Annotated in this window: 54 protein-coding genes and 1 tRNA gene (2 of these 55 running past the window's edge); 27 read left to right on the plus strand and 28 right to left on the minus strand. The window is 68.5% G+C overall.

What is annotated here, in order from left to right:
* Together ACX80I_RS12115 and ACX80I_RS12120 are read right to left on the minus strand one after the other, a co-directional pair.
* On the minus strand, positions 1 to 32 hold the start of the coding sequence (locus tag ACX80I_RS12115) for a glycosyltransferase family 2 protein (protein WP_459345372.1). The gene continues 1477 nt to the left of window position 1, outside the view; only the first 32 of its 1509 coding nucleotides appear in the window; the start codon lies at positions 30 to 32; its stop codon lies off the left edge, out of view.
* 192 nt (positions 33 to 224) lie between these two features.
* The gene (locus ACX80I_RS12120) at positions 225 to 1418 is read right to left on the minus strand and encodes an MFS transporter (RefSeq protein WP_459345373.1); all 1194 of its coding nucleotides are present in this window, start codon (positions 1416 to 1418) and stop codon (positions 225 to 227) included.
* Positions 1419 to 1533: 115 nt separating this feature from the next.
* Here ACX80I_RS12120 and ACX80I_RS12125 point away from each other — a divergent pair, with 115 nt between their 5' ends.
* Entirely contained in the window at positions 1534 to 2196 is a 663-nt protein-coding gene (locus ACX80I_RS12125; protein ID WP_459345374.1) for an alpha-ketoglutarate-dependent dioxygenase AlkB family protein, read from the plus strand.
* On the opposite strand, the gene ACX80I_RS12130 is transcribed toward ACX80I_RS12125, so the two are convergent.
* The 3 genes from ACX80I_RS12130 to ACX80I_RS12140 form a co-directional block, all read right to left on the minus strand.
* The gene (locus ACX80I_RS12130; RefSeq protein ID WP_459345375.1) at positions 2193 to 2705 is read right to left on the minus strand and encodes a mycothiol transferase; all 513 of its coding nucleotides are present in this window, start codon (positions 2703 to 2705) and stop codon (positions 2193 to 2195) included. The genes ACX80I_RS12125 and ACX80I_RS12130 overlap by 4 nt on opposite strands.
* Positions 2702 to 3337, minus strand: coding sequence for a GNAT family N-acetyltransferase (locus tag ACX80I_RS12135; RefSeq protein WP_459345376.1), 636 nt, complete (start codon positions 3335 to 3337; stop codon positions 2702 to 2704). The genes ACX80I_RS12130 and ACX80I_RS12135 overlap by 4 nt, the downstream gene beginning before the upstream one ends.
* Before the next feature lie 107 nt (positions 3338 to 3444).
* Positions 3445 to 4131 (minus strand): FadR/GntR family transcriptional regulator, encoded by a 687-nt coding sequence (locus tag ACX80I_RS12140; RefSeq protein WP_459345377.1) that lies wholly within the window; start codon positions 4129 to 4131, stop codon positions 3445 to 3447.
* 116 nt (positions 4132 to 4247) lie between these two features.
* Here ACX80I_RS12140 and ACX80I_RS12145 point away from each other — a divergent pair, with 116 nt between their 5' ends.
* The 7 genes from ACX80I_RS12145 to ACX80I_RS12175 all read left to right on the plus strand — a co-directional run bounded on the left by ACX80I_RS12145 (position 4248) and on the right by ACX80I_RS12175 (position 9736).
* Positions 4248 to 5531 carry an alpha-hydroxy acid oxidase gene (locus ACX80I_RS12145; RefSeq protein WP_459345378.1) on the plus strand — a complete coding sequence of 428 codons (1284 nt, stop codon included), beginning with the start codon at positions 4248 to 4250 and terminating at the stop codon, positions 5529 to 5531.
* Between the two features lie 202 nt (positions 5532 to 5733).
* Positions 5734 to 6048 (plus strand): hypothetical protein, encoded by a 315-nt coding sequence (locus tag ACX80I_RS12150; RefSeq protein WP_459345379.1) that lies wholly within the window; start codon positions 5734 to 5736, stop codon positions 6046 to 6048.
* A 153-nt stretch (positions 6049 to 6201) separates the two neighbouring features.
* Positions 6202 to 6624, plus strand: a complete 423-nt coding sequence (locus ACX80I_RS12155) for a DUF2243 domain-containing protein (RefSeq protein ID WP_459345435.1) — start codon at positions 6202 to 6204, stop codon at positions 6622 to 6624.
* Positions 6617 to 7450, plus strand: coding sequence for a cytochrome c oxidase assembly protein (locus ACX80I_RS12160; RefSeq protein WP_459345380.1), 834 nt, complete (start codon positions 6617 to 6619; stop codon positions 7448 to 7450). The genes ACX80I_RS12155 and ACX80I_RS12160 overlap by 8 nt, the downstream gene beginning before the upstream one ends.
* Before the next feature lie 60 nt (positions 7451 to 7510).
* Entirely contained in the window at positions 7511 to 7957 is a 447-nt protein-coding gene (locus tag ACX80I_RS12165; RefSeq protein WP_459345381.1) for a hypothetical protein, read from the plus strand.
* Positions 7958 to 8035: 78 nt separating this feature from the next.
* Positions 8036 to 9361, plus strand: a complete 1326-nt coding sequence (locus ACX80I_RS12170) for an alpha-amylase family glycosyl hydrolase (protein WP_459345382.1) — start codon at positions 8036 to 8038, stop codon at positions 9359 to 9361.
* 108 nt (positions 9362 to 9469) lie between these two features.
* Positions 9470 to 9736, plus strand: a complete 267-nt coding sequence (locus ACX80I_RS12175) for a hypothetical protein (protein WP_459345383.1) — start codon at positions 9470 to 9472, stop codon at positions 9734 to 9736.
* A 70-nt stretch (positions 9737 to 9806) separates the two neighbouring features.
* Here the strand turns inward: ACX80I_RS12175 and ACX80I_RS12180 are convergent.
* Positions 9807 to 9879: transfer RNA gene (locus tag ACX80I_RS12180), tRNA-Ala, on the minus strand.
* 113 nt (positions 9880 to 9992) lie between these two features.
* Between ACX80I_RS12180 and ACX80I_RS12185 the strand changes: the two genes are divergently transcribed.
* The 4 genes from ACX80I_RS12185 to ACX80I_RS12200 all read left to right on the plus strand — a co-directional run bounded on the left by ACX80I_RS12185 (position 9993) and on the right by ACX80I_RS12200 (position 15055).
* Positions 9993 to 11558, plus strand: coding sequence for a DHA2 family efflux MFS transporter permease subunit (locus ACX80I_RS12185; protein WP_459345384.1), 1566 nt, complete (start codon positions 9993 to 9995; stop codon positions 11556 to 11558).
* A 36-nt stretch (positions 11559 to 11594) separates the two neighbouring features.
* Positions 11595 to 13067, plus strand: coding sequence for a S10 family peptidase (locus tag ACX80I_RS12190; RefSeq protein WP_459345385.1), 1473 nt, complete (start codon positions 11595 to 11597; stop codon positions 13065 to 13067).
* 63 nt (positions 13068 to 13130) lie between these two features.
* A complete protein-coding gene (locus tag ACX80I_RS12195) occupies positions 13131 to 13253 on the plus strand; it encodes a hypothetical protein (protein ID WP_459345386.1) in 123 nt (40 codons plus the stop codon).
* A gap of 26 nt (positions 13254 to 13279) precedes the next feature.
* Complete coding sequence (locus ACX80I_RS12200; protein ID WP_459345387.1) at positions 13280 to 15055, plus strand: glycoside hydrolase family 15 protein; 1776 nt, start codon at positions 13280 to 13282, stop codon at positions 15053 to 15055.
* 3 nt (positions 15056 to 15058) lie between these two features.
* Here the strand turns inward: ACX80I_RS12200 and ACX80I_RS12205 are convergent, their stop codons facing one another.
* Positions 15059 to 15559: a DUF456 domain-containing protein gene (locus ACX80I_RS12205; protein ID WP_459345388.1), complete on the minus strand. Its 501-nt coding sequence runs from the start codon at positions 15557 to 15559 to the stop codon at positions 15059 to 15061.
* Positions 15560 to 15686: 127 nt separating this feature from the next.
* Between ACX80I_RS12205 and ACX80I_RS12210 the strand changes: the two genes are divergently transcribed.
* A complete protein-coding gene (locus tag ACX80I_RS12210; protein WP_459345389.1) occupies positions 15687 to 16730 on the plus strand; it encodes a YrzE family protein in 1044 nt (347 codons plus the stop codon).
* Positions 16731 to 16808: 78 nt separating this feature from the next.
* On the opposite strand, the gene ACX80I_RS12215 is transcribed toward ACX80I_RS12210, so the two are convergent.
* On the minus strand, positions 16809 to 17726 hold the full coding sequence (locus tag ACX80I_RS12215) for an SDR family oxidoreductase (protein WP_459345390.1): 918 nt from the start codon (positions 17724 to 17726) through the stop codon (positions 16809 to 16811).
* A gap of 375 nt (positions 17727 to 18101) precedes the next feature.
* Entirely contained in the window at positions 18102 to 20405 is a 2304-nt protein-coding gene (locus ACX80I_RS12220) for a beta-galactosidase (RefSeq protein WP_459345391.1), read from the minus strand.
* Between the two features lie 342 nt (positions 20406 to 20747).
* On the opposite strand from ACX80I_RS12220, the gene ACX80I_RS12225 reads away from it, so the two are divergent.
* From ACX80I_RS12225 to ACX80I_RS12235, 3 genes are read left to right on the plus strand one after another with little or no spacing between them, the layout of a single operon-like run.
* Positions 20748 to 22079, plus strand: a complete 1332-nt coding sequence (locus tag ACX80I_RS12225; RefSeq protein WP_459345392.1) for an ABC transporter substrate-binding protein — start codon at positions 20748 to 20750, stop codon at positions 22077 to 22079.
* Positions 22076 to 23068 carry a carbohydrate ABC transporter permease gene (locus tag ACX80I_RS12230; protein ID WP_459345393.1) on the plus strand — a complete coding sequence of 331 codons (993 nt, stop codon included), beginning with the start codon at positions 22076 to 22078 and terminating at the stop codon, positions 23066 to 23068. The genes ACX80I_RS12225 and ACX80I_RS12230 overlap by 4 nt, the downstream gene beginning before the upstream one ends.
* A complete protein-coding gene (locus ACX80I_RS12235) occupies positions 23062 to 23928 on the plus strand; it encodes a carbohydrate ABC transporter permease (RefSeq protein WP_459345394.1) in 867 nt (288 codons plus the stop codon). Before ACX80I_RS12230 ends, ACX80I_RS12235 begins: the two co-directional genes overlap by 7 nt.
* Positions 23929 to 23995: 67 nt before the next feature.
* Here the strand turns inward: ACX80I_RS12235 and ACX80I_RS12240 are convergent, their stop codons facing one another.
* Positions 23996 to 24898 carry a helix-turn-helix domain-containing protein gene (locus ACX80I_RS12240; protein WP_459345395.1) on the minus strand — a complete coding sequence of 301 codons (903 nt, stop codon included), beginning with the start codon at positions 24896 to 24898 and terminating at the stop codon, positions 23996 to 23998.
* 52 nt (positions 24899 to 24950) lie between these two features.
* Here ACX80I_RS12240 and ACX80I_RS12245 point away from each other — a divergent pair, with 52 nt between their 5' ends.
* Together ACX80I_RS12245 and ACX80I_RS12250 are read left to right on the plus strand one after the other, a co-directional pair.
* Complete coding sequence (locus ACX80I_RS12245; protein WP_459345396.1) at positions 24951 to 28244, plus strand: DUF5107 domain-containing protein; 3294 nt, start codon at positions 24951 to 24953, stop codon at positions 28242 to 28244.
* Positions 28241 to 29551, plus strand: coding sequence for a cellulase-like family protein (locus tag ACX80I_RS12250; protein WP_459345397.1), 1311 nt, complete (start codon positions 28241 to 28243; stop codon positions 29549 to 29551). Before ACX80I_RS12245 ends, ACX80I_RS12250 begins: the two co-directional genes overlap by 4 nt.
* A gap of 174 nt (positions 29552 to 29725) precedes the next feature.
* On the opposite strand, the gene ACX80I_RS12255 is transcribed toward ACX80I_RS12250, so the two are convergent.
* Complete coding sequence (locus ACX80I_RS12255; RefSeq protein WP_459345398.1) at positions 29726 to 30739, minus strand: excalibur calcium-binding domain-containing protein; 1014 nt, start codon at positions 30737 to 30739, stop codon at positions 29726 to 29728.
* A 465-nt stretch (positions 30740 to 31204) separates the two neighbouring features.
* On the opposite strand from ACX80I_RS12255, the gene ACX80I_RS12260 reads away from it, so the two are divergent.
* The 4 genes from ACX80I_RS12260 (at position 31205) to ACX80I_RS12275 (ending at position 34182) form a co-directional block, all read left to right on the plus strand.
* The gene (locus tag ACX80I_RS12260; RefSeq protein WP_459345399.1) at positions 31205 to 32044 is read left to right on the plus strand and encodes an SDR family oxidoreductase; all 840 of its coding nucleotides are present in this window, start codon (positions 31205 to 31207) and stop codon (positions 32042 to 32044) included.
* Positions 32045 to 32046: 2 nt separating this feature from the next.
* Positions 32047 to 32682, plus strand: coding sequence for a flavin reductase family protein (locus ACX80I_RS12265; protein ID WP_459345400.1), 636 nt, complete (start codon positions 32047 to 32049; stop codon positions 32680 to 32682).
* 111 nt (positions 32683 to 32793) lie between these two features.
* Positions 32794 to 33876, plus strand: coding sequence for a fatty acid desaturase family protein (locus tag ACX80I_RS12270; protein ID WP_459345401.1), 1083 nt, complete (start codon positions 32794 to 32796; stop codon positions 33874 to 33876).
* 75 nt (positions 33877 to 33951) lie between these two features.
* Complete coding sequence (locus ACX80I_RS12275) at positions 33952 to 34182, plus strand: zinc-ribbon domain-containing protein (RefSeq protein WP_301225078.1); 231 nt, start codon at positions 33952 to 33954, stop codon at positions 34180 to 34182.
* 9 nt (positions 34183 to 34191) lie between these two features.
* Here ACX80I_RS12275 and ACX80I_RS12280 read toward each other — a convergent pair whose 3' ends face one another.
* The 7 genes from ACX80I_RS12280 to ACX80I_RS12310 form a co-directional block, all read right to left on the minus strand.
* Positions 34192 to 34947 (minus strand): anti-sigma factor, encoded by a 756-nt coding sequence (locus tag ACX80I_RS12280; RefSeq protein ID WP_459345402.1) that lies wholly within the window; start codon positions 34945 to 34947, stop codon positions 34192 to 34194.
* Positions 34934 to 35497, minus strand: a complete 564-nt coding sequence (locus ACX80I_RS12285; protein ID WP_459345403.1) for an RNA polymerase sigma factor — start codon at positions 35495 to 35497, stop codon at positions 34934 to 34936. The genes ACX80I_RS12280 and ACX80I_RS12285 overlap by 14 nt, the downstream gene beginning before the upstream one ends.
* A gap of 68 nt (positions 35498 to 35565) precedes the next feature.
* On the minus strand, positions 35566 to 36237 hold the full coding sequence (locus tag ACX80I_RS12290) for a class F sortase (RefSeq protein ID WP_459345404.1): 672 nt from the start codon (positions 36235 to 36237) through the stop codon (positions 35566 to 35568).
* 100 nt (positions 36238 to 36337) lie between these two features.
* Complete coding sequence (locus ACX80I_RS12295; RefSeq protein WP_459345405.1) at positions 36338 to 37156, minus strand: DUF4397 domain-containing protein; 819 nt, start codon at positions 37154 to 37156, stop codon at positions 36338 to 36340.
* A 103-nt stretch (positions 37157 to 37259) separates the two neighbouring features.
* Positions 37260 to 38105, minus strand: coding sequence for an HpcH/HpaI aldolase/citrate lyase family protein (locus ACX80I_RS12300; protein WP_301225073.1), 846 nt, complete (start codon positions 38103 to 38105; stop codon positions 37260 to 37262).
* Positions 38106 to 38316: 211 nt separating this feature from the next.
* Positions 38317 to 38883, minus strand: a complete 567-nt coding sequence (locus ACX80I_RS12305; RefSeq protein ID WP_459345406.1) for a dihydrofolate reductase family protein — start codon at positions 38881 to 38883, stop codon at positions 38317 to 38319.
* A 97-nt stretch (positions 38884 to 38980) separates the two neighbouring features.
* On the minus strand, positions 38981 to 39244 hold the full coding sequence (locus ACX80I_RS12310; RefSeq protein ID WP_459345407.1) for a hypothetical protein: 264 nt from the start codon (positions 39242 to 39244) through the stop codon (positions 38981 to 38983).
* 261 nt (positions 39245 to 39505) lie between these two features.
* Here ACX80I_RS12310 and ACX80I_RS12315 point away from each other — a divergent pair, with 261 nt between their 5' ends.
* Positions 39506 to 40540 (plus strand): AAA family ATPase, encoded by a 1035-nt coding sequence (locus ACX80I_RS12315; protein ID WP_459345408.1) that lies wholly within the window; start codon positions 39506 to 39508, stop codon positions 40538 to 40540.
* Between the two features lie 155 nt (positions 40541 to 40695).
* Here ACX80I_RS12315 and ACX80I_RS12320 read toward each other — a convergent pair whose 3' ends face one another.
* The 7 genes from ACX80I_RS12320 to ACX80I_RS12350 all read right to left on the minus strand — a co-directional run bounded on the left by ACX80I_RS12320 (position 40696) and on the right by ACX80I_RS12350 (position 48701).
* Positions 40696 to 41022, minus strand: coding sequence for an L-rhamnose mutarotase (locus tag ACX80I_RS12320; protein WP_087071745.1), 327 nt, complete (start codon positions 41020 to 41022; stop codon positions 40696 to 40698).
* 58 nt (positions 41023 to 41080) lie between these two features.
* Positions 41081 to 42547: an arabinose isomerase gene (locus ACX80I_RS12325; RefSeq protein ID WP_459345409.1), complete on the minus strand. Its 1467-nt coding sequence runs from the start codon at positions 42545 to 42547 to the stop codon at positions 41081 to 41083.
* Between the two features lie 95 nt (positions 42548 to 42642).
* Positions 42643 to 43707 (minus strand): rhamnose ABC transporter substrate-binding protein, encoded by a 1065-nt coding sequence (gene rhaS / locus ACX80I_RS12330; protein ID WP_459345410.1) that lies wholly within the window; start codon positions 43705 to 43707, stop codon positions 42643 to 42645.
* A gap of 61 nt (positions 43708 to 43768) precedes the next feature.
* Positions 43769 to 44869, minus strand: a complete 1101-nt coding sequence (locus ACX80I_RS12335; protein ID WP_459345411.1) for an ABC transporter permease — start codon at positions 44867 to 44869, stop codon at positions 43769 to 43771.
* 76 nt (positions 44870 to 44945) lie between these two features.
* The gene (locus ACX80I_RS12340; protein ID WP_459345412.1) at positions 44946 to 45992 is read right to left on the minus strand and encodes an ABC transporter permease; all 1047 of its coding nucleotides are present in this window, start codon (positions 45990 to 45992) and stop codon (positions 44946 to 44948) included.
* Positions 45989 to 47542, minus strand: a complete 1554-nt coding sequence (locus ACX80I_RS12345) for a sugar ABC transporter ATP-binding protein (RefSeq protein ID WP_459345413.1) — start codon at positions 47540 to 47542, stop codon at positions 45989 to 45991. Before ACX80I_RS12345 ends, ACX80I_RS12340 begins: the two co-directional genes overlap by 4 nt.
* Positions 47543 to 47639: 97 nt before the next feature.
* Positions 47640 to 48701, minus strand: coding sequence for a LacI family DNA-binding transcriptional regulator (locus tag ACX80I_RS12350; RefSeq protein ID WP_459345414.1), 1062 nt, complete (start codon positions 48699 to 48701; stop codon positions 47640 to 47642).
* A 216-nt stretch (positions 48702 to 48917) separates the two neighbouring features.
* On the opposite strand from ACX80I_RS12350, the gene rhaI reads away from it, so the two are divergent.
* Genes rhaI through ACX80I_RS12365 form a run of 3 tightly spaced genes read left to right on the plus strand, consistent with a single transcriptional unit; the run spans position 48918 to position 53657 of the window.
* A complete protein-coding gene (gene rhaI / locus ACX80I_RS12355) occupies positions 48918 to 50084 on the plus strand; it encodes an L-rhamnose isomerase (RefSeq protein ID WP_459345415.1) in 1167 nt (388 codons plus the stop codon).
* Between the two features lie 2 nt (positions 50085 to 50086).
* Complete coding sequence (locus ACX80I_RS12360) at positions 50087 to 52195, plus strand: bifunctional aldolase/short-chain dehydrogenase (RefSeq protein ID WP_459345416.1); 2109 nt, start codon at positions 50087 to 50089, stop codon at positions 52193 to 52195.
* A gap of 1 nt (position 52196) precedes the next feature.
* On the plus strand, positions 52197 to 53657 hold the full coding sequence (locus tag ACX80I_RS12365) for a rhamnulokinase (RefSeq protein ID WP_459345417.1): 1461 nt from the start codon (positions 52197 to 52199) through the stop codon (positions 53655 to 53657).
* Between the two features lie 64 nt (positions 53658 to 53721).
* Here the strand turns inward: ACX80I_RS12365 and ACX80I_RS12370 are convergent, their stop codons facing one another.
* The gene (locus ACX80I_RS12370) at positions 53722 to 54564 is read right to left on the minus strand and encodes a DUF1206 domain-containing protein (RefSeq protein WP_459345418.1); all 843 of its coding nucleotides are present in this window, start codon (positions 54562 to 54564) and stop codon (positions 53722 to 53724) included.
* A 283-nt stretch (positions 54565 to 54847) separates the two neighbouring features.
* Positions 54848 to 55114 (minus strand): hypothetical protein, encoded by a 267-nt coding sequence (locus ACX80I_RS12375; RefSeq protein ID WP_459345419.1) that lies wholly within the window; start codon positions 55112 to 55114, stop codon positions 54848 to 54850.
* A 242-nt stretch (positions 55115 to 55356) separates the two neighbouring features.
* On the opposite strand from ACX80I_RS12375, the gene ACX80I_RS12380 reads away from it, so the two are divergent.
* Positions 55357 to 55695: a helix-turn-helix domain-containing protein gene (locus tag ACX80I_RS12380; protein ID WP_459345420.1), complete on the plus strand. Its 339-nt coding sequence runs from the start codon at positions 55357 to 55359 to the stop codon at positions 55693 to 55695.
* Here ACX80I_RS12380 and ACX80I_RS12385 read toward each other — a convergent pair.
* On the minus strand, positions 55692 to 56498 hold the 3' portion of the coding sequence (locus tag ACX80I_RS12385; RefSeq protein WP_459345421.1) for a PucR family transcriptional regulator. Its footprint extends 507 nt past the window's final position; 807 of the gene's 1314 nt are visible here — the last part of the coding sequence; its start codon lies beyond the right edge, outside the window; it ends in the stop codon at positions 55692 to 55694. The genes ACX80I_RS12380 and ACX80I_RS12385 overlap by 4 nt on opposite strands.

Here is a 56498-nt window from a genome sequence, read left to right on the forward strand (position 1 = left end):
TCCCGTCCTGGTTCGGTTGGTGTCCTCGTCATCGCTACTGCGTCCCCCTGAGACCGGAGCCCGCTGCAGGTCGTCCCGACGCGCAGCGGCCTTTCTGGTGCGGAGCAGCCGTCCCCGGGCCGCCGCGCTTCTGGGACGAGTCTGCCCCGGCAGCCCGAACCCAGTCCCGCGCGAAACCCGAAGAATTGGTCAAGGAACGCCGTGGTTCCTCCCGCTGCGCTGTCTCAGCGGTCCTTCGGCAACCGCCGTACCGAGAGCGTGCTGCTGGCGAAGAAGGTCACCACGGAGACCAGGAGAACCAGCAATGCCGGCGTCCAGGACCCCGAGGCGTCATGGACGAGACCTACCAGGGGCGGGGCCAGGGCGGCGACGCAGTACCCCGATCCCTGGACGACGGCGGACATCCGGCCGGCGGAGACCTGGTCCTGGGCGAGCCGGATGATGGCGATGAAGATCACCGTGATGCCGCCGCCCTGGGCGATGCCCCCACCGAAGGACCAGAGCCACCAGAGCTGGGGCGCCAGGAGCAGGCCGGCCGGCACGGCCGTCCACAGCACACCGATGATGACGGCCACCGCCGTCGTACTCAGGAACCTGGCAGCGAAGGGCACCCCTAGGCCGCCCGCGATGGCGAGGATCTGGAAGATGGAGGATGCTGCGCCGGCTTCACCGACGGACATCCGCAGTTCGTCATGCAGGTAGCTGGGCAGCCACGCGGTCACCCCGTAGTAGGAGAAGGCCTGCATGGCGAAGGCCACCGCGAGGCCCGCGGTCGTCCACCCCGAGCCCTCCACGGGCGGCAGCTTCGTCCCACCGCCGTCCTCGGGGGACACCAGGAACGCATTCCTCGGGCCCACTGCCAGCGTCCAGAAGGCGATCGCCCCCACGGCCAGGACGGCGACCGCGGCCAGAGCGATCCTCCACCCGGCCGCGTCGGCCAGCGGCGCCGTAATCACCGAGGTGAGGAACGACCCGATGTTCAGTGCCGCGGTGTAGATTCCCATCGCCGTCCCCTGCCGGGCTGGGGAGAAATCGCGGCGGATGATCAGCGGCACTGCGATGTTGCCCACCGTGATCGCGAGGCCGATCAGCACGGTGCCTGCCACCACCAGCAGGGGGCCGCTGGCGGAACGCACCAGGACGCCGGCCAGCACGCCGAGGATGGTCAGCGTCACCGCGAATTCGGCGCCCAGCCTCCGGGCAGCCAGGGACGCGAGGGGTGCCGCGACGGAGAAGCACAGGACCGGGATGCTGGTGAGCAGTCCCAGCAGGACGGGCGAGAAGTGCAGGTCCGCCTGCATCAGGTCCGCCACCGGGGCGACCGCCACGAAGGGGCCCCTCAGGTTGAGGGCCACCAGTCCGATGCAGGCGAGCAGGATGTAGCTGCCAGGAACCCTGGCGAGGATCCGGCCACTCACGGTGCGGGCGGCGGGATAGGCGGTTTCATCACCTCTATTGCTATCACGCCTTCCGGATGCGGGAACGGTCCGGCATCGGCAGCCGATGCCGCCCGTCCCGGCGCACAATGGTCGGATGACCGATCCGATCGATGCCCTGATCCCCCGCCCGCTCCGGGAGCTGGCGCCGGGAGCCGTGCATCTTCCCGACTGGCTGGACACCGGACGTCAGCGGGAACTCGTCGCGCTGTGCCGGACCTGGGCGAGCGGGCCTGTGCCGATGCGCGCCGTCACTCTGCCGAACGGCGGAGTCATGTCCGTCAAGAGCCTGAGCCTCGGCTGGCACTGGCTCCCCTACCGGTACAGCCGCACTGCCGACGACGCCGGCGGCGCCGCCGTCGCGCCGTTCCCCGAGGTGCTCCGCATCCTGGGGCGCGACGCCGTGACCGCGGCCTACGGTCCGGAGGCCGGCGCGTCCTACGAACCCGATGCCGCCCTCGTCAACTACTACGACGACGCCGCGAAGATGGGCATGCACCAGGACCGGGAGGAACGCGTGAACGCGCCCGTCGTGTCCCTCAGCCTGGGCACGGCGTGCGTCTTCCGCTTCGGCAACACCGAGACCCGGAACCGTCCCTGGCAGGACGTGGAACTCAGGTCGGGCGACCTCTTCGTGTTCGGTGGGCCCTCGCGGCTCGCCTATCACGGAGTCCTCAGGACCCTGCCCGGCACGGCGCCTCCCGGCATCGGGTTCGAGGGGCGGCTCAACATCACGGTGCGGCAGACGGGCCTGGGCTAGGCCCGCGCGAGGATCATCCCCCGCGCGTAGGCGGCCTGGCCCGCATGCTGCACGGCGTCGTCCACCACGCTGACCAGCCGGACGAGGAGCGTCACGGGCGGGTCCCAGTGCTCGTCGACCACCTGCTGCAGGTCTTCGTCCGCAAGGCCCGCGATCAGACTCTGGGCCAGCTGGTGGACGGCGCCGAAGTAGTCCAGCAACTGCTGCGCCGACCCGACCCGGACAGCGCCCACCTGGTCCGGTGAATGCCCGTAGCCGGTGTCATCCCGGTCGAGCTCCAGGGTCCAGCGGTCGGCGTAGCCGTGTGCCAGCCACACCTCCTCATGGCCGAATGCCTCCGCGAAGTGGCCGTCGTCGACCCGCGAGAGGTGCCAGATAAGCCAGGCCACGGAATTGGCGGTCCCACCCGGCCGGATGGACAGCTGGTCAGCATCCAGGCCGTCGACGGCACGGCGCACCAGGTCGGGCAGCCGGCCGTACGCCTCGGTCAGGACGTCGACCGCTGTCACCGGCGCTCCTGCCCGGCGGCACCGGACGCCGGCAGCAGCCTGAACCGCCGGCGCTGCTGGGCGGGAAGAAGCGAGAGGAACTGCGGGTGGGCCGCCAGGAAGTCCATCGCCTCGGGACAGCAGGGCATGACGGCCAGGCGCCGGCGGTGCACGTTGAGCAGTACGGCCTGCATCAGCACCGGCTCGAGGCCCAGATGGCGGTGTTTCGGGTCGACGACGGCGTGCAGCAGGAGGATGTCCCCGCCGCGCATCTCGTACTGCACGTACCCGGCCATCATCCCCTTGCGGTACAGCTCGAACCGGGAGAAGAGGGCGTTGTCGCGGAACGTCTCACGGGCGTCGTCCACGTCGCCGCGCTGCACGGCCTCGCGCTCACGCCGCGCGAGTTCCTCGACGAGCGCGTCGTACCGCTCCCGTGTCTCGAGGGCCGGACGGTCCAGGTCGAGGAGCTGGTAGGTGCGGTTGCACAGCATCCTCAGGTGGCGCGTCGATGCCCCGGCGAGGTCGCTCGGGAAGGCGGACTCCTCGACCTGCGGCACGGAGGAGAGATGCGCCCGCCGGGTGCCCCCCGACGGAACTGCCCCGTCCTGACGTGCAGCGGGATGCTCGAGAATATGCGGCAAGTGTTCCATGGTCAGCTCCACATCCGGGTGGGTCCTCAGCCGCCTGCTCGACAGTTCCTGCAGTCTAGGTGACGTGCGTCATATTGGAAAGGCGGGCCCCTGTCAACAGCCGGACCTCACGCGGAGATCCCCGACTCGCGGTAGAAACCTTCGATATGATCCCGCACCAGGTCCGCAGCCCTGCCCCCGTCACCGGTCAGCACGGCGTCGAGGATCGCGCGGTGCTCCCGCCGGAGCCTCTCCGACGTCGCCGTCCAGTCCGGAAGTCCTGCGGTCAGCCGTCGCGTGTAGTCCTCGATGGACCCGCGCAGCGATCCCATCATGGCTCCCACCAGCACGTTCCCGGCCGCCTCCGCGAGCGCGACGTGGAAGAGCGCGTCGCGCTCCAGGAATCCTGCCGGGCCGTCGTCGTGCTCGTCCATCTCGTCGAGGAGCCGGGCCGCCCCCTCGAGGGACGGCGAGTCCGGCGACGCGTGGGCTGCCGCCCACGTCTCCAGCAGGAGGCGCGTCTCCACGACGTCCCGAACGGGCAGGGAGGTGCTTGCCACGTGCAGCCGCAGCGCGGAGTCGAGGGCAAGTGCGGGGTTCCCCGTGACGACCGTGCCCGCCAGTGGCCCGGACCCGACACCGGCGCGGACGACGCCGAGGGCCTCCAGTACCCGTGTGCCCTCGCGCACCGAGGCCCGGGAGATCCTCAGTTGCTCCGCCATGGTGCGCTCGCCGGGCAGCCGGGACCCGATGGCGAGCCGCCCCGCGGCGAGTTCCTGCTCGAGCCATGCCGAGACCACCTGGTGATTGCGCATGCGGCCAGCATAGCTTGTGTGGTCCGACCACAGGCCGTAGGATCTGTGGCCAGACCACGGTTCCGCCATTGCGATCCGCCATCGCGATCCCGGCCGACGACGAGCAAAGGCACCCCATGCACCCATCCTCCAGCGCACCCGTTCCTCCGGCCCTTCGGCGCCGGGTCCCTCGGGTCGCGGACCTGGCACCCCTGATGCAGTTCAAGAAGCCCGAGATCGGTGCGGCAGCCCGGCTCCGGCGGGCCAACACCGTCTGGGACCTGCGCGACGTGGCCAAGCGGCGGACACCCACGGCACCCTTCGACTACACCGATGGTGCCGCCGAGGCCGAGATCTCGCTCCGCCGCGCGCGGGAGGCCTTCCTCGACCTCGAGTTCCGGCCGGGCATCCTCCGCAACGTGCAGACCGTCAGCACCGTCACGCCGATCCTGGGGAAGGATTCGGCCCTGCCGTTCGGCATCGCGCCCACCGGTTTCACGCGCATGATGCAGTCGGAGGGCGAGTACGCCGGCTCGCGGGCGGCGGAAGCGGCAGGCATCCCCTATACGCTCTCCACCATGGGCACGGCTTCCATCGAGGATGTGGCGGAGGCCGCGCCGAACGGGCGCAACTGGTTCCAGCTCTACCTGTGGACGGACCGGGACCGCTCGATGGAGCTCATCGCCCGGGCGGCCGCGGCCGGGAACGACACCCTCATGGTCACCGTCGACACCGCGGTGGCCGGCGCCCGGCTCCGCGACGTCCGCAACGGCATGACCATCCCGCCGGCACTGACCCTGAAGACCGTGCTCGACGCCTCGTACCGCCCGGCCTGGTGGTTCAACTTCCTGACCCACGAGCCGCTCTCGTTCGCCTCGCTCTCACGCTACTCAGGGACCGTGGCCGACCTCATCAACTCGATGTTCGATCCGACGCTCACCTTCGAGGACCTGGACTGGCTGCGCAGCGTCTGGAAGGGGAACCTCGTGGTCAAGGGGATCCAGACGCTCGACGACGCGAAGAAGGCCGTGGACCACGGAGCGGACGGCATCATCCTGTCCAACCACGGCGGACGCCAGCTCGACCGGGCACCCGTCCCGCTGCACCTGCTGCCACGCGTCGCGGCCGAGCTCAAGGGCAAGACCGACATCATCCTGGACACGGGCATCATGAGCGGTGGCGACGTCGTGGCCGCCCTGGCCCTGGGAGCGGACTTCACGCTGATCGGCCGCGCCTACCTCTACGGGCTGATGGCCGGCGGACGCCAGGGCGTGGACCGCACCATCGAGATCCTCGGCACGGAGACAGCGCGCACCCTGCAGCTGCTCGGCGTGAACCGCATCGCGGACCTCACCCCGGACCACGTCCGGCTGCTCGGCGACGCGACGGGGGACGTGCGCGAAGGCGCCGTGACGCGCTGACGCGGGGCGGCGCGGCGCGGTCGGTCTGCACCTTCGGATCCGGCGGTTCCGACCGTCCTGGATCCGCCACGTCTCATTCTGATGACGGACGCCGGGATAGCCCCGGACGAGGTCTAGTATTTCTCCAGTGGGCCTGCCTGGGGCGGGTCCGAACATAAGTCTGGGGAGACGAAATATGGGACGTGGGCGGAAGCATTTTCCGTTGCGTTACAGGCGTGCGCGGTCACTGCTCTACGTGGTCGGCCTGTTCTGGTTGTGGCTGTGGCTCGGCAGCGCCGCATGGATGGAGAGTCTCTACTCCTCACCGCTGCACGCGCTGCTCGCGATGTACGGGCTGGCCGTCGTCGTGCTGGTATCGATCCCTGCCGCGCTGCTCGCAGGAATCCAGATGGCCCTCATCCGTGCTCGCCCCGCCACTGCGGGTGCCTCCAGCGCGGTCGTCGTGAAACTCCCGGCCGCGCCGCAGCAGCCACCGCTCCAGCCCGCCCACTGGTGGTACGGCGAGAAGGTCTCCTGACCACCTCCCGGTGCACCGGGAAAATGCTGGACGGTCCGAGCACGCGGCTGGCACGCTGGACAGGGTCCGCACCCTCCGACGACGGGGACCGTCATCGCTTCGTCCACCCAGCCGCCCGCGCAGCCCGCTGTCGCCCTCCAGCGCCGCAACGTCCTGGTCGGCGTCCTCTTCGGGTGCGGGGTCATCGCGTTCATCGACGAGGCCGTCTTCCACCAGCTCCTCCACTGGCACCACTTCTACGACAGGTCCACGCCCGCGGCCGGCCTCGTGTCCGACGGCGTCTTCCATGCCGTCAGCTGGTTCGCGACGGTCGCATCCCTCTTCCTCTTCGCCGATCTGCGACGGCGAGGCGCCCTCCAGGCCCGGCGCTGGCTGGGTGGCATCCTCGTGGGCATCGGCGGCTTCCAGCTGTTCGACGGCCTGGTCCAGCACAAGCTCCTCGACCTGCACGAGGTCCGGTACGGCGTGGACCTGCTCCCCTACGATCTGGTGTGGAACGGTGCGGCCCTCGCGTTCCTGCTCGCGGGGATCTCGGTACTGCTCGCGGCACGGCGCGCGGAGACCCGCCGTGGCTGAACACCCGGGCCCGGGGCACCCGGCGCAGCTTTCCGAGGGCATCGACGGCTTCCTCCTGGACACCGGGATTCTGCTCGTCTGGCTGGGACTCGCCATGCTGTACCTCCTCGCGGACCGTGGAGCGGTCCTGCGGGGGCGGACCGGATGGCCGGTCCGCCGAACCGCGGCCTGGCTGGCCGGGGTCGGCCTGGGGTTCACCGCGACCGGGCCGCTCGCACAGGCTGCCGCCGTCAGCTTCACCGCGCATACCGCGGTCCACCTCGTCCTCGGCATGCTCGTCCCGCTGCTGCTCGTGCTGGGAGCTCCCGCGACGCTGTTCCTCCGCGCCGTCCCCGCGTCCGTCGGGCGCCGTTACAGCCGGCTCGCCCGTGCGATGCCGGTGCGGGTCGGCACGCATCCGGTGGCTGCGACGCTGCTCACCACGGTCCCCCTGGTGCTCCTGTACCAGGACGGCTCCGCCCTCGGACTGGCCCATCATCCGGTGCTCGGGCCGCTGCTCCACCTCCACTTCCTCGTGTCGGGCGTCCTCTTCACCTACGCCGTCGTCGGCGTGGACCCGAACCCCCACCGGGCCCCAGCCGGGCTGAGGGGCAGTGCGATCGTCGTCGGCATCGCGGTCCACGGGATGGTGTCGAAGCAGCTCTACTCCGTCGCGGGCCAGGGCGCCGTGCCACCCGACGCGGAGCAGGCGGCGCACCTCATGTACTACGGCGGGGACGCCGTCCACGGAATGCTCCTCGTGGCATTCTGCGCCCAGGTCTACCGGGCGGCAGGACGGCGGTCCGGCCACCGTCGAGTGGACAGCAGTATGTCAGCCCGCATATAACTAGTTTGTAGAACTAGTTGACAGTATGGTTCGTATTCTTGATCGAAAGGTAAGAGAGCCATGACGCAGACAGTCAGTGCTATCGGCGCTATCAGCGCTATCGGCGCAGGAGATACGGCACTAGGAGCCCCCCTCCACTGCGGCGAGCCCATGACCCTGCGGGAGACCTCCTACGTGGGGTCCTCCTACGGCATGATTCCGCAGCCCTCCGCCGGGTTCGACGTCGAACTCGTCTGGGCCTGCTCGTGCGGCTTCCAGCTCTCGCACGAGGAGCCGGCCGAACTCGCGCACCCCCTGTCCCCTGCCCTGCGCCGCGTCGCGGCGGCCGCGGCGGACCTCGAGTCGATCCAGTGGCGCCTCGACCAGCTCACCGACGAACTCGAGACCGCCGTGGTCGAGGCAGCAGACGCAGGCGCCGCGATCGTCGACATCGCCGAGGCCGCGCAGATGGAGCCCGTCGAGGTGCAGCAGCTCGCCTCGGGAGGACGCCTCCTCGACGTAGGCTAGGCAGCACGCCGCCCGTGGCCGGGCCGGCCGCAGCCCTGTCCGCGGGCCGGGTCAGGATCTACGGAAAGGGCACACCCCATGAGCGAACCCGCCTGGGTCCAGCACGCCATCTGGTGGCACGTCTATCCCCTCGGGTTCGTCGGGGCGGAGAAGGCCGCGACGGCGGAGCCTGCAGGCAGGCACCGGCTCCTGGACCTGGTGCCATGGCTCGACTACGCCGTCGAACTGGGAGCGTCCGGCCTCGCCCTCGGTCCCGTGTTCGCGTCGGAGACGCACGGCTACGACACCACCGACTACTTCCGGATCGATGCCCGCCTCGGGACGTCGGAGGACTTCGACACGCTTGTGCGCGAGGCGCACCGGCGCGGACTCCGGATCCTGCTCGACGGCGTCTTCAACCACACCGGGCGTTCGTTCGCCCCGTTCCGGGACGTGCTCACGGACGGTCCGGGAGCGGCGACCGCCTCCTGGTTCACGCTGGACTGGCCCAACGGCGCAGCCCCCGGCACCGAACCGGGATACCGGGACTTCGAAGGCCACCACCACCTGGTGGCGCTGAACCACGACGAACCGGCCGTCGCGGACTTCGTGGTCGACGTGATGGAGCACTGGCTCCGGCGGGGCGCGGACGGCTGGCGGCTCGACGCGGCCTACGCCGTCCCGGCGCGGTTCTGGGCCTCCGTGACCGGCCGCGTCCGCGCATCCCACCCCGACGCCTACTTCGTCGGGGAGTACATCCATGGCGACTACGCCTCCGAGGTCCGGGACGGCGGCCTCGATTCCGCGACCCAGTACGAACTGTGGAAGGCCGTGTGGAGCTCGCTCAACGACGCCAACCTCTTCGAACTCGCCGCCGCGCTGGAGCGGCACAACGCATTGCTCGCGTCCTTCGCACCGCTCACGTTCCTCGGCAACCACGACGTCACACGGATCGCCAGCAGGCTCACCGACCCCGCCCTGCTGCCGCACGCCGTCGCCGTCCTCCTCACCGTGGGCGGCACGCCGTCCGTCTACTACGGCGACGAGCAGGGCTACCGCGGCATCAAGGAGGACCGGGCAGGGGGCGATGACGACGTCCGGCCGCTCTTCCCGCCCGAACCCGGAAGCCTCTCCCCCGTCGGGCGGCCCGTCTTCGACGTGCACCAGGAGCTCATCGGCGTCCGGCGCCGCCACCCCTGGCTGCACCGCGCGAGGACCCAGGTGCTGCAGCTGTCCAACGAGGTGCTCGCGTACCGCGTCGCGGCCGAGGGGCCGGATGCCCTCGTGGTCGCGCTGAACCTCTCCTCCGATGCCCAGCCGGTCCCGGCTACCGGGGCGCTGTCCGTACTCGCCGGACAGGCGGCCCTCGACGCGCCCTCCGGCAGGGCGACCCTGCCGCCCCGCGCCTGGGCCGTCCTCGGCTGAGGCTGAGGCTGAGGCTGAGACCAGCGCTGCCGTTCTCGAACCCGAGCCGACGTCGGCGCGGGAACCGGGGATAATGGGAGTCCACGCCGCACTGCAGAGGAGGGCCGCATGAGTCCGGATGACCAGCCCCGGAACCCCGAAACGGTCGATTTCACGGCCTGGCCCCGGCCTGTCCCGCAGCAGGTGCTCAACGGCCTCAAGAAGCTCCTGCTGGTGACGGCCCTCCTCGTGGGCTTCCACCAGCTCGTCCCCTCGACCACCCTCGGATCCTCACTGAGCAGCACCTTCACCCTCCTGGTGGTGATGTCCTGGCTCGGACCCCTGGCCCGGATCCTGGCGGCACGGCCCTGGGCGCGGAAGGCCGCCGAGGAATAGGCAGGCCTCCACGGACAGCCTGCAACGGAAGAGGCGAGGCTCCTGCAGGAGCCTCGCCTCTTCCGAACCGTGGAGCTTAGGGGAATCGAACCCCTGACCTTTTCATTGCGAACGAAACGCTCTACCAACTGAGCTAAAGCCCCGGATACCACTTCCGAACACCAACACTGTACCCAAGAGGGCGGCGTTAGCCCAAAGCGGCGCACGAATGGGCACGGCCTCCGGAGTGTCGGCCCGTGGGAGTAGCCTTTGCACCATGTCCAGCAATCCCTCCCAGGCGGCGCCTGCCCCGCTCCAGGACGACGTCCGGCCCTGGCCGGCGCTGTGGTCACTCGTCATCGGGTTCTTCATGATCCTCGTCGATTCGACCATCGTGTCCGTCGCCACGCCCGCCATCATGGAGGGGCTCGGCGCAGGCATCGACAGCGTCATCTGGGTGACGAGTGCCTACCTGCTGGCCTACGCCGTCCCGCTGCTCGTCACGGGCAGGCTCGGGGACCGTTTCGGACCGAAACGGGTCTACCTCGTGGGCCTCGTGGTCTTCACACTCTCCAGCGCGTGGTGCGGACTGTCGGGGACCGTGGAGGTCCTCATCATCGCCCGCGTCCTGCAGGGCCTGGGCGCCGCGCTCATGACCCCGCAGACGATGTCCGTCATCACGCGGATCTTCCCGCCCGAGCGCCGCGGCGCGGCCATGGGACTCTGGGGGTCCGTGGCCGGTGTGGCGACACTCGTCGGGCCCGTCCTCGGCGGGGTGCTCGTCGACTCCGCCGGCTGGGAATGGATCTTCTTCATCAATGTCCCCGTGGGCGTGGTGGGTTTCCTCCTCGCCGCACGCCTCGTTCCCACCCTCCCGACGACGTCGCACCGTTTCGACATGCTCGGGGTGTTCCTCAGCGCGGCCGGCCTCTTCTGCCTCGTCTTCGGCATCCAGGAGGGCGAGAGCTACGACTGGGGCACCATCGCAGGTCCGCTCTCCGTGTGGTCGCTCATCATCACCGGCATCGTCCTGCTCGTCGCCTTCGTCGCCTGGCAGAGGTTCAACCGCGGAGAGCCGCTGGTTCCCCTCAAGCTGTTCCGCGACCGCAACTTCTCCCTCGCCAACACGTCCATCACGGCGATGGGCTTCTCGGTCACCACCATGTCGCTGCCGCTCATGCTCTACGCGCAGACGGTGCGGGGCCTCTCGCCCACGCAGGCGGCCCTCCTGCTGACCCCGATGGCCGTCATCTCGGGGGTCCTCGCCCCGTTCGTGGGCAAGTACGTGCAGCGCAGCAATCCGAAGTACATCGCCATCGCCGGCTTCGCCGGGATGTCCGCGGCGCTCTTCTGGATGGGCTCGATCCTCACGGCGGACGTCCCCATCTGGCAGCTCCTGCTCCCCATCTCCCTGCTCGGCTTCTCGAGCGCCGGGATATGGGCGCCGGTGTCCCTGACCGCCACGCGCAACCTCGCGCCCTCCCTCGCCGGAGCGGGTTCCGGCGTGTACAACACGACTCGCCAGATGGGCGCGGTCCTCGGCAGTGCCGCCGTCGCAGCCGTGATGCAGTCCCGCCTGATGGCCAATCTCGGAGGTGGGGGCATCAGTGCGACCCCCGGGACGGCCCTTCCCGAGGAGGCGAAGGCGGGGTACGCCCTCTCCATGGGGCAGTCGCTCTACCTGCCCGCTCTCGTGATCATCGTCGGCTTCGCGGCCGCCCTGTTCTTCGCGCGGCCTCAGCAGAACCGCGCGTGGGAGCGCGACGCCGGTGCCGCCCGCGGTCCCGGCGCCCATCCGGCACCGTCTGGCCGGCAGCGGGAAGCGACGGCTGCCGACACCTGAGCCGTTGCCTCGGGGAACTACCGGTAGTCTTCTCGCATGGCTGATGAGACGAAGGACACCGAGAAGGATCCGGGCACCCCGGAGGCGAAGGAGGTGTCGGACGATTTCGCGGTCCGGGAGCACACCTCCCCCTCGGGCCTGAGATACACGACGACGACCGGACGTCTCGTGCTGCGGCGCGAGGAGACGAAGGACGGCAAGGCGGACGGCTTCAAGCCGAAGGCCGAGATCTTCGTCGTCGCCTACACTAAGCAGGATGCCGAGCCCGGCCGGCCCGTGACCTTCGCCTTCAACGGTGGCCCCGGTTCCGCGTCCGTGTGGCTCCACCTGGGCCTGCTGGGGCCGCGCATCGTGGACTCCGGCGACGTCGGGACCATGACACCGGCACCCTTCGGGCTCGTCGACAACCCCGACAGCCTGCTCGAGTCGAGCGACCTCGTCCTGATCGATCCGGTGAACACCGGATTCTCCCGTGTGGTCGAGGGTGAGAAGGCGGACGAGTTCCACGCGTTCGTGCAGGATCGGGACCTCGTGGCGGAGGTCGTCCGGCTCTGGACGACGCGCAACAACCGCTGGCTCTCCCCCAAGTACCTGGTCGGGGAGTCCTACGGGACCCTGCGGGCCGTGGCGGTGGCCGGGCGGCTCTTCGATGCGTACGGCATGGCGGTCAACGGTCTGGGCCTCATCTCGACGGTGCTCAACATGTCCACCCTGCGCTTCTTCCCCGGGAGCGACCTCCCCTACGCGCTGCACCTGCCCACCTACGCCGCCATCGCGCACTACCACGGCCGGCACGGCGACCGGGAGCTCTCCGACGTGGTCCGCGAGGCCGAGGAGTACGCGGCCCGGGACTTCGGCTACGCCCTGACGCAGGGCACGCGGCTGACGCCGGAGGAGTACGACGAGGCCGTCGCGCGCCTGCACGTCATCACCACCCTCGACGAGGGCTTCATCCGCCGCACGAACCTCCGCTGGGCGTACCACGAGTTCGCCGCGGAGCTCCTGCGGTCCGAGGGCCTGTCCGTCGGCCGCATCGACGGGCGGTTCACCGCACGGCCCGAGAACCTGCAGTCGTCCGACTCCTTCGACGACCCGAGCATGCGGGCCATCACGGGGCCCTACTCGGCCGCCATGAACCACTACGTCCGGGCCGAGCTCGGCTACGAGAACGACCTCCCCTACGAGATCCTGACCGCCCGCGTGCAGCCCTGGAGCTACAGGACCTTCGAGGGTGCGCCCGTGGACGTCTCGGGCGTCCTCGAGCGGCTCCTCGCCCACAACCCCACGCTGCGGGTCCACGTGGACTACGGCTACCACGACGGCGCGACGCCGCACTTCGCCGCCGAGTATGTGTGGGCCCACATGAACCTCGACGAGGCCGCGCGCGCCCGGTTCACCCACCACTACCACGAGGCCGGGCACATGATGTACCTCAACCCCGTAGCACGGGATGCCCAGCTCCGGGCGCTGCGGGCCTTCATCACCGAGGGGCAGACGGGCCAGGGATAGTAAGTAGGATGATGATAACGACCGCGACAGCCGACGCCGGTCACCGATCTTAAGGACATCACCATGCTGAAGAGGATCATCTGGGCCCTGGTGCCCATCGTCGCGTCCCGCGTGCTGAACAAGCGCCGTCCCACCCAGCAGCCGCGGGCCAACAAGACGCGATACAAGGGAACGTACGGCAGGTAGCACCTGCGGGCGGCGCGGAAAGGGGCTTGGTCATCGCACTGCGTGACGAGGACGGCTTCGCCGACATCCGCTCCTACGCCGCGATCGGCGACGGGCGCACCGTAGCCCTGGTGTCGCTCGACGGCTCCATCGACTGGTATCCAACGCCGGACCTCGATTCCACACCGGCCTTCGCCCGCCTGCTCGATGCGGGCGAAGGCTTCCTGGCCCTGGCGCCTACGGCGGAGTTCACGGTGGAACGACGCTACGCGGACGGTTCGAACGTCCTCGAGACGACCTACACCACCGCGACCGGCACTGTCCGCGTCACCGACTCGCTGAACACCGGCGTGGCCGGCAGGCTGCCCTGGGGCGAGCTCGCCCGCCGGGTCGACGGGCTGGCCGGACAGGTGGAGATGGCGTGGAGCGTCACACCGGGCACCTGCTTCGGCTCCGCCTCGCCTTGGCTCGACCACGGGCCGGAGCACCCCGTCCTCCGCATCGATGCGGTCGGTCTCGGTGTCCTCGGCATCGACCACGGCCTGAAGACACCGGAGGGCCGATCGGTCGAGGGAGCCTTCACGACCTCGGCCGGATCGCGGCACCTCGTCGCGGTGGTCTCCACGCATGGCGAGCCGCTGCCGCTCCCCGACCCGCGGACCATCGACGACGGCGTGGACCGCACCATCCGCAACTGGCAGGCCTGGTCGGACAACTTCGCGTACGACGGCGATTACCGGCACGCCGTACTGCGCAGCGCCCTCACCCTGAAACTGCTGCTGCACAGCCCGTCCGGCTCGATCGCGGCCGCCGCGACGACCTCCCTGCCGGAAAGCGCAGCCGGTGGCAAGAACTGGGACTACCGCTATGCGTGGGTGCGGGACACCGCCTACACACTGCATTCCCTGACCCGCGCAGGGCTCCGCGAGGAGGTGCATGCTGCCGCGTCCTGGATGCTCAAGAACCTCCGGTCCCAGGGCTCCGACCTTCAGGTGTTCACCCGCCTGAACGGCAGCGTCCCCGAGGGTACCCGTCGCCCGGACGCCACGGGCTGGCGCAACAATGGTCCCGTGGTCGACGGGAATCCAGCGGCAGGGCAGTTGCAGCTGGGCGTCTTCGGCGACGTGTTCGACATCGTCTGGCAGTACGTCCAGGCCGGTCATGTGCTCGATCCTGCGACCATGCGGCAGCTCGCCGACCTCGCGGACCTCACCTGCGATATCTGGCAGCGCCGCGACGCCGGCATGTGGGAACTGCCGGAGGAACAGCACTACGTCACGTCGAAGCTCGGCTGCTGGAACGCACTGCGCTGCGCCGTGCTGCTCGCGGAGCACGGACAGTTGCAGGGTCCGGTGCAGCGATGGTCCGCGGAGCGCGACCGCATCCGGGACTGGGTGCACGAGCACGGCTGGTCGGAGGAGCGGCAGAGCTACATCTGGTATCCCGGGACCACGGAGCTGGATGCCTCGATCCTCCTGCATGCGATCAGCGGCTTCGACACGGGTCCACGCATGTCGTCCACCATCGACGCCCTGCGCGAGGAACTCGGTGCGGGCCCGCTGCTCTACCGGTACAGCGGCATGCGGGACGAGGAGGCGACCTTCGTGGCCTGCGCCTACTGGGCGGTATCGGCGCTCGTTGCCGTCGGCCGCCGCGACGAGGCGGTGGACCTCATGGAAGAGCTCCTGCCGCTCGCGAACGACGTCGGCATCATGTCGGAGATGATCGAGCCCTCCGACAACTCCTTCATGGGCAACGTCCCCCAGGGACTGAGCCATCTCGCACTGATCGTGGCGGCCCTGTCCATCTCGGGCAAATCCTGAGCGTCACCTCGTCGCGAAGTAGATCCAGACGCCGATGACCCAGGTGGTCCCGGCGAGGCAGGCGAGGCCCAGTTCGGCGAGGATACCGAGCCCCGTCGCCTTCAGCGCGTGCAGGCTCGACGTGAGCGCCGCCCCGGCGTCGCGCTGCCGGACGTACTCGCTGGCGAACAATCCGAGGGCGAACCCGACGAACAGGCCGACGACCGGGATCACGAACATGCCGACGATCCCGGCCAGGACCCCGATGGTCACGGACCTGCCCGGGATGGAACGTCGCCTGAGGGTCCGACCGGTGAGGACGAGGCCGGCGGCGAGACCGGCCCCGGCGAACACCGTGCCGATGGCGAACACCGCCCAGCCTTCGGTGCTCGTCACCGTGAGCGCCCATGCGAGGAGCGACACGATGATCAGGATGCTCCCCGGCAGGACCGGGACCACCACTCCCGCGATACCGACGGCGATCAGCGCCCCGCAGACGACCGTCATGAAAACCTGTAGATCCATGGCCCCAGTCTTGCATCCCGTACGCGGCACGCAGCTGGCACCGACCCGATCGATGAACGCCGTGGAATACTGGAGGAAATACTAAGGCGACTTAGGGAGCCTTCGGGCCCTGACATCAGGAGGACCAATGAGTACACCAGGAACAGGGAACGCGGACGGTGACCGCCGGGCGGGGGCCCGGCGCGCCGACGGTCCCGACAACCCCACGGAACTGATCGACACCGGACGGTCGGGCTCGGGCGCCAGCAGTGCCGGGCCTGCCGGCACCCCTGCAGACGGTCACGGGACCGGCGCGACCCGGGCCGGCGCCCGCGACAGCGGGAGCGACTACGTGCCCGGCGCCTACTCGCCCGAGGACGACACCAGCGGCGACTACGTCCCGGGCATGTACTCGGACACCTCGGACAGCACTCCGACCCGCGCGTACACCCCGGCGCCGATCTCGGCGTCGCGCGATGCCTCGTCCCGCACCGAGGACACGACACCCCCGACGCAGGTCGTCCCGGTGACGTCCACCAAGCGGTCCGCCCGCGCCGACGACCGCGGCCGCGAGCGCGACCTGCCCCGTACTGCCACTGCGGGATCCGGGGTGCCGAGCCTCGAGGACCGCAAGCTGCTCCACCGACGCGAGAAGGAGCACTTCGGTGGCATGAAGTTCGGCTCGGCGTTCTTCGGCTGGCTCACTGCGACCGGCGTGTTCGTCCTCCTGTCGGCCCTCGTCGGCGCACTGGCCGCGCTCTTCGGAGTCGGCGCCGACCTCTCCCCCGCGGACGTGAGGATCGGATCGGGTGAAGCGCAGACCGCGGGCCTGACGGCCGCCGTGATCTTCGGTGTCATCCTCCTGCTCTCCTACTTCGCCGGCGGGTATGTCGCAGGACGCATGGCGCGTTTCAGCGGCGTGAAGCAGGGCGTCGCGGTCTGGCTCTGGGCCGTCATCGTCGCCGTCGTGCTCGCCATCATCGGCTTCATCGTCGGTAACCAGGCGAACATCACCGATCGGTTCCAGAACCTCGGCGTCCCCTCCGCCCAGGAGCTCACGGGACCCGGACTCATCACCCTGCTCGTGGTCGCCGCCGTCGCACTTCTCGGCGCGATCCTGGGTGGTCTCGCCGGGATGCGCTACCACCGGAAGATCGACCGCGCCGATTTCGACGCCCTCGACGCCGAGTAGCACGCCCACCGGCAGGACCAAACGGAACAGCCCCGGACTCGAGTCCGGGGCTGTTCCGTCGTTCGGATGCTGCGCGGCTCAGGGCGACGGCATCCCGCCGTTGACGTTGAGGGTCTCGCCGATCACGTAGCTGGACTCCGCCGAGGCGAGGAACACGTAGGCCGGTGCGAGCTCGGTGGGCTGGCCGGCGCGGCCGAGCGGGGTGCTCTTGCCGAACTCGGGCAGCGCGTCCTTCGGCTGACCGCCCGAGGGCTGCAGCGGCGTCCAGATGGGACCGGGCGCCACCGCGTTCACGCGGATTCCCTTGGGAGCCAGCTGCTGCCCCAGGCCCTTCGTGAAGTTGTTGATCGCGGCCTTCGTGCTGGCGTAGTCCACGAGAGTGGGCGAGGGCTCGTATGCCTGGATCGAGGTGCTGTTGATGATCGTCGAACCGGGCCCGAGGTGCTTGAGCGCCTCCTTGGTCACGCGGAAGAACGAGTAGATGTTCGTCTTGTACGTGTGGTCCAGCTGCTCGTCGCTGAGTTCCTCGAGGGACTCCACGGCCACCTGCTTGCCGGCATTGTTGACGAGGATGTCCAGGCCACCGAGTCCCTCGACGGCCTGCTGCACGAGGGACACGCAGTAGTCGGCGTCCTTGAGGTCTCCGGGGAGGCAGACGGCCTTCTGGCCCTCCGCCTCGATGAGGCCCTTGATCACCTGGGCGTCCTCCTCCTCCTCGGGGAGGTAGGACAGGGCGACATCGGCGCCCTCACGTGCGTAGGCGATGGCGACGGCGGCACCAATGCCAGAGTCGGACCCGGTGATGAGCGCCTTGCGGCCCTGCAACCGGCCGGTCCCGCGGTAGGAGGTCTCGCCGCGGTCGGCCTTGATCTCCATGTCGGCGTCGAGTCCGGGCTCCGGCGTGTGCTCGGCCGGGGGCGTGATGCTCTCGAACCGGGTCACCGGATTCTGGAAGGTGTACTGGTCGGTGGATCCTGAGGTGCTGTCGGAGGTCATAGGTGTTCTCCCTGTACAGAATGCGTGTCCTGCGCCGCGTCGGCGCTGTGGGCTTGTCGACTGGCCGCTGAAGCTAAGCCTACTTATCACCCTAGGTGCGTCGGGAAGACCGGACAAGGCCGACAGGAAGCCCGGACGGGCGGTGGCGCGGGGTGCCGTCGACGCCTACAGGCGCACCGATACCCGCCCGGATGCCGCGGCCCGACGGCGCTCGATCAGAAGACGACCGAGAAGAAACCCGCGCCGACGCTGAGGATCATGGCCGCGACGACGAGCCAGACGATCGGGGTACGGAGCTTGCGCATGGTGTCCATAGTGGGCCCAGTCTAATCGCCGCGTCGTCGAGGCGCCCGCGTGCGGGGTGCTGGATCAGGCTCAGGGCGCGCCGCGACCACCCGATCCGGTCACACTGCCCGGAGACTCCACCCAGTGGTGCCAAGTCACCAGGTCGGCAGAAGGTGCGTCGTACTGCTGATCCTGCCGGGAGAGGATCGCCCGTGCTTCTGCCGGCAGGTTCACGGAGTGTCCGCGGTGCAGGGGCAGCACGGTCAGGACAAGTTCATCGGCGGCACCTGCGTTCAGGGCGTCAAGGTCGACGATCCACGGTGAGCCGTCCCAGAAGCGGTCGGCGACCACCCTGGTGCCGACCGTCAGTTGTGCAATGTCTCCTGTCCAGTCGATCTCCAGTTCGCGTCGTCCGCGCCCCGCGCCCTGCCCGTGGGGGACCTCGATCCTGTAGGAGGCCGCCGATCTCCGGATGTCCTCCTGGCTGGGAGCACTCGCCCGCCCTCCCGATTCGCCATAGCTCGTCGGCACCTGGCCGGCCGACCGGAGGAGCGTGATTGGAAGCCGGTGCCGGCCGGCAGGGCTGTGCGGAGGTGGAACCAGCACGGGCACGAAGGCATGGGCTGATGGTTGATAGCGGTGGATGTCCGGTTCCGGTGCTGTCGAGCGCCCGTGCAGTACCCCGTCCACCTCGAGCCAGTCCGGGTCGTCCGACAGCACCAGTTGCCGCTTCCCGCCATCGCCGAGTACCCAGACCCGGTCCGCGTCCGCTGCCGGCAGCACGACGACGTCGATGTGCGTCGTCGGCGTGGAGCACCGGTACACCTGCATCCGGGTGACGGCTCCCGGTCCGGTCGATGCGTCGCTCCCGCTGTCTCCGTAGGGAGTGACGGTGACGCCGTCGGCCCACTTCCACGTCAGCGGGATGTCGTGCTCGGCCGTGAGAACGAGGACGGTGATCATGCCGTCCTGCAGGGTGGTCAGAGGCGAAGCGGTGGCCCATTCGAGCCCGACGCCGTCCAGGACCAGACCCAGGGGCCAGTGTGCGAGGGTTCCGGAGGGGATCGCGACAGGGTCGAGGGGGAAAAGCGTGCGCGTGTCACGCAGTGTCACGTCGAACCGGGCGTCCTCATAGGTGTCCAGCGGGACGTGGGGCTGATGCCACGTGATGAAGAGGAAGGCACTTCGCCCGTTGCTGCGTAGCGCCCACCGGAGCGTCGTGACGTCGTCGACGCCGGTCGGTCCCCGCGGCGGGAGCTTCGACTCCATGGGACCCAGCGACGCGCCGAAAGCAGCCAGGAAAGCATGCTGGCGCCGCAGCAGGGCATGGCTCGGGTTCAGCCGCCCCGAGGAGCCGATAGGAGCATGGAAGTCGTAGTCGTACCGGGGCAGATCGTTCGGATAGCCGGTGTCGTGGGATTCCTGCAGCCCGGTCGTGTAGGAGTGGTCCGCGCTGGAGGGGTTGATCCCTCCGGTGTACATGTAATAGCCCTGCCACGCGGAGCCGCTGCCGATCTTGTTGTGGGCGACGGCGGCGATGTCGTGCCCGCTGGGACGTGGCCGCCGGTGGTAGGCGGTGGCCATCCCCCCGCCCAGCTCGCAGGTTGCGGGCGGGTAGGGGTTCTGCACCGATGACCTGGGGCGGGGAGCGGTACGGAGGTCCGCGCCGATGCCGGGGTCGTCCCACTCGTGGGAGAAGAAGAAGTGCGCGCGGAAGCTCGGGTCCCACGGTTCATCCGCGTCGACCCAGAAGCCGTCCCCATACCCCCCGAACAGGGGGACGACGTCCTCGAGGGGCAGGTCCGCGCTGCCCCACGCCGTGGCCGTGTAGAAGGGGGCGGTGATCCCGCTGTCGACCGCCAGCCGCTTGAGCGTGCGGAGGTGGCCGGGCTGGTCATACAGCTCGTTCTCGAGTTGGACGGCGAGCACGGGGCCATCGGGCCCGCAGAAGGGTGCGACCTGCGATCCGAGCTGACGCAGCCACGGTTCGACCAGTGCCAGGTAGGCAGGATCGTCGGTACGGTGCCGCACCGGGGCGCTCTGGACCCAGTCGGGAAACCCTCCGTTGCGCACCTCTCCGTGACACCACGGGCCGATCCGTACGACGACGGCCAGACCGAGTTCCGCGCACAGGTCGATGAAGGCTGCAATGTCGAGCCTGCCACCGAAGGACACGGCACCGGGGTGGGGCTCGTGGTGGATCCAGAACGCATAGGTCGCCACGACCGTGATTCCGCCGGCCTTCATGAGGTTGAGGCGGTCCCGCCACTGGTTCCGGGGGACGCGGCTGTAATGCATCTCTCCGGACACCGGGATCACCGGAAGCCCGTCGCGCTCCATGGACCACGGCGTCATCCGATACCGGGACGGCCCACTGACGGGAGGCTGCGGCATCCCTGTTGTCCGCGTGGATCGTCCATCGATCGTCAGGAGTGCGGCGTGCGCATCGGGGATCATCGGGACCGGCTTCCCGCCGGTCCCTCGACCGGCTTTCGTTCGTCGCGCATCCTACGGAACCCAGCGTACGGGGAGCTGTAGGGGATTCTTCGCCACCAGCGCCGGCTTTCGACGCCACCCGAAACAGGATGCAGGCAGATCCCGCGGCGCGCGGCCCATGTGCAGGATCATCCATATTGACGGCTCATATCCCTATGTCACGCGAATGCTTCCGCACCTAGATTTGGCGCATCGGACCCGAAAGAGTCCACCCCGTCCTGCAGTGCAAAGGAGCATGTAATGTTCGGCAACCACTTCTCGGGCCGCCGGTCGGCGTTGGCCGCCTCGGTGATCATCGTCCTCGCCGGCGGACTCACAGCGTGCAGCGGCTCTGGCGGGACCACCGCCCCTGCAGCGCAGGAAGGGCCGGTGGACATCACCTTCCAGTCCTGGGTCCCCAACATCGATCAGGCCGTAGACGCCTACAACGCTTCACAGGACGACGTGAACGTCACCCTGGAAACCATCACGGCCGGGCCCGACGGCGGATACGCCAAGATGCTCTCGGCAGTACAGGCAGGCAATCCTGCCGACGTCGCCCAGCTCGGCTACGACGCCATCCCGGACTTCCTCGTCAATGACGCGCTGGAGGACATCACCGAATACGTCGGCGACCAGGAAGACAAGTTCGTCCCCTGGCAGTGGGAGACAGGAGTCTTCAACGACAGCGTCTACGCCGTTCCCCAGGCCAGCGGACCCCTCGGCCAGTTCTACCGCAAGGACATCTTCGACTCCCTCGGCATCGCGTACCCGACGACCTGGGACGAGTACTACGAAGCCGCCAAGAAGATCCGGGCCTCCGACCCCAACCGCTACATCACGGCCTTCGCCTTCAACCAGGCACCGTGGCTGATCGGCCTGTCCCAGCAGGGCGGCGGTAACTGGTTCGCCCCCGAGAACGACGCATGGACCGTCACCATCAACGACGACGAGACGCTGAAGGTCGCCGAGTTCTGGCAGAAGATGATCGACGAGGACCTCGTGAAGATCGAAGCGGACTTCTCGAGCGAATGGAACGCCGACATCCAGAACGGGAACGTCACGTCCTGGATCTCCGGGTCCTGGGCCGACGCCATCCTGCGCGGCACCGCCCCGGATACCGCCGGGCAGTGGGCCGTCGGTGCCATGCCGCAGTGGGAAGCCGGCGAGGACGTCTCGGCAACATGGGCCGGTGGATCAGCCAGCGCGGTCCTGAAGGGATCGGACCATCCCAGGGAAGCCGCCGAATTCGCGGCGTGGCTGAACTCCGATCCGGAGAGTGTCAGCATCCTGACCAGTGTCGGCGCCGGTTGGCCGGCCCTTGCGAACACCAGCTCCATCGCATCTCTGCAGGACGACCCCGAAGTCTTCGCTTTCTACGGCGGCCAGGACATCTGGGACGTATTCTCCGAGTCGGACAAGAACGTCGACAACACCTGGAAGTGGCCTCCCCTCTCCTCGACGCTCTTCGCCTCCCTCAGTGACAACGTCAAGACAGCGGTCGAAGGCGGGACGCCCCTGCCGGATGCCTACAACAAGACCCAAGAGGACATGAGCGCAGCGCTCAAGGACAAGGGAATCGCAGTCAATTGAGCCAGACCCGAGCGGCGGGGCGCGTTACGCGTCCCGCCCCTGCCCCAGCACCCCGGGGATCCGGCCCCACCCCGCGTCCGCCGGCATCGACCGCCACGCCGCGTCGGCACTCGAAAGTCGCGCTCCTGGTCATGGTGGCGCCCTTCGCGGTCATGTTCACGGCGTTCTTCATCGCCCCGATCGTGTATGCGATCAATGACAGCCTCTTCTCCACCAAGGCGTCCGGGCTCGGGTTCGGTGCACCCGAGAAGACCTTCGTCCTCTTCGAGAACTACGCCACGGCCCTCGGCAACCCGTCCTTCATCGAAAGCCTCGGACGGCTTCTGGCGTTTGCCGCCATCGAAGTACCCCTCATGGTCGTGACGGCTGTGGGGCTGGCATTGCTCATCGATTCGGCCGGCGCACGGTTCCCCCGGATCTTCCGGGTCGTCTTCTTCATCCCGTACGGGGTTCCCGGTGTGATCGCGGCCCTGCTCTGGGGCTTCCTCTACATCCCTGCGACGAGCCCGATCCTGCAGGCCCTGTCGTCCATGGGAATCACCCTAAATCCTCTGAGCGCGGACAGCATCCTGTTCGCCATCGCCAACATCGCGCTCTGGGGCTTCGCCGGCTACAACATGTTCATCCTAATCGCCGCCTTGAACGCCATCCCGTCAGAGCTCTTCGAAGCCGCGAAGATCGACGGCGCCTCCGAGTGGTCGATCACCTGGCGCATCAAACTCCCGCTCGTGCGCCCGTCCGTCATCCTCGTCACCGTCTTCACCATCATCGGCACCTTGCAACTGTTCGTCGAACCTCTTGTCCTCAGGCCGCTGACCACGGCGATCAGTTCCGACTACACGCCGAACCTCGCCGCCTACAATCAGGCCTTCTCCCAAGGTAATCCGAATCTGGCCGCGGCCATGGCCGTCATCGTCGCGCTGCTCGGCTTCGCCTTCTCCTTCGGCTTCCTCAGACTCGTGAACCGCAAAGGAGAAAGCGCATGGTGAACCGGACCCGATCCATTCGGCAACCCCTGACCAGCACCGTCGTGGTCAACGGCGTTCTCGTCATCGCCGCCCTATATTTCCTGCTGCCCATCCTCTGGGTCCTCGTAGCGGCCACCAAGAACCCGGGAGAGCTGTTCAGCAGCTTCGGCCTGTGGTTCACCGATTCACCGCAGGCATGGCTGAACCTCACCAACGTCTTCACCCAGGACGGCGGGATCTTCACCTCCTGGATCCTGAACAGCATCCTGTACTCCGCCGTGGGAGCCCTCGCCGCGACGATCCTGTCTGCAGCGTGTGGCTACGCAATAGCCAAGTTCCCCTTCAAGGGTCGGGAGCTGCTGTTCTCGATCATCCTGGGAGGGGTCCTCGTGCCCGCGACGGTCATCGCACTTCCCCTCTACTTCCTCCTGAACGCCGTCGACCTCACCGGCACGTACTGGTCCGTGCTCCTGCCGAGCATGGTCAGCCCCTTCGGCGTGTATCTCGCACGCATCCACGCGAATGCCGCGGTACCGGACGAGATCATCGAAGCAGCCCGCATCGACGGCGCCGGGGACCTCCGTATCTTCGGAGCCATCGCGGCCCGCATGATGACCCCGGCGCTGGTGACCATCTTCCTGTTCCAGTTCGTCACCATCTGGAACAATTACCTGCTGCCCCTGGTCATGCTCAATGAGACGAAGACGTTCCCGCTCACCCTCGGGCTGACCCTGTGGAATTCGCAGACCCAGCGGGACCCGATGTTCTACCAGCTCGTCGTCACCGGATCCGCGCTCTCCGCCGTCCTGCTGGTGGCACTCATGATCGGATTGCAGCGTTTCTGGAGAGCCGACCTGACCGCAGGGGCCACCAAGGGTTGAGCGTTGTCCACTGCAGGATCAGGCGCTGGAACCTTCGACGAGCACCTGCGACCCCGATGACGGCCGATCAGCCCTTGCGCTCAGCCCGATAGGCGCTCGGGCTCAGGCCGTGCACCCGCCGGAACTGCCGTGAGAAGTAGAACTGGTCATCCATCCCGATTTCCTGCCCGACCTGGGCGACGGAGAGATTCGTCGTGTCCAGCAGTCGCCGGGCCCGTGCCATCTTCAACGCTACGTGGTGGGCGAGGACCCCTCCCCCGGTGGCCTCGCGGAACAGTTTGCTCAACTGGGAGGATGACACACCGACGAGTGCTGCCAGGTGGGGTACGCGGATCGTCCCGTCGATGCGTTCCTCGAGGAACCGCATCGCCTGCTCGAGGGGTGCTCCCTGTTCCGGCGACCGGCGGTCGACCGCCAGGGACGTGAGAAGGCGCCACGCCATGCCCGCTGTCGCCACGAGACGGGCGGGCGACTGGTCCCGTTCGAGCGCAGTGATGATCTCGTCCAGGATGGCGGTCAGCCGATCAACGGCCATCAACCCGATGAGCGGCCTGTCATCACTGATCCCGGCCTCGCCGATGAGCTCCGCCACATCCGTTCCCCTGACGTGACACCACCAGATCGTCCATGGATCTCCCGGTGCCGCCCCGTAGGCGTGAGGTGTTCCCGTGTTTCCGGGAAGCACCACCGCGGTCGCCTTCTCGACCCGCGCACGGACCCCGCCGAGCTCGACCCATCCACTGCCCGCTACGCACAGCATGATGATCGTCTCCGGGGCACCCCTGTCGCGACGACGTCCATGACCTGCAGCCAGTGGAAAGAACCCCGCATCGGTCACCACCATCCGGCGGGTCACCGGGCGGCTGAGCGCCTCCCTGACGAGCGGCCGAGGAACCACGACCAGGCGCTGGTCGTCGAATCCGGTCGCCCGCTCACTGATAGCTTCACGTGTATCGGATCGTCCATGCATGCCTCATTATGTGCCATGGTGGACCTGGCCGGACGTTCATAGGGTTGCTTCTGTGAGCCACGCCGATGACGCCAAGAGTTCCATCACCCTTCCCCCGGCCCCGACGGACCAGCAGGCACTGCTCGACGAAGGCGGCGTCGCCTGCTGGAGTGAAGCGGTATCCATCGACACGTATGCGCCCGAGGAACCGGACGAGTATCCGATGTTCCTGGACCGCCGTGTCTATCAGGGCTCGAGTGGACGGGTCTATCCCATCCCCTTCACCGACCGCATCTCCACCACGAAGCAGCCCCGCCTCTGGCAGGCCGTGCACCTCGAGAACCAGTGGATCCGGCTGATGATCCTGCCCGAACTCGGCGGGCGGATCCACATCGGCTACGACAAGACCAACGGATACGACTTCTTCTACCGCAACAACGTCATCAAGCCGGCCCTCGTGGGACTGGCGGGGCCATGGATCTCCGGAGGGGTCGAGTTCAACTGGCCGCAGCACCACCGCCCAGGGACCTACCTGCCGGTCGAAACCACGATCGAACGATCCGAGGACGGGTCCGCGACTGTCTGGCAGGGCGATCTCGACCCACTGCAGCGCATGCGGGGAACCCACGGCGTCAGGATCCGCCCGGACAGCTCCGTCATAGAAGTGGCCGTCCGTCTGTACAACCGCACCGACGAGCCACAGACATTCCTGTGGTGGGCGAACGTCGCAGCTCACGTCCATGAGGACTACCAATCGATCTTCCCCACCGATGTCGGCTACGTAGCCGACCATGCACGCAGGGCCATCACGGCTTTCCCTCGCGCGGACAGGCCCTACTACGGCGTCGACTACCCGGCCCGCGTCACCGCCTCACAGCCGGATGCTGACCGTCTCGACTTCTACAGCAACGTCCCCGTCCCCACCTCCTACATGATCACCGACACCGAGGACTCCTTCTTCGGCGGGTACGACCATCGGGCGGCAGCCGGCTTCATCCACTGGGCGGACCGGTCGATCGCTCCGGGCAAGAAGCAGTGGACCTGGGGTAACGGCCCCGTCGGTCACGCCTGGGACCGCCTCCTCACCGACTCGGACGGGCCCTACGTCGAACTCATGGCCGGTGTCTTCACCGACAACCAGCCGGACTTCAGCTACCTCGCGCCCGGTGAGACGCGCACCTTCAGTCAGTTCTGGTACCCCGTCCAAGCCATCGGTCCGGCCCATCAGGCCACTCGGGACCTGGCTGTCTCCCTCCACCACGACGAGGATGCTTCGATCGTCACGGTCGGGGTGGCAAGCGCCAAGGTACTCGGCAACGCCCGCATCGTCCTTCGCCAGGGCAGCACGATCCTGTGGGAGACCAGCACCGCCCTTGCCCCGGCCACGCCCTTCACGGCGACTGTGCCGGTTGACGGTTCGGCCTCCGACCGCATCACGGTGCAGGTCCTGCAGGATGGTTCCGAGCGGATCGCGTGGACCGAGCCCGCGGGTGGCCCCGACGCTGTCGAACCATGGGTCGCAACAGAACCCCCGGCACCGGCCGCCATACCGTCGGCCGACGAACTGTACGTGACCGGCACCCACCTCCAGCAGTACCGGCACCCGACACGATCCGCGGCACCGTACTTCCAGGAGGCACTCAACCGGGACCCTGACGATTCCCGGGCCGCCCTAGCCCTGGGGGCCTGGCACCAGCGCCGAGGTGAATACAGCGAAGCCCGGGCGCTCTACCAGCGGGCTCTTGCACGGTTGACGAAACGGAACCTGAACCCACCGACGGGTGAAGCCCACTACCGGCTCGGACTGCTGGCCGAACGGGCCGGGCACCTTGATGAGGCAGCCACCTGCTTCGCGAAAGCGGCGTGGGACAAGGCGTGGGCGCATCCATCACGTCTGGGAGCGGCCCGCATCGCGCTCCGGGTGGGGCAGCCGGCCGAGGCCCTCGATCATGCCCGCGCCGCACAACAGCATGACTTGCTGAGCCCTGCCGCACATCATTCGATGATCGTGGCGTTGCATCGTATGGGGCGGATCGAGGACTCCCGACGCTTTCTCGAGCAGTGCCTTACGGCAGACCCCCTCGACCCCGTCGCGCAGGCCCTTGCAGGCCGGCTGGCGCCCATCGATCCGCGCACCGTCCTCACGGTCGCTTCCGACCTATGGCGGCTCGGCGACAGCAGACGTGCACTGGAACTCACCGCGCATCCGCCATCACCCTCACTGAGTACCTTCGGGAACCAGGAACCACTGCGGCACTACCTGCGAGCATCCTGGTTCGAGACCCTGGGTGATACTGCCGGCGCAGCACTCGAGCGAGCGCAAGCCCGCGAATCGACGACGAAATATGCGTTTCCCTCGGGTCTGGATGAGTACGACGCGCTGGCCGCCGCCATCACCGCAGATCCGACGGACCATGTTGCCCATGCCCTCCGGGGCGCTTGGCTGCTCGACGCCGGACGGACGGACGAAGCCCGCCAGGCCCTTGAACAGGCGACACGTCTCGGGTCGGCAGACCCCGTGGCATGGCGCAATGCGGCCGTCGCGATCATCAACAGCGGTGGGGAAATCACCGATGGCACGCGGTACTTCGACCGGGCACTGGAACTCCGGCCCGGTGACCCCCGGCTCGTCTTCGAACGCGCACTCCTGGCGGCGCTGGCCGACGAGCCCCTCGAGGCACGCCTCCACCACATCGAGCGCCATGGCCCGGGGGTACTCGTCCGCGACGACCTCACCCTCCACTACGTGAACCTGCTGGTGGACGCCGGCCGAACGGACGAAGCGCTGGCAATCATGCACCAACGCACCTTTCAGCCCTTCGAAGGCGGAGAAGGCAAGGCACTCGCAGCCTACGACCGGGCCTCCCTCGCCGTCGCCCGTCGCCTCATCGAGACCGATCCTTCGTCTGCGGTAGGTCTACTCGAAGCAGGGATCAGCGCACCGGCCAACCTCTCCGAGGGACGACACCCCGCCGACAGTCTCGCGGAGCGCTACGTACTGCTGGGAGAAGCACTGGAGGTGCTGGACGACGGGGAAGCAGCATCGGGCGCCTACGCCCAGGGGTGCGGCGGCGTCGACCCCCTGGCCGTCGGGCGCGCCATCGGCACGACCGACTTCTGGCGCGGCGTAGCCTGCTTGAAACTCGGCGATGACGCCGGGGCCACTGACGTCTGGACAAGCCTCGAAGCGCGGGCAGCTGAACTCGAACGCGCTGGATCGCAGGTCGACTACTTCGCCACCTCACTTCCGGAACTGCTGCTCTTCACACGGCATCCCGAAACCGAACAGTTGCTGATGGTGCGCCGACTCAGAGCGCTCGCGGACCGAGGCAGAATTCTCCAGATGAAGGAAGTGAGCGCCCTGTGAGTGACCGATACCTGGGATCAGGCACCCTTGATCCCACCGATTCGGCGTTGACCGGCCCTGTCCCGGAGCATCTGCCGCCCCGGCTCACCATCAGCCTGTGGGACTTCTCCTGGTACACCCGCGCAGAATTAGGCGGACCGTACGAAGACCTCGACGCAGCCTGCGCCGACGCCGCCGCACGGGGCTACAACACCATCCGGATCTGCGCAGCACCGCTACTCCTCTTCGGCGACCTCGGCCTCGACCATCTGGCGAACGCGTTGGAGATCGAAGGCCTCGGGGCAAGGCCGGACGGTGGGTACTTCGGGCAGGGCACGCGGTGGTACGACGCCCCCGGTGGCTACACCATCAACCTGCAGAAGCGTCTGCTGGAGCTGTTCGATGCTGCAGCCCGGCACGGGCTCGTCGTCATCCTCGCCAGCTGGGAGTACCAGCAATCCACGTCGTTCGCCCGATCGGAGGAGTGGTTCCGCGCCATCGACGAGGTCGTCCTCAGCGACCGTTACGCACTCCTTGCGGATGCCTGGGACAGGCTCATCACCGCCCTTACCGCCGCAGGCCATCGGCAGCGGATAGCCCTGGTCGAACTGCACAACGAAGTCGATTTCTCCATCCTGCCCGCCCTCCAGGACGGTGGCAGCGAAGCGGTTCTGCACCTCCGGGAGCTCCACCCCGACCTGCTCATCACCGCGAGTTTTGGGAAGCCCCCGCACCTCACGATGCACGAGCTTCCCGACGGCCTGGGTGCAGCGCAGTTCCACATCTACAGCTATGGAGTGCTCGAAGCCCTGCAGAAGCGGATCGACATCCGGTCCGAGAACACCGCGGACTTTCCCAACCCCGAGCTCAAGGCTCTCCTTCGTCCGGACGCCCCGGCACCCGCCGACTACGGTCGAGCAGCGGAATGGAAGTACGCCGCCACCGTCGTGACCGATCAGATGGTGTACGGGTACGACCTGATCGACACCGAGGCGTGGGACGCCTGGCTGTACAACGAATACGGCACCTACCGGGAGGTCATGCGCCGTGAGATCGAATCACGAGTCATCGCTGTCGCAGGATGGGCCCGATGGCAGCAAGTACCTGCCCTCATCGGGGAAGGCTGGATCGGCTACACACCCCTCCACGGCACCTTCGAGGAAGGGCCCATAGGCCGGGAACTGGCGGAACACGGCATCAGGACTGCCCTCGACCACGGCGTATGGGGGATGGTCCTCGGCTCCAACGCAGCACCGCACCACCCCTTCTGGGCGAACAAAGCGTGGCAGCACCGCATGAACGACTTGATTCGCACGCACCCTGTCTAAGTATTCGGCGTGGTCAGCCTGCTGAAAGTTGACAGTGATCTCAATGGCTAGCGGGGTGAGGTTTCCTGTGAAGACTGCAGCCCGCAGCAATCAGTTGGTCCTCCTGCCCGGGGAGAGTCGAGCACATCGGGTTCGAGAGGGGCCGGCCCGTCAGGACCGACCCCTACCTGTGTGCTACTGCTGTGCCTTGACGGCGCGGTGACGGCCACGGCCCGCACGGATCAAACCGGCACCGAGAGCCAGGAAACCGGCACCGATGCTCCCGGCGATCTTCATGCTGTCGTCGGTGCCCGTGTAGGCAAGCTGCCCTGTGCTGTCAGTGGCTTCGCGGTCATCATTGGTCACGAGGACTCCGACGTTGCCGGCGTTGTTCCCGGCACCCTCGTCGGTTCGGTTTCCTTCGGTATCCAGCTCACAGCCGATACCGTCGCCGTCCCGGTCGAGACCGGCCCGGAAGCCCTCTTCACCCAGGAGTATGGAGCGGCCCAGTACGTCCCGGACCTCGGTGCAGTTCTCGTAATAGACGCCGACCGCTGCATGGTCGAGCACCGGGACAACGTTGTCGGGGGTGTCCACGACGACGACCGATGTAGTGGGCACTTCCACGATTACGGGGACCTCTTCCTCCACAGGCACAACGACGACGGGAGTCTCCTCGACAGGAGCCTGCTCAGTGGGGGTCTCCTCAGCAGGGGTCTCCTCAGCAGGGACTTCTTCCACAGGGGTCTCCTCAGCAGGGGTCTCCTCAGCAGGGACTTCTTCGACAGGGGTCTCCTCTGGGGGAAGCTCGGGGCTCGGGCTCTCAGGAGTCTCCGGGGTAGGGACCGCAGGAGTCTCCGGGGTAGGGATCGCGGGAACTTCTGGAACCTCCGGGATCGGGGTTTCGGGAACCTCGGGCACCTCGGGAACCTCCGGGATGGGAACGACGACGACAGGCGCGGGAACCAACACGTAGGAATAGTGAGAGATGTCCTTCCCGCTGGAGTGGCTGATCGTCACCTGCGACTGGGGGGTAGGCAGAACCACGGTCTCGGGGCCGTCGCCCTGGTTGGAGGAACCGGCCTTGACGCAGTAACTCGCAATGAGCTGTCCCTGCGGGGCAATGACAGTGAGCTCCGGGCCCGCCCCGGTCACGTCCTGCTTGCCGCTCGTACCCTCGTCACACACCTGGTCGACAGGTTCGGCCACCTGGCCCGTTGCGAACGCCGGGGCGACAGAGAACGTGCTGAGACCGGCAGTGACGGCGAGGGCGAGTAGCCCTGTGCGCTTGTGCATTTTTACCTGCTGTTTCTGTTGGTTGAGTTCGGGGAGTTACGCCCGGCGAGAGCAACGTCCAGGAGCTGCGAATGCTGCGGCCACTTTCCAGGTGAATGCAGAAGGCGCGGTCCCCTCGCGCGAAGTGTTCCGTCGTACAAAACTCAACCTATGAACCCGGGGAGGAGGAAACAGGAGTGGCAACTACTCGTAAATCGCCGGACTCATCGGAAAAGCAAGCATTCACTACCCATCAATTGGCTATTGACTACTCGGACAACCAGAAAAAAGTACTCGTCGGACAGGGAGCGGTTGCTTCGGCGATGACCCTCTGCCGCCTGGTCGTCGCCTTCCCGGGCAGGCGGAAATAATCTCCGCCTCCGCGTGGCTGGAAGGGACATGGAGCAGCGCATCGCAGTCACAGGTTCAACCGGCACCGTGGGTGGCCAGGTCGCCCGCACCCTCACAGCGGAAGGGGTGCCGCTGGTCCTGCCGGTCCGGTCGCCGGACCGCGCGCAGCACCTGCCCGAGGCGATCGTGCGTCAGACCACCTACGCGGACTTCGACACGTCCGTGGAGGCACTGGCCGGCGTCGACCTCCTGTTCATGGTGTCGGCCGCCGAGGAAGCGGACCGCGTCGCCACCCACCGCACCTTCATCGATGCGGCGAAGGAAGCGGGTGTCCAGCACATCGTCTACACCTCCTTCCTCGGCGCCGCTTCCGACGCGACGTTCCTCCTCGGGCGCGACCACTGGTACACGGAGGAGCACATCCGCCGGTCCGGCATGGCGTGGACGTTCCTCCGCGACAACCTGTACCTCGATGTCGTGCCCGCCTTCGCCGAAGACGGCGTCATCCACGGACCGGCCGGGAACGGACTGCTGTCCGCCGTCGCCCAGGCCGACGTCGCCCGTTCCGCCGCTGCGGTACTGCGGGCACCCGAGTCGCATGTCGGCACGGCGTACCACCTCACCGGACCGGAAGCCTTCACCCTGGCCGAGGCCGCGGCACTCATCACCGAGCTCACGCCCGCCACCGTCCGGTTCGAGGACGAGACCTACGAGGAGGCCCTCGCGTCCCGCGCCCACCACGGCGCCCCGCGCTGGGAGGTAGAGGCCTGGATCAGCACCTACACGGCCATCGCCCGTGGCGAGATGGCCGAGGTGACACCCGACGTGGAACGCCTCACGGGGCGCCGGCCGCTCAGCCTCCGGGACCTCCTCACGGCGAAGTCCTAGCCATGCGCAGGGACGTCGTGCCGGACCCGGAAGCGAGCCGCGCCTTCTACAGGTTCCTCACCTCCGTCGTCGTCCCGCGCCCCATCGCGTGGGTCTCGTCGACGTCCGCGGACGGGGTGGACAATCTCGCGCCGCATTCGTTCTTCACGGTCGCCTCGGTCAATCCGCCGATCATCCAGTTCACCTCCGTGGGCCGCAAGGATTCCGTCCGCAACATCGAAGCCACGGGCGAGTTCGTGGTCAGCTTCACGCCCGAGGACCTGTTCGAGGCCGTCAATGCCACCGGCACCGACTTCCCGCCCGACGTCAGCGAGTTCGACGCCGTCGGCCTCACCCGGGAGCCCAGCGCCACCGTGCGCCCGCCGCGCGTCCTCGAATCACCCGTAGCCCTCGAGTGCCGGCTGCACCTGATCCAGGACATGGGCGACTGCACGCTCGTCTTCGGCGAGGTGCTGCACGCCGTGGTGTCCGACGACGTGCTCGACGGCGACCTCCCGTCCATCGACGCCCTGAAGCCGCTCTCGAGGCTCGGCAGAAACGAGTGGGGAACCGCGGGCAGGATCCGCACCATCACCCGCATCCCCGTCGGGGAATGGCCGGGCCACTACGATGCACCCGGGGAAGCCGGCTCGCATTGATCGGATGGCCCGGAATCAGGTGCCGCGCAGGGTGCTCCCGTAGAGTGGGGGCATCTGCGGGTTAGCACCCCACCCCGGCTGAGAAGCCTACCGCTACCCCCAGGGACCCCCATGAGCGTTACCGCTGCCCCGCGCATCGTCCGTATCTCCAAGCCGAACGACATCGTCGCCTCCTACTCCGTCCTGCTCAAGCAGGTCCGCAAGGAGGGCCTCCTGAACCGCCGTCGGCGATTCTACGTCTCTGTGTTCGCGGTCCTGGCCCTGGCCATGGGCGCGGCCTGGACGGGCTTCGCGCTCCTGGGCGACACGTGGTTCCAGCTCCTGGTCGCGGCCGTGCTCGGGGTCGTCCTCACGCAACTCGCCTTCCTGGCCCATGAGGCCTCGCACCGCCAGATCTTCAGGACCCGGGGCGCCAACGACTGGTCCGGGCGCATCCTCGCAGCCGGTGTCGTCGGCATCAGCTACGCCTGGTGGATGGACAAGCACACCCGCCACCACAACGACCCCAACACCCGGGGCAAGGACCCGGACATCGAGGTGGACACCATCTCGTTCCTCGAGGAGGACGCCGCCAAAGCCCGCGGCCTGCAAGCGTGGATCACGCGGCGCCAGGGCTACCTCTTCTTCCCCCTCCTGACCCTGGAGGGCATCAACCTGCACGCCCGCTCCATCAGCACCCTATTCTCCCGCCGCACCATCAAGGGCCGCTGGGTGGAACTGGCGCTGCTCGGGGCACGCTTCGGCGCCTACCTCGGCATCCTGTTCTGGTTCCTCCCCGTCGGCCTGGCCTTCGCCTTCCTGGGCGTCCAGCTGGCGGTATTCGGCATCTACATGGGCGCGAGCTTCGCGCCGAACCACAAGGGCATGCCCGTGGTGCCGCGGGACAGCACGCTGGACTTCTTCCAGAAGCAGGTCCTCACCTCGCGCAACATCCGCGGCGGGTCCTTCGTCAACAACGCCTTCGGCGGCCTGAACTTCCAGATCGAGCACCACCTCTTCCCCGACATGCCGCGCCCGCACCTCCGCCGCGCCGCCGTCATCGTCCGGGAGCACTGCGAGCGCCTCCGCGTGCCGTACACCGAGGTGGGCGTCGCGGCGTCCTACGGAGCCGTGGTGTCCTACCTGAACCGCGTCGGCCTCGCCGCGCGCGATCCCTTCGACTGCCCCCTGGTCAACCGCTACCGCCGGCCCTAGGTACCACGCGGGGATGCTGCGGCAGGCATACTAAGCGTGCTTTCTACTGCACCCTCGGCCCGTTACTGTGGACTAATGTTCTTCCTCTTCGGCCTCACCACACGTGAGCACCTCCAGTTCACGCGCTCAGCCACCTGCCGCTACTGCGGGATGCACGCACCCCAGCAGGTGATCCAGCGCAAGACGAAGCTCTCGGTGTTCTTCATCCCGCTCCTCACCCTCAAGAAGACACGCCTGCAGGTCTGCACGAACTGCGGCGGCACCTCGAGGATCAGCGGCTCGGAGCAGCGCGCCCTGGCCTACTGACCCTGGCCCTCAGCTGCTCGCGGCGTGAATGGTGCCCCTGACCATGCTGATGCTGGAATGGGCGGGGTTGCCGTCCAGCGGCTCGTCCGAGACGTCGACGATGGGATACCTCGCCAGATCGATGTCGGTGGGCACGGCGAAGCTGGCGTGATCCGCGTCCATGAGCCCGACGCTGTACATCTCCTGCAGGTCGGGGGCTATCAGCCACACCTGCCTGTACCCCTCCGGAGTGGCCCCCGTCAGGTCGACGTCGAGGCTTCGGGTACCGTCGTCGGCGCGGGAGACGGTCGCTTCCCCGGACCCCGAGAAGCCGGGCAGGGGTTCCAGCTCGGCCTGGGCCAGCACCACACCCTTCTCGTCCGCACGCAGCGATTCCAGCCCCCACAGCGCTCCCCCACCCACGAGGATCCCGATGCCGGCGGCAACCGCCAGCCAGCGGGCGGAGAACTGCCGCCGCCTGCCGCCCTCGTCCCGAGCCGCCACCAGGGGGCGTACGTTCCCCGACGGTTCGGGGGCCGATGCCGCACCGTCCACCCCCAGCTCGGCGGGCAGGCCGAGCTCGGTCTTGATCGCGTCCCAGACGGCCGGGCTCGGACGTTCGAGGACGGTCACCGGCCCCTCGGCCTTCGCGGTGGTGACGACACGGCGAAGGGCGTCCACCTCGGCGGAACAGGTGCTGCACTGCCCCAGATGCTCCTGCGACCGGAGGTCGAGTGGCTCACCCAGCGCGGCCAGGCCGGCGGCGTCCGGGTCAAGATGCTGCATCCCACTCCTCCAATCGATTGCGTAGGTGCACGAGACTCCTTCGGATGTGGCTCTTGACGGTTCCCAGCGGAAGATTCATCCTCGCAGAGATCTGCTGGTGGGTGAGGTCTTCGTAGAAGGCCAGCCTGAGGATTGACCCCTGGGGTTCTCCGAGCCGTTCGAGCTCCGATGCGAGGACCACGCGGTCGGCGATGGTGTCGACGCCGGAATCGAGTGCCGCGCCGGTTTCGGGGGCGAATCCCGCCCGTACCACCAGGCGCTCCTGCCTGCTCCTGGCCGACAGATGATCGAGGATGACGTTCCGGCAGATCCCCACGATCCATGCCGGCAGAGGACCCGACTGCGGATCGAAGCTGTCCCGGGATCGCCACGCCCTGACGAAGACGTCCTGGGTGATGTCGGCCGCTGCCCCACTGTCCCGCAGGGACCGGAGGGCGATAGTGTAGACGAGCGGGGAGAAGCACCCGTAAGCGGTGGCCATGGCGTGCTCGTCCCCCGCGGAGAACTGCAGGTCGAGTTGCCTCGTCCACTCAGGGTCAGGAGCTGCCATGTGTGACTCCTCAAGCCGGGCCGCACCGATGCGACGTCCTGCGATCCTCGGCTCCTGTCCCCCGAGACTCAGAGCGGTAGGGCCGTGAGCACCACATTATCCTCATAGTCTCCTATCTCCGACAGCCATTCACCCCCGCAGGTGATGATTTTCAGTTCGTGGTCACCGCCGCGCTCGAAGATCTCCGATCCGTTCAGCGTGGCCTTCGGGACGTTGCGCACATCGGAGACGGCGTAGGTCAACGACCGTCCGTCCTCCAGCCCGACCGTGACGGTGGTCCCGATCGGCACGTCCTTCAGCTGGGCGAAGGGCATCACCTCCGTGAGGCTGTCGACGTGGGCGGCGATCACCGCATTCCCGGCCTTCGCTCCGGGTGCCGGGCCGTACCGGTACCACCCCGCTTCGTAGAAGCTGTCCGGGATCTCCATGGCGCCGTTCTCCTCGATCCCGACACCCACGACGCTCACGGAGATGTCCGTGCCGGCGATGTCGAGGGTCACCGGGGCCGGGGCGGGAGGCTGGAGCGCACCGTCCGCCTGTTGGATGGGCACCTGCGCGACCGCCGGAGGCGTCGCTGCGGTGTCGGTCGTCGGGGCGGTGTCGGCTGCGGGGGCTGCGGGGCCCTCCTCGGGGCCCGGCCGCGCGGAAGGGGGCGCCGTGAGCACGGGCGCCGGGTCCGCCGGCGGCGCGTCGTCGCCTCGCGCACATCCCGTGAGGAGGATGGACGCAAGAACTGCCACGGCGATCGCTGATTGTCTGGAATGCACGGTGTCGGACTCCCCCTGGGGATGATGGCCGGGCGGGGAGGGTCGAACGGCCTCCCCACCCGGCGTGACGGCTTCAGATCCGCACGGTTCGACGACGGACTGCGGCTATGGCACCGGCGAGCAGCACCAGGAGCACTGCGCCCATCCCGACGGCCGCCCCGTCGTCGTTCTGCGCTGCAAGGCCGGACTGGCCCCCGGGAACGGCGCCGGGGGACGAGTGGAGGCCCTCGATCGTCTGGGTGGCGAGAGCGAGGTTGCCGGCCTCCAGGCTTCCCCAGGCGTAGACGATCGTCGAGGTACCTTCGGGGAGGTTCAGGTCGGCAGGGCCGATCACGGGGGCGGTGGTACCCGTGGCCGCGACAGCCGCCGACACCGTACCGGGATCCGTGGTCAGCGAGGCCTCGCCTGGATTGGCGAGGTTCTGGACGATCGCCGCGCCTCCGGCCAGGACATCGACAGCCGGGGCGGCTGCGACATGGCGGACCGTCAGCCGCGTCTTGCCTGCCTCGATGGTCGAGACGTCATTGGTGTAGAAGTTCGCCGTGGGCTGCCCCGCGGCATCCAGGTTCGCGGTCGCGGTGTAATTCCCGCCCGCCTCGAGCTTCACGTCCACGGGGCCGATCACCGGCGCGCTGGCGTCCGCGGCGTCGGCCGCCGTGATGGCCAGCTGGTAGTCCCCGGCCGGCAGGTCGAGCGGACCCGCCAGCGTGCCCGGGGCGAAATCGTCCAGCGTGAGGGCGCCGTTCACATAGACGTCCACGGTGAGATCCGGCACTCCGTGGAGGACCGACAGGGTTGCACCGGCCGGCGTTTCGGCGGCGGTTGCCGGGGCAGCGACGGATGCCGCTCCCAGGGCTGCTACGGCTCCAATGGCAAACAGGCTTCTTTGCATGACTACTCCTTGGTGTGGTCCCGTGGCGGGGACTTTTCGCTGACATCCGGTACTACCCGGATGTCAGCGGCGATCTGGATGCAAGGAGCTGGAAGTTTTTTGGTCAGGCGTTCCAGAGGCCGTAGGAATCAGCCAGCGAGGAGATCTTCTGTGCGCGCGCCAGACGCGGCAGGTAGGACCCGTCTCCGACGACGGCGCCCGCGGCATGCTCGCGCAGGAGTTCGGCGGCCCAGCTGATCTCGGACTCACTCGGTGACAGCCCGCGGTTGATCGTGTCGGCGGCCTCGGGCCGCAGGCACAGCTTGCCCGTCATCCCCATCGAGGCGGTGACCTTGCAGGCGTCGAGCAGTTCGTCACCCAGGGCTCCGACAGTCGGACCGTCGATGGGGCCGGGCAACTGCCCGACACGTGATGCCACGACGAGCTTGGACCGCGCGTAGGCGAGCGCCATCGGCTCGTCGGACGCCCCCGTGTCGCGTCGGAAATCGCCGACGCCGAAGGCGAGGCGGAACGTGCCGGGAGCGCTGGCGATCGCCGTCGCGTTCTCGATGCCGAGGGCGGATTCGACCAGCGCGAGGACGGGCGTCCCCGCCTGCAGGCGCATGGCGGTGTGGGTGACCTGCTCGGGCTTCTCCGTCATGGCGAGCATGACCCCGCGCAGGCCGGGCGCCTTGGACAGGGCAGCGAGGTCATCGGCCCAGTACTCGGTCTCGATGCCGTTGACGCGCACCCACGCGGTCATGCCGGTGGACAGCGCCTCGACCACGCGCTCGCGGGCCTCGGCCTTGCCCGCAGCGGGGACCGCGTCCTCGATGTCGAAGACCACCGAATCCGCCTCCGACGTGAGGGCAGGGATGAAGTTGTCCTCTGAAGCAGCGGAGGCCAGGAGCCAGGATCGGGAGAGCTTGGCGGGAAGCGCGGCTGCGCGGCTGTTTCTGAGGGAAGCCATCCTCAAACAGTACTGAGGACTGCCGCGCATTATCCAACGGAGACGCCCTGCACGTCGTGAACACTACGACCAAAACGGGCTGCCGGAACGGAGATCCGCCAGTACTGCGCGCGGCATCGACGCCGGGGCCATGATGATCGGGGGAGTCTACTTCGCCGCGCTAGGCGCCATGGGCAGGAGGATCGGCACTCTCGATGACTGCCTCCTGAGGTCAGCGCCGCACGCGGTAGCGGGAGATGACGACGCCCGAACCGAAGACACGGCTCCCGACGAGCTCGAGGTCCGTCCGGCGCTGGTGGCGGGGGAAGAACGGGCGCCCACCACCCACCAGCACCGGGTGGACCCTGACCCGGTACTCGTCGATGAGGTCCAGCGCCGCCGCCTCCTCCGCGAGCGCGGCCCCTCCGATCGCGATGTCCCCCTCCGCCGGCTCCGCTCGCAGGCGCTCGATCTCCTGCGCCAGGGTGCCCGACGCCAGGCGGGTGTTGCTTCCCCGGACTGCGGTGAGCGAATGGGAGAACACCACCTTCGGGAGTGGTTTCCAGAGTGCGGTCCACTCGCGTTCCGCTTCATCGGTTGACGGCTCCTGGTCGGCGGTCTCCCAGTACAGCATCGTCTCGTAGAGTCGGCGCCCCAGCAGGTGGACGTCGACCGTGCGGATCTCGTCGATGGCCGACCGGAAGACCTCCTCATCCGGTGTCGTGAAGTCGAAACCGCCATCCGGTCCAACGATGTAGCCGTCCAGGGAGAGCCCCATCGAATAGGTCACCGTGCGCATCAGATTTCTCCTCCGTGAAGTGTGAGTACTCGGACCCTCGCACCCGCGTCCGCTCGTGCTGCGGCTGATCCGGGGACTTCCCTGTAGGGCTCCGCCGTCAGCGCCGGATCCCTTTCCAGAAGTACAGGATCGGGCCGAAGAAATTGACCGGTATGACCGCGGCCCAAGTGCCCTTGTTCCCGTTCACCTGGTCCCTGGGGCGTGTGGCCAGGTCGGCCCAGGCGGAGGCCACCAGTGACAGTTGCACGGAGGCGAGAACCAGCACCCCCGCTTTCTGCCTGCCGGTCAGGTCGCTCCACCGCTTGCGGCCGGAACCCTTGCGGCCGTGCGTTCTCCGGGCAGGTGCTGTGCGGTCAACCATGATGTCTCCCGAGTCGGAGCCCGTACCGGAAACGGGGTGAAGCGTCGTTCCCGGCGCGCGGGCGGGTGGAGCCTTCGGGTGCCTATTCCACCACGGACCCTGGGTCCGCCACCATGCTGCGGTGGATGTTTCCGGGAAGGAAGAGGAGGGACAGCGCCGGCCGGCCGGAACTGATGCCCGAGCCCGCGGGAGGAGGGAGTACTACAGTGAAATACCCGCGGACTTTCCACTCGCGGCCACCCGTCGCCACAGGAGAAACGCATGGCTCCCAGCCGCAATCCACTCGATGACCTGCGCGAAACCATCGGCCATCTGGCCGATCAGCTCAAGCTTCCCGGTTCGGAGCGGGTGGACGACCTGATGGGCGACCTCATCGGCGCCCGGCCCGGACCGGCCCGACCGCTCTCCGAGGTGCAGGCGGAGCTCGACGCGCTGGTGGGACTGGAAACCGTGAAGGAACAGGTGCGGGCGCTCGTCGCACTGCTGCAGGTCCAGGCCCGCCGCAAGGCGCACGGCCTGCCGGAAGTGGCCACGTCCCAGCACCTGGTGTTCCTCGGGAACCCCGGTACCGGCAAGACCACCGTGGCGCGGCTCCTGGCCGAGATGTACCGCGCCGTCGGCCTGCTGCAGAAAGGCCACCTGGTCGAGGTCGACCGCTCCGGCCTGGTGGGACAGTACGTCGGCGCCACCGCCATCAAGACGGATCGGGTGATCCGGCGGGCACTGGACGGCGTGCTGTTCATCGACGAGGCCTACGCCCTGGCCCCGGAGGACGGCCGGACGGACTTCGGCCCCGAGGCGATCGAGGTCCTGCTCAAGCGGATGGAGGACCACCGCCACCGCCTGGTCGTGATAGTGGCCGGCTATCCGCGGCTGATGGAGGCGTTCCTGCTCTCGAACCCCGGCCTGCGCTCCCGGTTCGCCCGCGAGATCACCTTCCCCGACTACTCCGTCGACGCACTTCAGACGATCTTCTCCCAGATGCTGGCCCAGCACGAGTACACCCTGGAGCCGGGCGCGGACCAGATGCTGCGCCGCATCCTCGCCGGCCTTCACACCGGCGAGGACTCCGGTAACGCGCGGTTCGCCCGCACACTCTTCGAGCAGGCGCTCAACCGCCAGGCGCTGAGGCTCTCGCTCGACGAGGACCGGGACCTCGACGCACTGGACCGCGAGGACGTCATGACGCTCACCACGGACGACCTCGTCGAGGCCGCCCGAGCCCTGGGCGAGGGACCGGCACCGGAACCCGACCCCGAACCCGAACCGTCGCGGTGGTGGCGCTGGCTCCTGTGACGGCCGCGGCCCGTACCGGGGGCGGCACGTGATCAGGGCGCGTCGCCGTCGTGGCTCCGGGCCACCTGCGCTGCCTGCTGTGGACGCCTGTTGCAGGGGCGCTTGCAGTTACCCTGCTGCGCGTCGCCCGGCACCTGCCGGACCAGCCCTGACCCCTACAACTGGTCCTCGAGGTGGAAGACCTCCTCGAGCCGGAGGAAACCCTCGTCGGGCCGGCCGTCGAGCGCCACGAAGAACGGCGCCATGTCCGCCTGCCACCGCGCATTGACCTCGGTCCCGGCCATGGCTGCCTGGGAGGCGGCGAAGTCCTCGCATTCCACGTAGCCGATCAGCAGGCCGTCCGGACGCAGGAACAGCGAGTAGTTGTTCCATCCCGTCTCCTTGAGCGCCCGGGCCATGTCCGGCCAGATCGCGGCATGGCGCTCGCGGTACTCGGGGATCCGCTCGGGCCGGACCTGCAGCTGGAAGCACACGCGTTCCATCGATTGTCGTTCCTTTCGAAAGGGGTGACGTCGGAGGGGCGACGCCGTAGGGGCGACGTCAGAGGCTGACGTGGCGATGTTCGACGCCGAGGAGGGAAGCAGCCGCCTTCACGTCGGCGGCACGGTGCCCCACACAAAGCGCCCAGTGGTGGCCGATGCCGGTCTGGCTCCAGGCGTCCACCCACAGGCCGGGGTCTCCCCCGAAGTCCACGCGCGACGTCGTGTTGCCGATGGCCAGCAGCGGACCGGGAACCACGGTCCCCTCGGACGTGATGAAGACGTAGGAGCCGTCCGGGTCCTGTCCGATGCCGAAGGTCGTGACCGGGCCGTGCCGCACGTCGAACTCGACCGAGACGCCCCAGCCGCGCTTGCCGTGATACACCCCGAGTCCGCGCAGCAGCGGGTCGGCGGCGCTGACGGCGAGGTGGGCCGGGCCGTCGTGGCCCATCTCCACCACGTTGTCGAAGAAGTTCAGTGCCTGGATCTCGGTGAAGGAGCCGCCCGCTCCCATGGCCTGCGCGGCCAGCATGGCGATCGACGTCCGTAGCTCGTACTCACCGGCCATCGGCACGCCGCGCGCGGTGAGGATCGAGGCGCCGAGGATCATGCCCGCCCCGAGACGCTCATGCTGCTCGCCCGCGAGCCCGCGGTGGTAGTAGGCGAGGGAGTCCAGGTCGAATTCCGCCACGAGCCGGTCGAGCCCCACGGAGACCCTGGCGCCCCAGGCGAAGTCCTCGTCGTTCACCGACTCGTCCACGGTGAAGAGGCTCCGGGCGAGAGCCACGCGCTCGTGCACCTGCTCCTCTGTCACCTCGCCCACGAACTCGCGCAGATCGTCGAATTCGAGGACCTCGACATGCGAGCCGAACGTCGTCGACACCGTGGTGAGGTCGGTGGAGACGTCGAGCATGCCGGGATACACATGGCCCATAAGGCCGTGACGGGCGTGCCGCAGTCTGCCGCGGACCCCCGCCGCGTGGACCCACTGGTTGATGCGCTCCCATGCCGATTCCTGCTTCAGGTGGCCGGACACCGAGCGGAACGGGATACCCGCCCGCTGGAAGACGTTGGCCACCTCGGGCACCGGGCACTGGCCGCAGTAGGCGAGCCATTTGCCGGTGTCGAAATTCGCGTGGTCCATGGCCTCCGTCGGCTGGAGGTCGATCACGAGGACCGGCGTCTGCGACCGCTGGGCGATCGGCAGCACCATCGAGGACGTCAGATACGTGGTCAGGAAGATGACGATCAGGTCGCAGTCCGCGCGGCGGAGCTCCTCCGCCGCGGAAGCCGCCTCGCGGGCATCGGACACGAAGCCGACGTCGGTCACCTCGGCGTCGAGCTCGTTGAACCGGGCGGTGACATAGCGGGCCGATTCCTGCAGCTGCGGAAGGAGGTCGGGAAACTGGGGCCAGTACGCGCCGAGGCCGCCCGAGACGAGTCCGAGGCGGGTTGGCCGGCGGCGGATCGGTTCGAGCCGGCCGGACAGGGCCAGCGGGGCGGACGTGGCGGGAGGATCGGTGGTCATGGATGCTCCTCGAACAACGGATGCGACGACGGATGGAAGAAGCGGGAGGAATGGAAAAGGGCGGGACGCCTGAGGACGCCCCGCCCCTGGAACGACTAGAAGTCGTACTCGTCGATGTTGTCCGCGTTGAACTGCGTGGGCGGGCCGACCAGGACGATCCCGCCGTCGCCGACCTCACGCTCGCCGAGTTCCCCGGCCTCGAAGGTGTCACCGGTCTCCCCGGTGATGTCGCCGTCGGCCAGTGCCTTGCCGGCGAACGCCGCCACGTATCCGAGCTGTGCCGGATCCCAGAGCGCGAACTCCTCGACGGTGCCGTCCTTGACGAACGGGCGCATCTCGTTCGGCAGGCCCAGGCCCGTGAGTGCGACCTTGCCCTTGTACTCCGAGGTGGAGAGGTAGCGGGCAGTGGCTGCGATGCCGACCGTGGTGGGCGAGATGATGCCCTTCAGGTCCGGGTAGGCCTGCAGGAGTCCCTGCGCCTCCTGGAAGGACTTCGTGTCGTCGTCGTCGCCGTACACCTTCGCGACGAGCTCGATCTTCGCGTAATCCGGGTTGGACTCCAGTTCCTCCTCCATGAACTTGATCCACTCGTTCTGGTTGGTGGCGTTGGCCGTGGCCGAGAGGATGGCGATCTCGCCCTCTCCACCGATCTGCTCCGAGATCAGCTCGAGCTGGATCAGGGCCACGTCCTTGGCGTTGACCTGGCTGACGAAGAGGTCGCGGTAGTCGGGGTTGGTGTCCGAGTCGAACGCCACGATCTTCGCACCCGCCGCGCGGGCTTCCTCGAGGGCGGGCCCGACGGCGTCGGGGTCGTTCGCGGCGATGACGATCACGTTGGTGCCGCGCTGGGTCTCGGCGTTGATGAAGGACACCTGGCTCGAGGCGCTGGCGTCCAGTGGCCCGACGACCTCGGAGGAGGCGAACCCTGCTTCCTTCGCGCCGTCCTCGCCGCCGCCCAGCACCACGTCGGTGTAGGGGTTGTTGAGCTGCTTGGGGATGAAGGTGATGGTCTGGTCGCCCTCGGACCCGCTGCCGGACTCGCTGCCGCTGCCTTCAGTGGCCGCACCGCCGCCACAGGCGCTGAGGACCAGGGCTGCGCTGGTTGCGAGGGCTGCGAATGCCGCCCGTCGTCCGGTGGATCCGGAATGGATGAACCTCATTGTTTCTTCCTTTCGATGGGCGCTGGGAACCCGGCGCCGGGTGCAACCCTAGGAGGACGGCCTAGGGAAGTGGAGCAGTGCGGACGCGCCGGGAGTGGCGGGCCTGCTTGATGGCGGACGCGATGTTCGGCGCCACCACCGAGATGATGAGCAGCGAGCCCGTCACGATGATGAGGACCACTTCGGAGACGCGGTCCAGTTTGAGGGCGTAGTTGATGGTGCCGATCAGCAGCACCCCGGCCAGGACGCCCGGGATGGAGCCCTTGCCGCCGAAGATCGAGACGCCCCCGAGCAGCACCGCTGCGATGACGGCGAGTTCGAGGCCGCTGGCGTTGTCGCTGCGGGCGCTGGAGTAACGGAGGGTCCAGTAGATACCCGCGAGCGCGGACACGGTGCCGGTGGCCAGGTACAGCAGGAACTTGGAGCGGGCCACGTCGATGCCGACGAACGTCGCCGCCTCCTTGCTGTAGCCGAGGGCGAAGAGCCCGCGGCCGAACGGCGTGAAGTGCAGGACGACGGCGAAGGCGATGATGAGCAGGACGACGCCGACCATGACCGTGGGGATGCCCGTCCCGCCGATCTTCGAGGTGAAGAAGGCCGTGAGGCCCGGCGGGAAATTCGCCACCGCGTTGTCGCCGATGACCACGAGGGCGAGTCCGCGGAAGAGCGCCAGCGTGCCGATGGTGACGGCGAGGGACGGTAGGCCGAGGTAGGCGATGAGCACGCCGTTGAAGGCGCCGGCGACGAGGCCGGCCAGCACGCAGATCGCCAGGACGAGGCCGATGTTCATGCCTCCCTGCCAGAGGACCCCCATGAGGGCGCTCGTGAGCCCCGCGATGCTGGCGACCGAGAGGTCGATCTCCCCCGAGATGATGACGAGCGTCATCGGCAGGGCGATGAGCAGGGTGGGGATCACATCGAGAAGGAGGAACCCGACCGTGACCGGGGAGGCGAACCGCGGGATCACGATGCTCGCGTAGATCACGACGACGAGCAGCACGTAGATCATGACCGCGTCGCGCCCGAGCAGGATCCGCGCTGCACCCGTGCGGCCCTTGGGCACGGCCAGCACCTTCGAGGTGTCGGCCTTGCCCGCGCCCTGTCGTGCCTGCTTCGGACGCTTCCCGACCCCCTGGCTGGTGCTTCCGGGTGTTCCTGCCATGTGCCGGCCTTTCGCTGGGGAGCCGTTGTCCGGCCGGTGCCCTTCGGGCGGGAGGATGGTCGGGGCGCCTGAGGGGTCAGACATTGCGGGCCTCCGCGATCCGGAGTTTCCTGGCGGACCGCACGCTGGCGATGCGGTCGATGACGACGGCGGCGAGGATGAGGATGCCCACGATGGCCTGCTGCCAGAACTTGTCGACGCGCAGCGCCGTCAGGGCACTCGTGATGGTGGTCAGGAGCAGGGCGCCGACGGCCGCCCCGAAGACCGTGCCGCTGCCGCCGAAGATCGCGACGCCGCCCACCACAGCGGCCGCGACGACGTCGAGCTCGAGACCCGACCCCGTCGTCGCGCCCACCGAGTTGAAGCGGCTGGCGTACAGCACGCCGGCGAGCCCGGCCAGGAGCCCGTTCACCACGAAGGCGAGCAGGACGCGGCGCTGGACGGGGATGCCGAACAGCCGGGCTGCGTCGGGCTCGGATCCGATGGCGTACAGGTCGCGCCCCGGGCGTGTGCCGAGCATGTACACGGCGACGATCGCGACGACGACCACCGCGATCAGCGTGATGACCGGGAACCCGAGGACCGTGTCGACGGAGAGGTTGCCGAAGGCTTCGGGCCGGTCCCCGGCGAAGTACTGCGTGCCGCCGGCCCAGGCGTTGCTGATGCCGCGGAAGATGTAGAGGGTCCCGAGCGTGATGACGAGGGCCGGGACCTTCGCGATGGTGATGAGGAGGCCGTTGAGGGCCCCGAGGACCGCGCCGAAGAGCATGCCGAGCACGAACACCGCGATGATCGGCAGGTCCGGCGCAGCCACGAAGATGCTGCCCGTCCCGAACGCCACGAGTCCGAGGATCGAACCGACGGAGAGGTCGATGTTCCGCGTGATGATCACCAGGGTCTGGCCGACGGCGAGGATCATGAGGATGGTCGCGTTCAGCAGCAGGTCCTTGATGCCCTGCTCGCTGAGGAACAGCGGATTGAGCGCCCAGGTCACCGCGACCAGCACCACGAGGGCGAAGATCACGGGGAGTTCGCGGAACTTCATCAGTGACGCGAATGCCGAGGGCCGTGCGTGCCCGGACGGGGTGTGTGCGGGGGCGGCACTCTTGCTGTCGAGGCTCATCGCGATGTCTCCAGGGATGCGGTTGCGGCGTGCATGACGGTTTCGGCCGTGGCGTCCGAGCGGTCCAGCCGGCCCGTGATCCGGCCCTCGCGCATGACCAGGACACGGTCGGCCATGCCGAGCACCTCGGGCAGCTCGGAGGAGATCATCAGGATCGCGATCCCCCGTCCCGCGAGTTCGGAGATCAGCCGGTGCACCTCGCTCTTGGTGCCGACGTCGATGCCGCGCGTGGGCTCGTCGATGATGAGCAGCTTCGGGTCCGTGGCGAGCCACTTCGCGAGGACCACCTTCTGCTGGTTGCCGCCCGACAGGGTGGAGACGGCGTGCTCGGGCGAGCCCGCCTTCACCTGCAGCCGCTTGCCCCAGGTCTGGGCTGCCTCGCGCTCGGCCCTGCCGCTGATGAGCCCGAACCTCGCGAGCGAATGCCGCAGGGTCAGGGCCGCGTTGCGTTCCACGGAGAGCTCCATGACGAGGCCCTGCTTGCGGCGGTCCTCGGGGACGAAGCCGATGCCGGCGTCGATCGCCGCCCGGGGGTCCTTGCCGCGCAGCCGCTGCCCGAACATCTCGACGGTGCCCGACTCGTACCGGTCGATGCCGAAGACGGCGCGTGCCACTTCGGTGCGGCCCGCGCCCACGAGCCCGGACAGCGCGACGATCTCGCCTGCCCGCACCTCGAAGTCGATGTCGTGGAACACGCCGGGCCGCGTCAGCCCGCTCACCTTCAGGACGACGTCGCCGACGTCCGTCTCGCTCTTGGGGAACAGGGCGTCGATGTCCCGGCCCACCATCTCGCGGACGATCGCCTCGACCGACGTCGCGCCCGTCTCGTGGGTGGCGATGTACGTGCCGTCGCGCATGACGGTGATGCGGTCGCACAGGCCGAAGACCTCGTCGAAGCGGTGCGAGATGAAGAGGATGCCGCTGCCGGCATCACGCAGGCGGCGGGCGACGGCGAACAGGCGGTCCACCTCGACGCCGCTGAGGGCTGCGGTGGGCTCGTCCATCACCAGGACGCGGGCATCGAGGGAGATGGCCTTGGCGATCTCGATGATCTGCTGGTCGGCGATCGAGAGTCCCTCCGCCACGCGGTCGGGATCGATGGGGACGCCGAGCTGGTCGAAGAGCTCCTTCGCCCGGCGGCGCATCTCCACGCGGCTGATGAGGCCGAAGCGGCCCTTGGGCTGGCGTCCGATGAAGATGTTCTCGGCGACCGTGAGGTCAGGGAAGAGCGTGGGCTCCTGGTAGATGACCGAGATGCCGGCGGCCTTGCTGTCGGCGACGTTGCGGAAGCTGACGGGCTGCCCTGCGACGAGGAATTCGCCCGCGTCGGGCTGGTGCACGCCTGCGAGGATCTTCACGAGCGTGGACTTCCCGGCGCCGTTCTCCCCTACCAGGGCGTGGATCTCGCCGGCCGCGAGGTCGATGGTCCCGTCCGCGAGGGCGACGACCGGGCCGAACGTCTTCAGGGCCCCCCGCAGGGTCAGCACGGGGGTCCTCGCCGGTATGGCCGGGTCGGCGGCCTCACTGCCACGACCATCAAAGTGCGTCACTGCAACTCCTCCGGAGAAATGAATCGTTTCAGAGCTACGATCCATTCCGAATACTAGGCGTGACGCCCATCACCGTCAACAGGCCGAGATCGAGTTGTTACCTCGATTTCCGGAGCAGGGAAAGTCCCTGGCTGACGGCGCGGATCGGTGCCGTGGTACTGCCGCGCTCCACGAGTTCCGGGTCGAAGATGACCTGCCGTCGCCGCGAGGCGGGACCCTCGATCTCCTCGAGGAGGAGTTCGACAGCGGTGCGCCCCATGAGTTCGGTCGGCTTGCGGACACTCGTCAGGGGCACCACGGCCGAGGCGGAGAAATCGATGTCGTCGTAGCCGATGAGGGCCAGGTCCTCGGGGATCCGGAGTCCCCGGATCAGCAGGACCGCCTGCATGACACCGATCGCAAGGAGGTCGTTGGCACAGAAGATGCCGTCGGGCAGGTCGCCCGGCCGGCGCTGCGCGATCTCCTCCCCGGCGTCCCTGCCCGCGAGGACGGTCATGGCATCGGCCTCGACCACCTCCAGCACCGCGCCGTCGTGCTCGTCGACCGCCTGCCGGGCGCCCGCCAGCCGGTCCGCCACCTGGCGGTAGTCCGCCCGGGTCCCCACGAAGACGATCCGCCGGCGCCCGGCCTCGAGCAGGTGCCTCACGGCCATGTACCCGCCCGCGACATCGTCCACGGACACGGAACTGCAGCGGCGCTGCGGGTCGACGCGGTCGACCAGCACCACGGGCATACCGCGCTTGCGCAGCGCCTCGACACGGGGCCCCACGTCCCCGACGGGCGAGATCAGCATGCCCTGCACACGCTGCTGCTCGAAGACGTCGATGTACCTGGCTTCGCGTTCAGGGTCCTGGCCACTGTCCCCGAGCACCACGGTGCTGCCGTTCTCGGCGGCGCAGTCCTCGGCCGCCCTGGCGAGGGAGGAGAAGAACGGGTTGCCGACGTCGAGCACGATCAGGCCGATCGTGCGGCTCTGGCCCGCCCGAAGTTGCCGGGCGGCATCGTTGCGGACGAAGCCGAGCTCGTCGATCGCACCCTGCACGCGCTCCCTGGTGGCGGCGGAGACGCGTGCGGGGTGGTTCAGCACATTGGACACCGTGCCGATCGCCACACCCGCCCGGTCCGCAACGTCCTTGATGCTGACTGGTCGACTGTCCATGGGTACCTCGAAGCTCGTGTCCGGCGCCGGTCGCGACCGGCGCCGGGACTGTTGACACTCGGTCTTCTGCAAGGATAACTTTGAAACGTGCCAATGAAACGATTCAACGGCGCACCAGTTCTGCGCCCTTCTCCCGGGTCCCGCCGGGGTACAGGAAGTCCGCTGAGAAACCCCCGCCCGGAGAGCACCCGGTCGCCACCACGCTGGAGAGAGTACATGACTGTCATCGACGACATCGCTGCGGAGCTGGATCAGCTCGCCATCGAGGTGCCCTCCTGGGCCTATGGAAATTCCGGAACACGCTTCAAGGTCTTCGCGACCCCCGGCACCCCCCGCACGGTCGAGGAGAAGATCGCGGACGCGGCGATGGTCAACAAGCTGACCGGCCTCGCCCCCAGCGTGGCCCTCCACATCCCGTGGGACAAGGTGGACGACTACGGGAACCTCGCGTCCTTCGCGGGTGAGCACGGCATGAAGCTCGGCACCATCAACAGCAACACGTTCCAGGACGACGACTACAAGTTCGGCAGCCTGACGCACAGTGACGCCGCGGTGCGGAACAAGGCCATCGACCACATGTACGAGTGCATCGAGGTCATGAACGTCACCGGTTCCCGTGACCTGAAGATCTGGCTCGCGGACGGCTCCAACTACCCGGGCCAGGCCGACATGCGCTCCCGCCAGGACTGGCTGCAGGACTCCCTGCGGAAGGTCTACGACCGCCTCGGCGAGGACCAGCGGCTGGTCCTCGAGTACAAGTTCTTCGAGCCGGCGTTCTACCACACGGACGTCCCCGACTGGGGCACCTCGTACGCCCACTGCCTGCAGCTCGGCGAGAAGGCCCTCGTCTGCCTCGACACCGGACACCACGCACCCGGGACGAACATCGAGTTCATCGTGGCGCAGCTGATCCGGCTCGGGAAGCTCGGCTCCTTCGACTTCAACTCGCGCTTCTACGCGGACGACGACCTCATCGTCGGTGCCGCCGATCCGTTCCAGCTGTTCCGGATCATGGCCGAGGTGGTGCGCGGCGGCGGTCTCGACCCGTCCAGCGGCATCGCACTCATGCTCGACCAGTGCCACAACCTGGAGGAGAAGATCCCCGGCCAGATCCGCTCCGTGCTGAACGTGCAGGAGATGACGGCCCGGGCCCTGCTCATCGACCGTGCCGCGCTGACCGCGGCGCAGGAGTCCGGCGACGTGCTGGGCGCCAACGCCATCCTGATGGATGCCTTCTACACCGACGTCCGCCCGGGCCTGGCCGCCTGGCGCGAGTCCAAGGGCCTTCCGGCGGATCCGATGGCCGAGTACCGGGCCAGCGGCTACCAGGACCGGATCAACACCGAACGACAGGGCGGCCAGCAGGCCGGATGGGGAGCATGAGCATGACCACGGCAGGAAACACGACGACGACAGGGCCCTCGACCAGCGCCGCTCCGAACGGCCCGACGAACCCGACGGTCAATCAGACCGTGCAGGACCTCATCGGGCGCTCCAACCGGCTCGGCGCCGACAAGCGCAACACGAACTACGCCGGCGGCAACACGTCGGCGAAGGGCACGGGCTTCGACCCGGCCACCGGCGAGGACGTGGAACTGCTCTGGGTCAAGGGCTCCGGCGGTGACCTCGGGACCCTGAAGGAATCCGGGCTCGCCGTCCTGCGCCTGGACCGCATGAAGGCCCTCCGCTCCGTGTACCCGGGGGTGGAGCGCGAGGACGAGATGGTCGCGGCCTTCGACTACACGCTGCACGGCAAGGGCGGCGCGGCGCCGTCCATCGACACGGCCATGCACGGCCTCGTCGATGCCGCCCACGTCGACCACCTGCACCCCGACTCCGGCATCGCGATCGCGACGGCCGCCGACGGCGAGGCCCTGACCGCCACGATCTTCGGCCCCAAGGTCGTCTGGGTGCCCTGGCGCCGGCCCGGTTTCCAGCTCGGACTCGATATCGCCGCCATCAAGGAGGCCAATCCGCAGGCCATCGGCACGATCCTCGGCGGGCACGGCATCACCGCGTGGGGCGACACCTCCGCCGAGGCCGAGGCGAACTCGTTGGAGATCATCGAGACGGCCGAACGCTACATCGCCGAGCACGGCAAGGCCGAGCCCTTCGGTCCCGCCCTCGAGGGCTACGCGGCACTGCCCGAGCAGGAGCGCCGGGCCAAGGCCGCGGCCCTCGCCCCGACCATCCGCGGGCTCGCCTCCACGGACAAGGCCCAGGTGGGCCACTTCACGGACGACCCCCGCGTCCTGGACTTCCTGGCCTCCACAGCGCACCCGCGCCTCGGCGCGCTCGGGACGAGCTGCCCGGACCACTTCCTGCGCACCAAGGTCAAGCCGCTCATCCTCGACCTCCCGGCGGAAGCCGACATCGAGAGCTGCCTGCTGCGCCTGCGTGAACTGCACGCCGAGTACCGGACGGACTACGCCGCGTACTACGACCGCCACGCCACGGGCGAGTCCCCCGCCATGCGCGGCGCGGACCCGGCGATCGTGCTGGTACCGGGCGTGGGCATGTTCTCCTTCGGGGCGAACAAGCAGACCGCCCGGGTGGCCGGGGAGTTCTACCTGAACGCCATCAACGTGATGCGCGGCGCCGAGGCCATCTCGACCTACTCCCCCATCGAGGAGAGCGAGAAGTTCCGCATCGAGTACTGGGCCCTCGAGGAGGCCAAGCTCGCACGGATGCCGAAGCCGAAGTCCCACGCCGGGCGCATCGCCCTGGTGACGGGGGCGGCGTCGGGCATCGGCAAGGCGATCGCGACGCGCCTGGCCGCGGAGGGCGCCTGCGTGGTCATCGCGGACCTCAACATCGACAGCGCGAGCACGGTCGCCGAGGAACTCGGCGGTTCCGACGTCGCCATCGGCGTGCAGGCGGACGTCACGGACCCGGCGCAGGTGCAGGAGGCCGTGAAGGCGGCCGTACTGGCATTCGGTGGGCTCGACCTCGTGGTGAACAACGCGGGCCTGTCCATCTCCAAGCCCCTCCTCGAGACCACCGAGAAGGACTGGGACCTGCAGCACAACGTCATGGCCAAGGGTTCCTTCCTCATGTCGCAGGCCGCGGCGAAGGTGCTGATCGAGCAGGACATGGGCGGGGACATCATCTACATCTCCTCCAAGAACTCGGTGTTCGCGGGCCCCAACAACATCGCCTACAGCGCCACCAAGGCGGACCAGGCACACCAGGTACGCCTGCTCGCCGCGGAACTCGGCGAATACGGCGTCCGCGTCAACGGCATCAACCCCGACGGCGTCGTCCGCGGTTCCGGCATCTTCGCCGGCGGCTGGGGCGCCAAGCGGGCCGCCGTCTACGGCGTGGAGGAGGAGAAGCTGGGCGAGTACTACGCGCAGCGCACCCTGCTCAAGCGCGAGGTACTCCCGGAGAACGTCGCGAACGCCGTCGCCGTCCTGACCTCCGCCGAACTCTCGCACACCACGGGCCTGCACATCCCCGTGGACGCGGGCGTGGCCGCGGCGTTCCTGCGCTGACATGGGCGTCGGTTCTGGAGCAGTCTTCGCCGCCGTCGACATCGGGGCATCCTCCGGACGCGTGATCCTCGGGAAGCTGACGGACCACGGTCCCGAACTGGTGACGGCGCACCGCTTCCCGAACGGCGCGCAGTTCATCGGGGGTGCCCTGCGCTGGGACGTCGAGGCGCTGTTCACCGAGGTGGTCGCCGGACTGGCGACCGCCGCGGACATGGCGGCGCAGGCCGGGGACACCGTCACGAGCATCGGGATCGACACCTGGGCTGTGGACTACGGGCTGGTCGACGGCTCCGGCGCGCTCCGGCACCTGCCGTTCAGCTACCGCGACGCCCGGACCGACGCGACCATCGGCGTCGTGCACGCCGCCCTGCCACCGGAACGGCTGTACGCGCGCACCGGGCTGCAGTTCCTGCCCTTCAACACGCTGTACCAGCTGGCGGCGGAGCGGTCGCTGGCCGGGGTGCAGGCCCTGCTCATCCCGGACCTGCTCGCCTACCGGCTGACCGGTGCACGCTGCACCGAGGCCACCAATGCGTCCACCACGGGGCTGCTCGACGCCGGGACGGGCACCTGGGCGGAGGACCTGTTCGCCCCGCTCGGGCTGACACCCGACCTGTTCCCGCCGCTCGTGGAACCGGGCGCGGTGGTGGGCCGGCTGCTGCCCGCGGTCGCTGCGGCAACGGGACTCCCCGGGTCGACCGCCGTCGTCGCCGTCGGTTCCCACGACACCGCGTCCGCCGTCGCCGCCGTCCCGGCCGAATCACCCCACTTCGCCTACATCTCGTCCGGCACCTGGTCGCTCGTCGGCGTCGAACTCGACGCGCCCATCCTCACGGACGAGAGCCGCGAGGCGAACTTCACCAACGAACGCGGCGTCGACGGGACCATCCGCTACCTCCGCAACACGGGCGGTCTCTGGCTGCTGCAGGAGTGCCTGCGGGAGTGGAGCGTCGAAGGGCCCGAGCCGGACCTCGTCGGGCTGCTCACCGCCGCCGCGGCCCTGCCCGCCGGTGGACCGGTCATCGACGCCGACAGCACCGCATTCCTCGCTCCCGACGGTATGCCGGGACGGATCCGGCGGGCGGCCGAAGCCGCAGGGCGGGCCGCACCGTCCTCGCGGGAAGCCGTGGTCCGGTGCATCCTGGACAGCCTCGCCGATGCCTACGCCCGCACCCTGCGCGACGCCGCCCGGCTGTCGGGCCACCGCATCGATGTCATCCATGTGGTCGGTGGAGGGTCCCAGAACGCCCTGCTGTGCCAGCTCACCGCGGACCGGACCGGCCTGCCCGTCCTCGCCGGCCCCGTGGAAGCGACCGCGCTCGGCAACATCCTCGTCCAGGCACGCGCGGCCGGTCTCCTGGCTGCGGGCCCGGGCCTTGCCGGGATCCGGGCGGCGGCGCGGGCGGCGGCCCGGACCGTGCGGTACGAGCCCGCGGACGCGGCACTGTCCTCGGCGAGGTGACCGTGTTCCTCGCGGCCGTGGGTGGGATCTCCTCGGCGAGGGTCCCGCGTGCGGCCGCGTGGCCTCACATGCGGCCGAAGATGGAACGGATCACCGCGAAGACCCCGTAGCAGATGAGGCCGACGGCGATCGCCGTCAGGACGTAGACGCCCACCGGGTGGTACTGCAGCGACTTGAGGCTGCCGTCCAGCCCGGTCGATTCCTGCGGATTGCGGTCCAGGCCGGCAAGGACGAACAGGCTGCCCACGAGGAGCAGCGCGAGCCCCTTGGCCACGTGCCCCACGACGCCGACGATCTCGATGACCCGCCCGCGGTGCGTGTCCTCGAACTTCCTGAGTTCCGGCCGGAAGCCGCGGCGCACGCCCTTGACCACGAAGTGCACCCCGATCCCGAGGATGACGCCTGCTGCGACGAACACCAGGAGGACCCCGAAGTCCGAGGTCATGAGGGACCGCGTGAAGTCGACCGTGGACTCCGAGGAGTCGGGTCCGTCACCGAGTGCGAAGCGCGCGAACGTGCCGGCCATGGATCCATAGATGAGGACGAGCGAACCGGAGGAGATGTGCTTGCCGATCCGCTTCCCGGTGGGGAGATGCCGCGCGCGCAGCGTCGCTTCACTGAACTGCCACAGCGCCAGGCCTGCGCAGCCGATCGCGGAGACCCACAGGATCGGTGTTCCGAGCCGGCCCTCGGCCACCTCCTCGAGCGCGCCTGTCGGCTCCGCCTCACCATTGCCGCCGAAAGCGAGGCGCAGGGCGATGGCGCCGATCAGGACGTGCACCAGTGCGAGCGCCGCGAACCCCAGCCGCGCCGTGACATCGAGCGCACGCGTGTCGGAGACCTGTTCGATGACATCCGCGGCCCGGCTCGGCAGGCTCTGCGGGTCCGCACTGCTGTCCGTCGTCACTGCCTCATCCTCCCGGTGCCGTCGTCCGGGCGCCGTTCCTCGGGAGGATGGTCGCCGCGGTAGTTGCTCCAGCATATGAGAGCACGCGGGAACGCGGGCATCCCGTCCGCGGCCTGGCAATGGTGGACCTGGAGCGGATTGCTGCTACCGATCGGTCAGCGCAGCGTGGAACAGCTCGCGGGCCGTCCGGCCGCTGCCGGAGGACGCACCCCCACAGCGGACGGACCGATCAGCCGGCGACGATCAGGGGATCAGGGGATCAGGGGATCAGGGGATCAGGGGATCAGCTGTACCAGAACCACTGCGGCGGGCGCCAGGATACCGGGACCGAGTGCGCATTGAAGGTGCCGCACTCGGAGCAGGTGTAGCTCGCGCTCGCCGGGATCAGGTCCGTGGAATGGTCCGCCTGCCGCGCCGGGACGAATTCCTCGAAGATCAGGTATTCATCGGTCCCGCAGCGGGGGCAGGAGGGTGCCTCACCTGTGTCCACCCGGAAGAAGGAGGAGCTGCTGGTACGCACGCTCCGCCCCGAATCGATAGTTGTCATCATGATCACCGTCCAGTCTTGCAACCGACGCTGGAAGCAAGTAGTAAGGGTACTTACATCTAAATATAGGCACCCGCTACGCGTTGCGGAAGCGAAGGGCCTCCTGCTGCCCCCGGCCGGCGTGGGCGGGGGTTCGCACCGGCTGGCACAATGTCCCTATGACGGCCAGGGCCCCGAGATCCGCAGCAGCACTCCCACCCGAGCAGGCGGGCCCCCTGAGGCGGGCCCTTACCGACAGTGCCGACGTGACGGTGTTCGTGGATGGCACCGCCCACCGGCTTCCCGCCGAGGCGCAGGCCGCCGTCGTCGACCTCCTCGCCCGGTTGTCCGACGGCGACGCCGTCCAGGTGACCTCGGTGGCCGAGCTGCTGACCACATCCCAGGCAGCCGAACTCGCCGGGATCTCGCACAGCTACCTGCGCAAGCTCACGGATGCGGGCACCCTCCCCGTCGAGTACCGCGGCTCGCACCGTCGTCTGCGGCGGTCCGACGTCGAGGAATGGCTCCGCAGCCAGTTGCGGCGTACGGATCCATCCAACACGCCGCCCGCTCCCCCGGAGCCGGCGGGTCCGGCCGCGTCCTAGGACTGCTCGAAGCGGGGACGGGACCGCCAGCGCCGGGCCTTGAGCGCGAGGTGCAGTTCCAGCCGCACCATACCGCCGAGCGGGTCGGCGCCGATGAGCGACCGGATCCGCGCCAGACGGTTGTACACGGAGCTGCGGTGCAGGTGGAGCTGCACCGCGACATCCTGCACCGAGCCGTTCTTGTCGTACAGCAGTTCGAGGACCGGCAGGAGCTCGCCCACGCGGTCGGCGTCGCTCAGCTCCGTGAAGTGCACGCTGCCCTGCGCGGGCGCCTGCCAGCCCACCGCGCCGAGGAACTGGTAGACGCCGATCTCCGCGTAGGAGGACACGTCGCCGAGCTGCGGGTCCACCGCAGCCGCCTGCACGGTGTGCTGCGCCTGGACGAAGGCATCGGTAAGGCCCCAGAGATCGGCTGCGGGTTCGCCGAGCCCGAGGACGACGCGCCCGGCGGGACGCCCCGCCCGCTTGGACACCTCGTCGCGGTACCGGTCGAGGACCTCCTGCAGGGCCCGCCGCCCGATGTCCGGGGTGCACAGCAGGACGGCAAAGGCGGAGGCTCCGGCGCTGAACAGGACGGGTGCGACGCCGACGGTCGCCTGGAGAGCGAGGGTCCGCTGAAGGAGGGCGGCCTCGTGCGGATCGTGGCCATCGCCCCCCGCCGGCTCCGTCCGGCCGGGAGCTGCCCGTCCCGCCCGGGAGCCGGGCAGCGCCCTGGCCGTTCCTCCTGGCGCCGCCGTCCCGTCCGGCCCCGCATCGGTCAGCTCGTGCACCACTGCCACGCGCCAGGGCCCGCCGCCGAGTTC

This window comes from Arthrobacter rhamnosi, assembly GCF_054510855.1.

Coding starts and splice junctions, on each gene's coding strand:
- ACX80I_RS12125 (WP_459345374.1), top strand. CDS start 1,534: ATGACCGATCCGATCGATGCCCTGATCCCCCGCCCGCTCCGGGAGCTG.
- ACX80I_RS12135 (WP_459345376.1), bottom strand. CDS start 3,337: ATGGAACACTTGCCGCATATTCTCGAGCATCCCGCTGCACGTCAGGAC.
- ACX80I_RS12140 (WP_459345377.1), bottom strand. CDS start 4,131: ATGCGCAATCACCAGGTGGTCTCGGCATGGCTCGAGCAGGAACTCGCC.
- ACX80I_RS12145 (WP_459345378.1), top strand. CDS start 4,248: ATGCACCCATCCTCCAGCGCACCCGTTCCTCCGGCCCTTCGGCGCCGG.
- ACX80I_RS12165 (WP_459345381.1), top strand. CDS start 7,511: ATGACGCAGACAGTCAGTGCTATCGGCGCTATCAGCGCTATCGGCGCA.
- ACX80I_RS12170 (WP_459345382.1), top strand. CDS start 8,036: ATGAGCGAACCCGCCTGGGTCCAGCACGCCATCTGGTGGCACGTCTAT.
- ACX80I_RS12175 (WP_459345383.1), top strand. CDS start 9,470: ATGAGTCCGGATGACCAGCCCCGGAACCCCGAAACGGTCGATTTCACG.
- ACX80I_RS12185 (WP_459345384.1), top strand. CDS start 9,993: ATGTCCAGCAATCCCTCCCAGGCGGCGCCTGCCCCGCTCCAGGACGAC.
- ACX80I_RS12190 (WP_459345385.1), top strand. CDS start 11,595: ATGGCTGATGAGACGAAGGACACCGAGAAGGATCCGGGCACCCCGGAG.
- ACX80I_RS12195 (WP_459345386.1), top strand. CDS start 13,131: ATGCTGAAGAGGATCATCTGGGCCCTGGTGCCCATCGTCGCGTCCCGC.
- ACX80I_RS12205 (WP_459345388.1), bottom strand. CDS start 15,559: ATGGATCTACAGGTTTTCATGACGGTCGTCTGCGGGGCGCTGATCGCC.
- ACX80I_RS12210 (WP_459345389.1), top strand. CDS start 15,687: ATGAGTACACCAGGAACAGGGAACGCGGACGGTGACCGCCGGGCGGGG.
- ACX80I_RS12215 (WP_459345390.1), bottom strand. CDS start 17,726: ATGACCTCCGACAGCACCTCAGGATCCACCGACCAGTACACCTTCCAG.
- ACX80I_RS12220 (WP_459345391.1), bottom strand. CDS start 20,405: ATGCCGCAGCCTCCCGTCAGTGGGCCGTCCCGGTATCGGATGACGCCG.
- ACX80I_RS12225 (WP_459345392.1), top strand. CDS start 20,748: ATGTTCGGCAACCACTTCTCGGGCCGCCGGTCGGCGTTGGCCGCCTCG.
- ACX80I_RS12235 (WP_459345394.1), top strand. CDS start 23,062: ATGGTGAACCGGACCCGATCCATTCGGCAACCCCTGACCAGCACCGTC.
- ACX80I_RS12240 (WP_459345395.1), bottom strand. CDS start 24,898: ATGCATGGACGATCCGATACACGTGAAGCTATCAGTGAGCGGGCGACC.
- ACX80I_RS12260 (WP_459345399.1), top strand. CDS start 31,205: ATGGAGCAGCGCATCGCAGTCACAGGTTCAACCGGCACCGTGGGTGGC.
- ACX80I_RS12265 (WP_459345400.1), top strand. CDS start 32,047: ATGCGCAGGGACGTCGTGCCGGACCCGGAAGCGAGCCGCGCCTTCTAC.
- ACX80I_RS12270 (WP_459345401.1), top strand. CDS start 32,794: ATGAGCGTTACCGCTGCCCCGCGCATCGTCCGTATCTCCAAGCCGAAC.
- ACX80I_RS12275 (WP_301225078.1), top strand. CDS start 33,952: ATGTTCTTCCTCTTCGGCCTCACCACACGTGAGCACCTCCAGTTCACG.
- ACX80I_RS12280 (WP_459345402.1), bottom strand. CDS start 34,947: ATGCAGCATCTTGACCCGGACGCCGCCGGCCTGGCCGCGCTGGGTGAG.
- ACX80I_RS12285 (WP_459345403.1), bottom strand. CDS start 35,497: ATGGCAGCTCCTGACCCTGAGTGGACGAGGCAACTCGACCTGCAGTTC.
- ACX80I_RS12295 (WP_459345405.1), bottom strand. CDS start 37,156: ATGCAAAGAAGCCTGTTTGCCATTGGAGCCGTAGCAGCCCTGGGAGCG.
- ACX80I_RS12300 (WP_301225073.1), bottom strand. CDS start 38,105: ATGGCTTCCCTCAGAAACAGCCGCGCAGCCGCGCTTCCCGCCAAGCTC.
- ACX80I_RS12305 (WP_459345406.1), bottom strand. CDS start 38,883: ATGCGCACGGTGACCTATTCGATGGGGCTCTCCCTGGACGGCTACATC.
- ACX80I_RS12310 (WP_459345407.1), bottom strand. CDS start 39,244: ATGGTTGACCGCACAGCACCTGCCCGGAGAACGCACGGCCGCAAGGGT.
- ACX80I_RS12315 (WP_459345408.1), top strand. CDS start 39,506: ATGGCTCCCAGCCGCAATCCACTCGATGACCTGCGCGAAACCATCGGC.
- ACX80I_RS12320 (WP_087071745.1), bottom strand. CDS start 41,022: ATGGAACGCGTGTGCTTCCAGCTGCAGGTCCGGCCCGAGCGGATCCCC.
- ACX80I_RS12325 (WP_459345409.1), bottom strand. CDS start 42,547: ATGACCACCGATCCTCCCGCCACGTCCGCCCCGCTGGCCCTGTCCGGC.
- rhaS (WP_459345410.1), bottom strand. CDS start 43,707: ATGAGGTTCATCCATTCCGGATCCACCGGACGACGGGCGGCATTCGCA.
- ACX80I_RS12335 (WP_459345411.1), bottom strand. CDS start 44,869: ATGGCAGGAACACCCGGAAGCACCAGCCAGGGGGTCGGGAAGCGTCCG.
- ACX80I_RS12340 (WP_459345412.1), bottom strand. CDS start 45,992: ATGAGCCTCGACAGCAAGAGTGCCGCCCCCGCACACACCCCGTCCGGG.
- ACX80I_RS12350 (WP_459345414.1), bottom strand. CDS start 48,701: ATGGACAGTCGACCAGTCAGCATCAAGGACGTTGCGGACCGGGCGGGT.
- rhaI (WP_459345415.1), top strand. CDS start 48,918: ATGACTGTCATCGACGACATCGCTGCGGAGCTGGATCAGCTCGCCATC.
- ACX80I_RS12360 (WP_459345416.1), top strand. CDS start 50,087: ATGACCACGGCAGGAAACACGACGACGACAGGGCCCTCGACCAGCGCC.
- ACX80I_RS12365 (WP_459345417.1), top strand. CDS start 52,197: ATGGGCGTCGGTTCTGGAGCAGTCTTCGCCGCCGTCGACATCGGGGCA.
- ACX80I_RS12375 (WP_459345419.1), bottom strand. CDS start 55,114: ATGATGACAACTATCGATTCGGGGCGGAGCGTGCGTACCAGCAGCTCC.